The organism is Vibrio qingdaonensis (genome assembly GCF_026191675.1).
GTDB lineage: Bacteria > Pseudomonadota > Gammaproteobacteria > Enterobacterales > Vibrionaceae > Vibrio > Vibrio qingdaonensis.
Genome location: NZ_JAKRRY010000030.1, coordinates 1 through 57,671, shown reverse-complemented (window position 1 = coordinate 57,671; position 57,671 = coordinate 1). Strand labels below are relative to the sequence as shown.

Annotated in this window: 50 protein-coding genes (1 of these 50 running past the window's edge); 30 read left to right on the top strand and 20 right to left on the bottom strand. The window is 45.0% G+C overall.

Translation table 11 applies throughout. The annotated features are described in order from the left end of the window. From MD535_RS18935 to MD535_RS18895, 9 genes are all read left to right on the top strand, one after another. On the top strand, positions 1-36 hold the final stretch of the coding sequence (locus tag MD535_RS18935; RefSeq protein WP_265676635.1) for a glycosyltransferase family 9 protein. The gene continues 1,053 nt to the left of window position 1, outside the view; the window shows 36 of its 1,089 coding nt (coding positions 1,054-1,089); the start codon falls outside the window, past its left edge; it ends in the stop codon at positions 34-36. Positions 37-38: 2 nt separating this feature from the next. Then, a complete protein-coding gene (waaF, locus tag MD535_RS18930) occupies positions 39-1,076 on the top strand; it encodes a lipopolysaccharide heptosyltransferase II (protein ID WP_265676634.1) in 1,038 nt (345 codons plus the stop codon). Then, positions 1,073-2,317: an O-antigen ligase family protein gene (locus tag MD535_RS18925; protein WP_265676633.1), complete on the top strand. Its 1,245-nt coding sequence runs from the start codon at positions 1,073-1,075 to the stop codon at positions 2,315-2,317. The genes waaF and MD535_RS18925 overlap by 4 nt, the downstream gene beginning before the upstream one ends. Beyond that, a complete protein-coding gene (locus MD535_RS18920; protein ID WP_265676632.1) occupies positions 2,314-3,135 on the top strand; it encodes a galactosyltransferase-related protein in 822 nt (273 codons plus the stop codon). The genes MD535_RS18925 and MD535_RS18920 overlap by 4 nt, the downstream gene beginning before the upstream one ends. Before the next feature lie 193 nt (positions 3,136-3,328). Next, entirely contained in the window at positions 3,329-4,072 is a 744-nt protein-coding gene (locus MD535_RS18915) for a glycosyltransferase family 25 protein (protein WP_265676631.1), read from the top strand. Between the two features lie 54 nt (positions 4,073-4,126). Then, a complete protein-coding gene (locus MD535_RS18910) occupies positions 4,127-5,122 on the top strand; it encodes a glycosyltransferase family 2 protein (RefSeq protein WP_265676630.1) in 996 nt (331 codons plus the stop codon). Beyond that, positions 5,119-5,502: a GtrA family protein gene (locus MD535_RS18905; protein WP_265676629.1), complete on the top strand. Its 384-nt coding sequence runs from the start codon at positions 5,119-5,121 to the stop codon at positions 5,500-5,502. The genes MD535_RS18910 and MD535_RS18905 overlap by 4 nt, the downstream gene beginning before the upstream one ends. A gap of 37 nt (positions 5,503-5,539) precedes the next feature. Then, the gene (gene waaA / locus MD535_RS18900; protein WP_265676628.1) at positions 5,540-6,820 is read left to right on the top strand and encodes a lipid IV(A) 3-deoxy-D-manno-octulosonic acid transferase; all 1,281 of its coding nucleotides are present in this window, start codon (positions 5,540-5,542) and stop codon (positions 6,818-6,820) included. Between the two features lie 145 nt (positions 6,821-6,965). Then, entirely contained in the window at positions 6,966-8,615 is a 1,650-nt protein-coding gene (locus MD535_RS18895; RefSeq protein ID WP_265676627.1) for a phosphoethanolamine transferase, read from the top strand. Between the two features lie 21 nt (positions 8,616-8,636). Here MD535_RS18895 and MD535_RS18890 read toward each other — a convergent pair whose 3' ends face one another. After that, entirely contained in the window at positions 8,637-9,341 is a 705-nt protein-coding gene (locus tag MD535_RS18890) for a 3-deoxy-D-manno-octulosonic acid kinase (protein ID WP_265676626.1), read from the bottom strand. Positions 9,342-9,480: 139 nt separating this feature from the next. Here MD535_RS18890 and MD535_RS18885 point away from each other — a divergent pair, with 139 nt between their 5' ends. Genes MD535_RS18885 through MD535_RS18875 form a run of 3 tightly spaced genes read left to right on the top strand, consistent with a single transcriptional unit; the run spans position 9,481 to position 13,439 of the window. Continuing rightward, positions 9,481-10,536: a glycosyltransferase family 9 protein gene (locus MD535_RS18885; protein ID WP_265676625.1), complete on the top strand. Its 1,056-nt coding sequence runs from the start codon at positions 9,481-9,483 to the stop codon at positions 10,534-10,536. Positions 10,537-10,589: 53 nt separating this feature from the next. Further along, entirely contained in the window at positions 10,590-11,393 is an 804-nt protein-coding gene (locus MD535_RS18880) for a glycosyltransferase family 2 protein (protein ID WP_265676624.1), read from the top strand. Positions 11,394-11,441: 48 nt separating this feature from the next. Further along, positions 11,442-13,439, top strand: coding sequence for an LTA synthase family protein (locus MD535_RS18875; RefSeq protein ID WP_265676623.1), 1,998 nt, complete (start codon positions 11,442-11,444; stop codon positions 13,437-13,439). An 81-nt stretch (positions 13,440-13,520) separates the two neighbouring features. Here MD535_RS18875 and MD535_RS18870 read toward each other — a convergent pair whose 3' ends face one another. After that, a complete protein-coding gene (locus MD535_RS18870; protein WP_265676622.1) occupies positions 13,521-14,555 on the bottom strand; it encodes a glycosyltransferase family 9 protein in 1,035 nt (344 codons plus the stop codon). 242 nt (positions 14,556-14,797) lie between these two features. On the opposite strand from MD535_RS18870, the gene coaD reads away from it, so the two are divergent. Then, positions 14,798-15,292, top strand: coding sequence for a pantetheine-phosphate adenylyltransferase (coaD, locus tag MD535_RS18865; RefSeq protein WP_265676621.1), 495 nt, complete (start codon positions 14,798-14,800; stop codon positions 15,290-15,292). Between the two features lie 173 nt (positions 15,293-15,465). Further along, entirely contained in the window at positions 15,466-16,866 is a 1,401-nt protein-coding gene (locus tag MD535_RS18860) for an ArnT family glycosyltransferase (protein ID WP_265676620.1), read from the top strand. 123 nt (positions 16,867-16,989) lie between these two features. On the opposite strand, the gene pyrE is transcribed toward MD535_RS18860, so the two are convergent. Further along, positions 16,990-17,631 (bottom strand): orotate phosphoribosyltransferase, encoded by a 642-nt coding sequence (gene pyrE / locus MD535_RS18855; RefSeq protein WP_265676619.1) that lies wholly within the window; start codon positions 17,629-17,631, stop codon positions 16,990-16,992. 170 nt (positions 17,632-17,801) lie between these two features. Beyond that, entirely contained in the window at positions 17,802-18,518 is a 717-nt protein-coding gene (gene rph, locus MD535_RS18850; protein ID WP_265676618.1) for a ribonuclease PH, read from the bottom strand. Positions 18,519-18,767: 249 nt separating this feature from the next. Between rph and MD535_RS18845 the strand changes: the two genes are divergently transcribed. Together MD535_RS18845 and MD535_RS18840 are read left to right on the top strand one after the other, a co-directional pair. Beyond that, complete coding sequence (locus MD535_RS18845) at positions 18,768-19,634, top strand: YicC/YloC family endoribonuclease (protein ID WP_265676617.1); 867 nt, start codon at positions 18,768-18,770, stop codon at positions 19,632-19,634. Between the two features lie 376 nt (positions 19,635-20,010). Continuing rightward, on the top strand, positions 20,011-21,066 hold the full coding sequence (locus MD535_RS18840; RefSeq protein WP_265676616.1) for a polysaccharide pyruvyl transferase family protein: 1,056 nt from the start codon (positions 20,011-20,013) through the stop codon (positions 21,064-21,066). A 257-nt stretch (positions 21,067-21,323) separates the two neighbouring features. On the opposite strand, the gene MD535_RS18835 is transcribed toward MD535_RS18840, so the two are convergent. Then, positions 21,324-22,694 (bottom strand): NCS2 family permease, encoded by a 1,371-nt coding sequence (locus tag MD535_RS18835; protein ID WP_265676615.1) that lies wholly within the window; start codon positions 22,692-22,694, stop codon positions 21,324-21,326. Positions 22,695-23,100: 406 nt separating this feature from the next. Between MD535_RS18835 and gmk the strand changes: the two genes are divergently transcribed. The 5 genes from gmk to recG all read left to right on the top strand — a co-directional run bounded on the left by gmk (position 23,101) and on the right by recG (position 29,402). After that, the gene (gene gmk, locus MD535_RS18830) at positions 23,101-23,721 is read left to right on the top strand and encodes a guanylate kinase (protein ID WP_265676614.1); all 621 of its coding nucleotides are present in this window, start codon (positions 23,101-23,103) and stop codon (positions 23,719-23,721) included. A gap of 222 nt (positions 23,722-23,943) precedes the next feature. Continuing rightward, a complete protein-coding gene (gene rpoZ / locus MD535_RS18825) occupies positions 23,944-24,216 on the top strand; it encodes a DNA-directed RNA polymerase subunit omega (RefSeq protein ID WP_250619773.1) in 273 nt (90 codons plus the stop codon). A 106-nt stretch (positions 24,217-24,322) separates the two neighbouring features. After that, complete coding sequence (gene spoT, locus MD535_RS18820) at positions 24,323-26,440, top strand: bifunctional GTP diphosphokinase/guanosine-3',5'-bis pyrophosphate 3'-pyrophosphohydrolase (RefSeq protein ID WP_265676610.1); 2,118 nt, start codon at positions 24,323-24,325, stop codon at positions 26,438-26,440. Positions 26,441-26,505: 65 nt separating this feature from the next. Further along, positions 26,506-27,192: a tRNA (guanosine(18)-2'-O)-methyltransferase TrmH gene (gene trmH / locus MD535_RS18815; RefSeq protein WP_265676607.1), complete on the top strand. Its 687-nt coding sequence runs from the start codon at positions 26,506-26,508 to the stop codon at positions 27,190-27,192. 131 nt (positions 27,193-27,323) lie between these two features. Then, a complete protein-coding gene (gene recG, locus MD535_RS18810) occupies positions 27,324-29,402 on the top strand; it encodes an ATP-dependent DNA helicase RecG (protein WP_265676606.1) in 2,079 nt (692 codons plus the stop codon). 191 nt (positions 29,403-29,593) lie between these two features. On the opposite strand, the gene envZ is transcribed toward recG, so the two are convergent. Together envZ and ompR are read right to left on the bottom strand one after the other, a co-directional pair. Next, positions 29,594-30,913, bottom strand: coding sequence for a two-component system sensor histidine kinase EnvZ (gene envZ, locus MD535_RS18805; protein ID WP_265676605.1), 1,320 nt, complete (start codon positions 30,911-30,913; stop codon positions 29,594-29,596). A 92-nt stretch (positions 30,914-31,005) separates the two neighbouring features. Then, positions 31,006-31,725, bottom strand: coding sequence for an osmolarity response regulator transcription factor OmpR (gene ompR, locus MD535_RS18800; RefSeq protein ID WP_265676603.1), 720 nt, complete (start codon positions 31,723-31,725; stop codon positions 31,006-31,008). A gap of 351 nt (positions 31,726-32,076) precedes the next feature. On the opposite strand from ompR, the gene MD535_RS18795 reads away from it, so the two are divergent. After that, complete coding sequence (locus MD535_RS18795; protein WP_265676602.1) at positions 32,077-32,940, top strand: helix-turn-helix domain-containing protein; 864 nt, start codon at positions 32,077-32,079, stop codon at positions 32,938-32,940. Positions 32,941-33,001: 61 nt separating this feature from the next. On the opposite strand, the gene greB is transcribed toward MD535_RS18795, so the two are convergent. Further along, positions 33,002-33,487 (bottom strand): transcription elongation factor GreB, encoded by a 486-nt coding sequence (greB, locus tag MD535_RS18790; protein ID WP_006071280.1) that lies wholly within the window; start codon positions 33,485-33,487, stop codon positions 33,002-33,004. A gap of 281 nt (positions 33,488-33,768) precedes the next feature. On the opposite strand from greB, the gene MD535_RS18785 reads away from it, so the two are divergent. From MD535_RS18785 to MD535_RS18760, 6 genes are all read left to right on the top strand, one after another. Next, positions 33,769-34,317 (top strand): hypothetical protein, encoded by a 549-nt coding sequence (locus tag MD535_RS18785; RefSeq protein WP_265676600.1) that lies wholly within the window; start codon positions 33,769-33,771, stop codon positions 34,315-34,317. Positions 34,318-34,788: 471 nt separating this feature from the next. Next, a complete protein-coding gene (locus MD535_RS18780; RefSeq protein ID WP_265676599.1) occupies positions 34,789-35,523 on the top strand; it encodes a hypothetical protein in 735 nt (244 codons plus the stop codon). 60 nt (positions 35,524-35,583) lie between these two features. Then, complete coding sequence (locus MD535_RS18775) at positions 35,584-36,243, top strand: fimbrial biogenesis chaperone (RefSeq protein WP_265676598.1); 660 nt, start codon at positions 35,584-35,586, stop codon at positions 36,241-36,243. A gap of 11 nt (positions 36,244-36,254) precedes the next feature. Continuing rightward, a complete protein-coding gene (locus MD535_RS18770) occupies positions 36,255-38,585 on the top strand; it encodes a fimbria/pilus outer membrane usher protein (RefSeq protein WP_265676597.1) in 2,331 nt (776 codons plus the stop codon). Between the two features lie 3 nt (positions 38,586-38,588). Then, positions 38,589-39,296, top strand: coding sequence for a winged helix-turn-helix domain-containing protein (locus tag MD535_RS18765; RefSeq protein ID WP_265676595.1), 708 nt, complete (start codon positions 38,589-38,591; stop codon positions 39,294-39,296). Between the two features lie 36 nt (positions 39,297-39,332). Beyond that, positions 39,333-39,812, top strand: a complete 480-nt coding sequence (locus tag MD535_RS18760; protein ID WP_265676594.1) for a hypothetical protein — start codon at positions 39,333-39,335, stop codon at positions 39,810-39,812. 91 nt (positions 39,813-39,903) lie between these two features. Here MD535_RS18760 and MD535_RS18755 read toward each other — a convergent pair whose 3' ends face one another. Continuing rightward, positions 39,904-40,491, bottom strand: coding sequence for a YjaG family protein (locus MD535_RS18755; RefSeq protein ID WP_265676593.1), 588 nt, complete (start codon positions 40,489-40,491; stop codon positions 39,904-39,906). 65 nt (positions 40,492-40,556) lie between these two features. Here MD535_RS18755 and MD535_RS18750 point away from each other — a divergent pair, with 65 nt between their 5' ends. Then, positions 40,557-41,483 (top strand): D-2-hydroxyacid dehydrogenase, encoded by a 927-nt coding sequence (locus MD535_RS18750; protein WP_265676592.1) that lies wholly within the window; start codon positions 40,557-40,559, stop codon positions 41,481-41,483. Positions 41,484-41,717: 234 nt separating this feature from the next. On the opposite strand, the gene MD535_RS18745 is transcribed toward MD535_RS18750, so the two are convergent. The 3 genes from MD535_RS18745 to nudC all read right to left on the bottom strand — a co-directional run bounded on the left by MD535_RS18745 (position 41,718) and on the right by nudC (position 44,597). Beyond that, positions 41,718-42,251, bottom strand: a complete 534-nt coding sequence (locus MD535_RS18745; protein WP_265676591.1) for a DUF4136 domain-containing protein — start codon at positions 42,249-42,251, stop codon at positions 41,718-41,720. A 173-nt stretch (positions 42,252-42,424) separates the two neighbouring features. Continuing rightward, the gene (gene hemE, locus MD535_RS18740; protein ID WP_265676590.1) at positions 42,425-43,492 is read right to left on the bottom strand and encodes a uroporphyrinogen decarboxylase; all 1,068 of its coding nucleotides are present in this window, start codon (positions 43,490-43,492) and stop codon (positions 42,425-42,427) included. 307 nt (positions 43,493-43,799) lie between these two features. After that, on the bottom strand, positions 43,800-44,597 hold the full coding sequence (gene nudC / locus MD535_RS18735; protein WP_265676589.1) for an NAD(+) diphosphatase: 798 nt from the start codon (positions 44,595-44,597) through the stop codon (positions 43,800-43,802). A gap of 183 nt (positions 44,598-44,780) precedes the next feature. Between nudC and rsd the strand changes: the two genes are divergently transcribed. Beyond that, complete coding sequence (gene rsd / locus MD535_RS18730) at positions 44,781-45,275, top strand: sigma D regulator (RefSeq protein ID WP_265676639.1); 495 nt, start codon at positions 44,781-44,783, stop codon at positions 45,273-45,275. A 167-nt stretch (positions 45,276-45,442) separates the two neighbouring features. On the opposite strand, the gene rpoC is transcribed toward rsd, so the two are convergent. From rpoC to secE, 8 genes are all read right to left on the bottom strand, one after another. Next, entirely contained in the window at positions 45,443-49,645 is a 4,203-nt protein-coding gene (gene rpoC, locus MD535_RS18725; protein ID WP_265676588.1) for a DNA-directed RNA polymerase subunit beta', read from the bottom strand. An 84-nt stretch (positions 49,646-49,729) separates the two neighbouring features. Then, positions 49,730-53,755, bottom strand: coding sequence for a DNA-directed RNA polymerase subunit beta (gene rpoB, locus MD535_RS18720; protein WP_265676587.1), 4,026 nt, complete (start codon positions 53,753-53,755; stop codon positions 49,730-49,732). Positions 53,756-54,004: 249 nt separating this feature from the next. Then, a complete protein-coding gene (gene rplL / locus MD535_RS18715; protein ID WP_265676586.1) occupies positions 54,005-54,373 on the bottom strand; it encodes a 50S ribosomal protein L7/L12 in 369 nt (122 codons plus the stop codon). Between the two features lie 57 nt (positions 54,374-54,430). After that, complete coding sequence (gene rplJ / locus MD535_RS18710; protein ID WP_017077558.1) at positions 54,431-54,925, bottom strand: 50S ribosomal protein L10; 495 nt, start codon at positions 54,923-54,925, stop codon at positions 54,431-54,433. Positions 54,926-55,210: 285 nt separating this feature from the next. Further along, positions 55,211-55,912 (bottom strand): 50S ribosomal protein L1, encoded by a 702-nt coding sequence (gene rplA / locus MD535_RS18705; RefSeq protein WP_250619766.1) that lies wholly within the window; start codon positions 55,910-55,912, stop codon positions 55,211-55,213. A 4-nt stretch (positions 55,913-55,916) separates the two neighbouring features. Next, positions 55,917-56,345: a 50S ribosomal protein L11 gene (gene rplK / locus MD535_RS18700; protein ID WP_102471020.1), complete on the bottom strand. Its 429-nt coding sequence runs from the start codon at positions 56,343-56,345 to the stop codon at positions 55,917-55,919. 145 nt (positions 56,346-56,490) lie between these two features. Next, positions 56,491-57,039, bottom strand: coding sequence for a transcription termination/antitermination protein NusG (gene nusG, locus MD535_RS18695; RefSeq protein WP_265676575.1), 549 nt, complete (start codon positions 57,037-57,039; stop codon positions 56,491-56,493). A gap of 13 nt (positions 57,040-57,052) precedes the next feature. Further along, a complete protein-coding gene (gene secE / locus MD535_RS18690; RefSeq protein ID WP_265676573.1) occupies positions 57,053-57,430 on the bottom strand; it encodes a preprotein translocase subunit SecE in 378 nt (125 codons plus the stop codon). Positions 57,431-57,671: the final 241 nt, after the last annotated feature.

The window sequence follows — 57,671 nt, the reverse complement described above, 5'->3', positions numbered from 1 at the left end:
TTGGCCCAGCTCATTCTTAAGAATAAAGATATTTAACTATGAAAATTCTCGTAATAGGCCCCTCTTGGGTCGGTGATATGGTCATGTCACAAAGCCTTTATACCGAGCTAAAGCATCGCAACCCAACCGCGACAATAGACGTGTTAGCTCCGGCATGGTGCAAACCTATTCTACAACGCATGCCGGAAGTAAATAACGCTATTGAAATGCCGATTGGCCACGGGGCTTTTGACTTAAGAGGGCGCTGGAAAATTGGCCGCAGCCTCAAAAAAGAAGGTTATACCCACGCTTACGTGCTGCCAAACTCCGCTAAATCTGCGTTGATCCCTTTGTTTGCGGGTATTCCTAAACGTATCGGTTGGAAAGGTGAGATGCGCTATGGTCTGTTAAATGACTTGCGCCCCAACAAACGTATTTTCCAATATTATGTGGAACGCTTTGTGGCACTTGCATCACAACGCGATAAAATGCTTGATGAAGTATCGCTAGCGACGTGTCCTCGCCCTCAGCTTTCGATTGATCGTAGCATTCAACAACAGGCACTTGATAAGTTTCAGCTGACAACTCAATTTACAACAGGTCGCACAGCAATAGGCATGTGCCCTGGGGCTGAGTTTGGACCAGCAAAACGTTGGCCTGATCAATATTACGCCGAAGTGGCGCAGTACATTATCGATAGTGGCCAACAAGTTTGGCTATTTGGTTCAACCAAAGATAGAGAAGTCACGGAAAAAATAAGAAAGAGTCTAACCGTTGAGGCTCAACAACATTGCTTTAACCTTGCCGGTAATACCTCGCTAACCGAGGCAGTAGACTTACTTGCGGCGTGTGATACCGTGATTAGCAACGATTCTGGTTTAATGCATGTTTCAGCAGCCGTTGACTGTAAAATTATCGCCATTTATGGATCGAGCTCGCCTGACTATACTCCGCCTCTTAGTGACAACGTTCAGATCGTTAACACGGATATTGACTGCCGCCCGTGCTTTAAGCGAGAGTGTCCTTTAGGGCATATGAACTGCTTAAAACAATTATCGCCAAATACAGTTATCTCGATACTAAAGAGTCAATCATGATTACTAACGCCACGTATAACCGAATAACCGCTTTCACAGTGGCCTTTACATTCTTAACGTTATTCGTTTCGAAAGCTGGTATGAATATCGCCTTTGCCTTAATTCTATTAACAGCAATTACAGGTGCTCTAAGCAAGCAACCTTTACTTTCTGACATCAAAAACCTTCGAAGATTATCTTACCTATGCTTTGGTATGTATATACTGGGCATCGTTGTCACAATAGTCTACCCAGTTGGGATGCAAGATCTGGCATGGTTTGCAAGAAAAGGCGCCTTCTTTCTTCTGCTTCCTTTTTTAATCCCGATGGTAGAACGCCACCATAGTAAGGCGTTTAAAGCGTTGCTCATTGGGGCGTTAATTGCTTTCAGTTATAGCGCCTACCTGTACCTCACCGATCAAGCACGTCCCGATGGCCGAGTGCAAAGCTTCTGGGATATTGGTCGCTGGAGTGAGATAATCGCATATCTAATCGCTATATTAATACCATTGGTATACTTCAAAGGAAATATGAACGCTCATCAAAGAGCAGGGGTCACTATGCTTTCTCTTGTGGCATTCGTCGCGTTATTAGCTTCTGGCTCTAGAGGACCATTACTCTTCTTGGTCGTTAGTTTATTGCTCTTTTTAGCATTTCAAAGTCACAGACTATTTATAGGAAGCCTTATTGTCGGGATTGCTGTACTTATCTTAATGAAAGATTCTTCAACATTTGGGGCGTTATACGAGCGTATTACTAGCATTTCCTCAAGCAGTAACCATTCCAATAATGCTCGCCTTCTAATGTGGCATAATGGCATTGAGTTCAGTATATTCAATCTACAAGAACACCTAGGGATTTTTCTATTTGGAACCGGAGACTCTCAGCTTAAGCCCCTCTACACCGAGTACTTAAACTCTGTCGGTTCAATTGAAGAGATGCAAAGAAGTGTTAGTAATCAAATGTCACTAAGTGATTTTCACAATCACTATATCGATAACTTTGTGCGAATGGGGCTAATTTACTCTGTTAGCTACTTAACCATGATTATGTTTATCATTTCCTCTCTTGTCACTGCGATTAAGCACGGCAACAAACGGGCCTGGGCCGGCCTTACCCTCATTAGCACCTATTTAGGTATTGGCTTGGTTTATAGTAATAATTTAGAGTTTCAAACAGCTATCTTTCTGTTTATGCTCACTCTGATTTTGACTTGGCCCAACACCTCAGTAACAAGCCTTGATTTTAAGGAAGAAAAATGACTGAAAAAAGCGTAGAAGTAATCATGGCAGCATATAACAATGTCCGCGACATGCGACTTGTTTTTGATGGCTACCTGCGTCAGAACGATACGGATTTTTCTTTATGCATAACCGATGATGGTTCTGGACCTGAGGTCAAAGCTCTCGTTGGTATCTATAGCTCACTCGGACTCAATATTCGTTATTTATGGCAAGATGATTGTGGATATAGGCGAGCAATGGCATTAAACCACGCTATTGCTTCATCCAAAGCAGACTTTATTATAATGACGGATAATGATTGCATTCCTTCCAGATATTTCATAGCTGACTATCGTGCTCGCCTCAACCCAACAAGCATGCTGTTTGGGCGACGAGTAGACCTCTACGAACGTGCTAGTTTCGGGCTTAGAACCCAATTCACTTCTTTTAGACAATTAGAAAATCCGTTTTGGTTGGCGCTACAATCACTTAAAAAGAATCTAAAACGTCCCGAAATGGGCATCCGATTCCCCAGTTTTATTTGCAGTGTGTGGAACAAAAAAACTCGAGGCGCCATCGGAGCAAACTTGGCGGTCCCAACTCAATCCTTACTTCAGGTAAACGGTTTTGATGAAGACTTTGAAGGCTATGGTATGGAAGAAACCGACTTAGTACGACGCCTAAAGTTAACAGGGCTTAAGACCGAAACAGTTTTAGGTCGCTGTGCGCTTTTCCATCTATACCATAAAGAAAAACAACAAGCTCCAGAAGCTCACGAAATGTATACTAAGAAAAAATCTGAAGGTAAAGTAGTCTGTGCGAATGGTATAAAGAAAATACAAGCTCTCTTGGGTTGAGTTTTACCGAGAGATGTACAGCATTTGCGATACTAAGAAGCGTTAAATACGATGGCAAAAACATCCCGTCATGAACGATTTGCCATCGGTCTTGTCTAAACGGCAAACACTGTTGATTATTTTCCTAGTGCACTTCAACTAAACTCGAAACTAAAATTATCAAGTGCTATTCAATCATGAGTAACAATAAGTAATGAAAATATTTGTAGTAAGCTTGTTACATTCTACGGAACGTCGAGAAAGAGTCAGCCAGATTTTCAAAATGTCCGGCTATCATTTCGAATTTTTTGATGCCGTTAATGGCAAGGATGGATTGCCACCCCGATTAGCTGAAAAAGTAAATGACAAATATAGAACAATCTATCGGAGTCGCCCTCTTTCTGCTGGAGAAAAAGGCTGTTTCGCTAGCCACTACTTACTCTGGGAGAAGTGCTTACAACTCAATGAGTCTATAGTAATATTAGAAGATGACTTTAGTCCTACCGAACACTTTTGTGATGCTATCGACAATATCGATTTGCTCATAGCTGATTTAGACTATTTAAGGCTTGAAAAGCGCAGTTGCAAATGGGTAACTAAAGATGAGGTCGCTGGATTTGAACGTCGCTTTCTTTTTGATAACTCCTGCGGAACCACAGGATATGTACTAACTCCACAAGGAGCAAGTAAGCTGCTATCGAAATCAGACCAATGGCTTTGCGCTGTGGATAATTACATTTCTGAAAACTATATACATAACATGCACTCTTTTAACCTATCCCCGCCAGCTATAACGGCATTGCACGACATGGGAACTTATATTCAACTTGAGCCGAAACAACGTGTTCCTATTTACTTCAAGCTCACAAGAGAGCTCAACCGATTTTATCGTTTTGTGTGCTCGTCGATTAGCAACCAACGGTTTGCCAATCAATTAAAAAAAGATAAACATCTATAAACACTTACTATAAAAATCTGTACAGTTTTAATTTAACCTTGCGAAGGCATGCCCATGTTAGTTGAACAAGTCCATCCAAAACCAACTATTTCTATTGTTTGTCCATGCTACAACGAGCAAGAAGTCCTCTCGGTTTTTATATCAAGAATTACTGATGTTCTTGATAGTACTAAGTATGACTACGAAATATTACTGATCAATGATGGTAGCAGAGATAATACGCTCACCACGATGAAGCAGCTGCAACAAGAATACTCCCCCATACGCACCGTCAATTTATCTCGTAACTTTGGTAAAGAAGCCGCGATGACTGCTGGTTTAGATCTCGCATTAGGGGACGTCATTATTCCTATTGATGCTGATTTGCAAGATCCACCAGAACTTATCCATGACTTTCTAAGAGAATGGGAGAATGGCTATGATGTAGTTGTGGCTAAGCGTACCGACCGTAGTTCAGACTCTTGGGCTAAAAAGCTCACTGCTGAGCTATTCTACAAATTCCACAACGCCGTCGCTCAGGTTGAAATTCCTGAGAATGTTGGCGACTTTAGGTTGATTAATCGCCGCGTTGTAGACGCTATCCAATTACTCCCAGAAAACCAACGATTCATGAAAGGTATTTTCTCATGGGTAGGCTTTAAAACTGCCGTGGTTGAATACAAACGAGAAGCGAGGAAAGCCGGAGAAACCAGCTTTAATGGTTGGAAGCTTTGGAACTTCGCACTCGACGGCATCACTAGCTTTAGTACCGCGCCGCTGCGCATTTGGCTATATGTTGGCGGATTTATCTCCGCGCTGTCTTTTATTTACGGCAGCGCGACCATAATCAAAACTCTGATCTATGGTATTGACTCACCTGGTTACGCATCTTTGATTACCGTCATACTCTTTTTAGGCGGCGTTCAACTGATAGGTATTGGCGTGATGGGCGAATACATTGGCCGTCTTTATATGGAATCAAAACGTCGACCAACGTATATCATTGAAGAAGATAGCTATCGCGTGACACAAACTGATACCTCTTCCAGTGATGAGTCTGCCCATTCATGATGGTTACACTTGAACGACTCTTAGAATATCGTATTGTTCGATTTGCGCTATCTGGAGGCATTGCGACGGCTATTCATATAGTTGTCGCATTCTTGTACTTACACTTTATCCAAGACAGTGTTTTTTTTGCCAATGTGATTGGGTTTTGCTTAGCCTTCATTTTCTCCTATTTATCTCAAACACTTCTCGTGTTTAAGCAAAACGTAAATTGGAGTAATGCTACTCGCTTCTTTGTTGTACAGTTTGGATCATTGATGCTAGCTCAAGGACTCAGCGAGCTCATTTCCGATCTAAATAGTTATATTCGAGTAATCGTAGTTGTGCTTATTCTTCCTGTTATCACCTACATTATTCACAAACTTTGGACCTTTTCAGAGTAGGTCCGTGTACAGGCTCTCTTACTTAAAGATAATAAATATGCTGCGTATAATTTATACACTATTACTTCTGATTGTTGCTCCATTTTTTCTGGTTAATTTATTCAAGAGTAAACCTGGAAAGCCCAACGTGGGTCATCGCTGGAAAGAGCACTTTGGTATCACTCCTCCTCTTAATAACACGTCAAAAGAGGTCGTTTGGTTTCATACTGTTTCTGTTGGTGAGGTCATTGCTGCAACCCCCCTCATTCGACGTTATGCGGCTCAAAACCCTGATAAAGCGATCGTTGTAACCACTACGACACCAACAGGTGCAGAACAAGCCGATAAATTGTCTGATATAGCCACTCACCGCTATATGCCATTAGACTTTGGCTTTGCAGTACATCGCTTTGTCCGCACAATTAAGCCTACGCTACTAGTCATCATGGAAACTGAATTATGGCCGAATACACTTACTACTGTCGCTAAATTTCAAATCCCCATCGTCGTTATTAATGCTCGCTTATCCGAACGCTCATACCTTCGCTACCTTCGTTTCAAACCCATTTTTGAAATGACGACACAGCATTTAACCCACATAGCTTGCCAGTACCAAGAGGATGCGGACCGATTCACCAAGTTGGGTATCAACTCCAATATCATTTCTGTTTCGGGGTCCATTAAGTTCGACATTACAATTAATGACGAAGATAGAAAACTCGGCAATCAACTTAGAAATATTTTGGGACAAAACCGACCCGTTTGGATAGCCGCAAGCACCCATAATGGTGAAGAAGAAATCGCACTAGAAGCACACCAACAACTGATAAAAACGATGCCTAATGCGTTACTCATTATCGTTCCAAGACACCCTGAACGTTTTGAGTCTGTTTTTCAGCTCTGTCAAACAAAAGGACTGACGGTCGAGCAGAAAACCAATATAACCAAAGCGCTGCCTGAACACACTCAAGTGTTCTTAGGCAACACCATGGGAGAAATGATTGCCTACTTAGTTGCTAGTGATATTTGCTTCATGGGAGGAAGCCTTGTAGGCACAAAAGTCGGTGGTCATAACCTACTAGAGCCTGCTGCTGTTGGGATACCAAGTATAACAGGGCCGAGCTATTACAACTTCACTGAAGTCACTCACCTATTACTCAAAAATAACGCCACCATGATTTGTCAAAGCAGCCAGGAGCTTGAACATTGCCTTTCTAGTATCTGGAGTAACAAAGAGGTAATAAAAGAGATGACAGATGGTGCGATTCATACCGTTGCTGTGAATCGCGGAACATTGGAAAATACATTATTAATGTTAAATGCAATTATCATTAAATGAAACTACATACTCTATAGTTTCATTTCTGCTAAACTTACTGGCTAGCAGAATTATAAGCCTTACTTGACATTTTTCACTTAATGACAGCGTCCTAGGCTTATTCATACACCGTAATCCATAGATTTCCCTTAGGAAAAACCACTTAATGCCAACCTCAATTACCAATTACTTATCAAAATCTTACCAATGGATTCTAAAGGGAACGCTTGTAAGTACCAGTGCTCGCTCGCTACTAATAGGGATCGTAATACTTCTAGCAGAGGTAATCGTAAGAGCCCGTTATGACGTTGTTCCCATCGGTGAGCCCTACTGGATTCCTATTTTTTCACTCGTCTTTGGTCTACTCATCTCATATGCACGCTCTTTAGTAGCTGCGCTTATACTCACTATTTTTTTAGTGCTTGGATATGCCATACAATTTTTTAGTATATCGAACTACGGGTACTTCATCACCCCTATCAAACTTTGGCTACTCTTTGAAAAGTTCTTAGAAGTTATAGTTTCCGGACGCGATGCAGTAAAAACTATGGGAGTCACAATTTTCGCTCTTACGTTAGTGTTCATTAGCTTTTTTTCCCTTGTATGGACAAGAAAAAACATCCCTAAAAAGTCTCATTGGGTGAGCATTATAGCAGTAGCCGTTGTTCTATTTTATCCAATAAGACAAACTATTAACTCTACCAACACATTAGGTAGACTTCCTGCTATGTATCACTCAACGATTAAAAACACTTTTTATACATGGGGGTTTTTCACCTCCCGCACAGTACCGGAAGAGCTTTTAGGTCACTCAAAAGTAAAGCCTTTCTCTAGCCCTTCACCAGCCAAGACCTCAAATGGCTTAGCCGATAATATTGTGGTAATCATGGGAGAAAGTTTATCTTCAAAATATATGAGTGCTTTTGATTACCCTGAAACAACAACACCTTGGCTGGACGAGCAGAAGAGTCTATCGAATACCTTTTTTGCGGAAGGATTCTCTGGCGGCCTTTTTACTGATGTTAGCCTCCCTTTTTTCTTTAACTCTGTTGCCAAACCCAATGGGGTCAAACAGATTGGGAGTGGGAATTCTAATTTATTCCGTTTAGCAAAAGAAAATGGATATACCACCCATTTCTATTCTACCCAAGCTAATTACGGCTTAAGCCTAATGTCCCTCGTCGGGTTGCAATGGGTTGACAACTATGATGATTCGTTCAGTCTAACAAACAACAGTTATCAAGGTGTCTTAGACATGGAACTCATGAACTGGTTGAAAAAAGTCGATTTAAATAAAAAAAATCTCATCGTCCTTCATCAAACTGGCTCACACATGCCTTATGCCGATAGAACTCCGGATGATTATAAACCTTTTGGTAGTGAGACAGATTATGCTGAATATATGAATAGTGTGCATTACACTGACGATTTAATAAGACAAATACAGCAATATATCGTCGATCACGACTCTCCAAGCTGGGCATTACTAATGACCTCTGACCACGGTCAATATGTCACTAAAAATACGGCGGGGCATGGTAATTTTCTACAACGTTCTAACTATACCGTGCCGATTTATCTGTCATCTGGCGTACCTGACATCATAAAACTAGCTCAGACTCAGCTCGGTCAATGTAAGTCTGTATTCCAGATTCAACTCTCTCATTACCTTGCTGAGATAATGGGTTTTAGTTACCCCAATAACAATGGTTGTAAGAGCGGTTACATAGCAGGCTCTCGTCTTACTGGTGACAATGGTTTTTTACACATCAAACAAGAGAAAGATAACGAAAGCTCTGAACTAGTCTACGAGTAAACACTTTCAGTATGGCGACACTTAACTCTCGAGTGTCGCCCTTTCCAAAGCTCTAAAGTCAAACTCTGTAAAATGAATATTTCTTCGAACGACCTCCTTTTCAAATGAGCGCTGCAAACGTTCAAGATTGCCTTTTTTCCATTCCTGTCCACGCAGTTTAAAACACTTATCAAAATCAATAATCCAAACTTTATCTTGATCATCAATCAAGATATTGTGAATGTTCAAATCAGTATGGTTCACTTGCGCGTCGTGCATTTTACGAATTTCCGCACCAATTTTTTGGTACATCTCTTTCGGTAACGGTTTGTCTTGTAAGATGGCGACAAGATCGCGGGCATTGGCAATTTTTTCACTCAATAAGTCAGCTCGATAGTAAGGCCCTACCTTGACCGCTCTCGCCGCAATCGGTTTGGGTACATTGACACCCGCTTCTCTTAAGGTATTGAGCAGATGAAACTCTTGGAAACTGCGGGTTTTCTCCCAGCCTGTAAACCAATACTGGTCTTTCACCAGCTTTCCAAACAGTCCACCACGGCGATAGTGTCTAAGCGCCGCTTCACCGGTTTGGGTTTGCACAAACCATGTGGTTCCACGCCCTTGCGCACTGCCGATCACCTTACCTTGTGATTGCCAAAAATCCGCTGCAAACACTTGCTCTATCGGCTCTTGCAATAAAACCTCATCAAACCAATAGGTGGTGTTGTTACTGTTCACTGTTTTCACGCTTAAGTCCTACCCCTAGGAACTAGGACCAAGGACCAAGGACCCAGCACCATCTTTTCTATTTTTCCACTGTTTCTGATTTTACATTCAAACCGCCCCCCTGCATAATCTTTACATCTGTTTCTGGCGTTGTGTATTTATGGCACTTTTCGATTCTGCTCCTCACTCTGTGTGTATTTTAAGGCTTTCTGCTATTGGTGATGTCTGTAACACCATCGCAGCCGTACAGGCAATTCAACACCATTGGCCTGAGACTAAAATCACTTGGGTAACGGGTAAACTTGAAGCGCAATTGCTAAAAAGTATCGAAGGCATCGAGGTCGTGGTTTTCGATAAGAAAGCAGGCTGGCAAGGCTACCGAGCACTTTGGAAGCAACTCAGACACCATCACTTTGACGCACTGTTACACATGCAGTACGCCTTTCGTGCGAGTATTGCCACGCTGGGAATCAACGCGAAGTATAAACTGGGCTTTGATGGCGAGCGTGCGCAAGATTTTCAGGGGCTGTTTACCAATGTTAACGTGCCCTCGCCAGCCAAAATGCATGTCCTTGATGGCTTAATGGCGTTCACTGAAACGTTAGGTATACCAACCACTCAAGCCAAGTGGAGATTGCATTATTCAAGTGACGATCTGACTTGGGCGAAGCAGCAACTTGCCAGCGAGCGAAATTTGCTTATCGTCCCTGCGGCAAGTAAAGGCTATAAGAACTGGACCGCTGAGGGCTATGTGGCGGTGATTGAACACGCGGCCAAACTTGGTTGGAGCGTGACGCTTGCTGGTAGCCCCGCGAGCATCGAGGTAGAACTTGGCAAAGCGATTGAATCTACGTTATCCACACCAGTAAAGAATTTAATTGGTCAAAGCAGCTTAATGCAAATGCTGGCACTCATTGATAATGCCGACTTACTGATAGCCCCGGATACTGGCCCTACCCATATGGCGAATGCCATGGGCACACCGGTGATTGGTCTTTATGCGCACCATAACCCAGCGCGAACGGGGCCTTATAACTATCAAGATTATGTGGTTTCTGCTTATGAAGAAGCGATTCAAGCTGAAACTGGCAAAGCAAGCCACGAACTTAATTGGCGGGCTCGAGTCAAAGACAAGCAAGCTATGCAGCGCATTGACGCCCAAGCGGTGATTGCTATGTTTGATAAGGTCATCAAATTAGAAAATCTCGGCGCATAAAGATACTAGGAGCACTCTCCTAGATCAACGTAGCGCCCAACAAGGTATATATCGTGACAAAACCGACACTGGCTGTTGCCCTTATTGTAAAAAATGAATCCAAGCATTTGCGAGCCTGCCTTGAAACCGTGCAAGGCTGGGTGGATGAAATCGTTATTTTAGACTCAGGCAGCACAGATAATACCGAAGCCATCGCCCATGATTTTGGCGCGAAGTTTCATGTTAATCATGAATGGCCAGGATTTGGTCCGCAAAGACGACTCGCACAAAGCCATGTTGAGTCTGATTTTGTTTTCTGGTTGGATGCGGATGAACGAGTCACACCAGAGCTTAAGCAAAGTATTTTGCAAGCGGTTGAGAAAAATCAGCCCTCGACGATTTATCAGTTTGCTCGCCTAAGCTGGGTATTTGGTCGCTTCATTAAGCATTGTGGTTGGTATCCCGATAAGGTTCTTAGGCTCTATCCTACGAATCTTACCCAATACGATGATTCACTGGTGCATGAAAAAGTGCAAACGAATAAATCGATGAAAGTAGAGACACTAACGGGCGATCTAATTCATTATACCTATGATGATATCCACCATTACTTGGTGAAGTCCGCAGGGTACGCCAAAGCGTGGGCAGAACAACGTGAAAAGCGCGGCAAGCGTTCAAGTCTTTCTCAAGGCATCATTCATGCCATAGCTTGCTTCGTGAAAATGTACATCGTTAAAGCGGGCTTCTTAGATGGCAAGCAAGGTTTTTTGCTGTCGTTGCTGTCGGCTCACTCCACCTTTGTTAAATACGCTGATCTTTGGGTTCGTACCAGTACACAACCCGCACAGGTGGCTCAAAAAGACCATTCGCCTGAATAACGTTCTCTGGAATAAAACTCTCTGAATAAAAAAGTAGTCGTTAATTTTATGATGTATCAAAAACACTTTAGACAACTCACCAAACTGGTTTGGTTTCAGGTGCTGTTTGTCACCCTCATTATGTGTGTGGGTCGAGCGGTGATGTTCGCTTACTTTGTCGACACTAACCAGCTGACTGGCAAGTCGGCTGATATTTGGCGCATGGTGGTGACCGGGCTTCGCTACGATCTTCGCGTCAGCGCAATCGGCTTCGCGCCCTTATATCTGATTGGTTTACTACTAGCAGCCCACAGCACCATTTGGCGTGCGTTCCGACCTATCGCGATAACGTATAGCACGGTTATTGTGTTTATTATCACCGCCATCACTATCGGCAACTATTACTACTACCAAACGTACCATAACCACTACGACTTATTTGCCTTTGGTTTGTTTGAAGATGACACCGAAGCCGTTGTCATGAACATGTGGCAAGACTACCCGATCGTGCAAAGCACCCTACTCACCCTTGCTGTTGCCGTACTTGGTGCTTGGATGAGTCACCGACTCACTGCCACATCAAAACACGTCACGCGCTGGTTTAGCCCTGTTGCGGTTGTTTACGGACTCATTTCAATCACGGTGTTTTTTGTGGCTGCTCGCGGGTCTATCGGCACCTTTCCACTGCGCCAAGCCAATGCACAAGTGTCTGAACTGGTGGTATTGAATAAGCTGACTCCGAATGGCTTTATGGCGATAGATTGGGCGATAAAAGCGCGTAAAGCAGATACCAAATTTGTTGATGTGTCCCTCCAAGACGGGGAAGCATTGCTCTCACAAGTGGTTGGGAGTAATGAACTCTTTACTCACACCGCTGAGAACCCATACCTAGAGAAAAACCAGCCAAATGTGGTTCTGGCGGTGATGGAGAGCCTTGGCTCGAATATGTTGGCCTTTGATGACCCAAAAACCAACGATATGCTGGGCAGCTTGCGTCAACACTTTAACCAAGACTTCTTGTTTACTCGCTTCTTGTCGGCCGATAACGGCACCGCGCCGTCGATGGCGCAAATCATGTTTAGTAGCCCTGTTCAATCTATCAGTCAGTCGTCAGCGCAAAACTTAACATTAGCAGGCAATGCCTTCCAGCCATACAAACAAGCGGGTTACAAGACCATTTTTGTCTCGCCGGGCAATATGGCATGGCGTGATTACATGAGCTATCTGCCCAAACAAGGCGTGGACAGAGTCGTCGATCAAAATACGCTACTGGCGCAATACCCTGAAGCCGAAAAGTACATGACCGATTGGGGGCTACCGGATGACGTGGCCTTTAAGTATGTAGAAAAACTGCTCAGTGAAGAAACACAGCCGTTGTTTATTATCTTGCTGTCGGTAACCAATCACCCTCCGTACGAAACACCTGACTATTACTCGCCTTATCCTACTCACGTGTCGGATGACTATCGCACTCGCGCCGGGCAAGGACAGATTGCGCCAGAAGGTATTCAAACTACTTTCCAATATTCCGCCGATAGCTTGGGTCAGTTCATTAGCCACGTAAAACAGTCTCCGAAAAGACCAACGGTCATCGCTGCGACCGGCGATCACCAGATGCGACGTATTGCTGCGACCATGCCACAGGAAATCTTGCTCGATAAAGGGGTCCCTTTCTATTTGTACATCCCAGAAGCGATACAAGCGCATTTAGACATTACCTTTGATGCAAACCGTATTGGCTCACACAAAGACATCATGCCATCGCTCTATAATGCTAGCTTGTCTAATGCGCGTTATTTGAATGTGGGTGGACGTAATATTGTTGCTAAGCACGATGATCCAACGCTGGCATTTGGTGCCAACACCAAGGTGTGGTTATCAGACAAAGGTGTCGTGTCACTAGAGAAACCGCGCAGTTTTTACCCGTGGCCTGAATCTGGGCTCTACCTCGATCCAAATGCAAAGCAACCTGTGCCGGTGGACATAGATAAAAAGGCGGATGATTACGTGAAGATGCTGCAATGGCAACTTAACTATCGCGTCATGCAAGCAAAGCAAGCGCAATAGCGCACTCGTCATACAAAATCAGCCCTCAATTGAGGGCTGATTTTTTAGTGTGCTTTCATTGAATGCGCTGTACCTTGACCGCTAATTTACGTAGCTGGCAATCCATTGGTTAAGTGTCGGCAGTAGTGATGTCACGTCGATACGAGACATGTCTTCCTGCGAAGACTTGTCCTGTGCCTGAGGTGGGCAAAAGGCGAGATGGCGCCCTTCAGAATTAATCGGTTTCCAACGCAGTGGTGTCGCCGAACGTTTAGAAGGAAAAAAGCCTACCGTTGGGACATCTAGGGCAGCGGCAATGTGTAACGGCCCCGTAGAGCCAGCAATAAAGGCACTCGCGCAGGCAATCGAGCATGAAAAATCAATAAGACCCTCATTTTTATCGTACACCACGCTGGCAATGCTTCGTTGCTCTAACGCAAGTTTAAGCTGCTTGGCTTTTTCTTCTTCGCCAGGTCCCGCAGTAAGTACGACTTCAACGTCCCTCGTCATACCGGCAACAAGATCGGCGTATTGTTCAATAGACAAATTGTTGGCCGAACCTCCGCTCCCTGCATGAACAAATAGCCACGGACGTGCTTTATTCAGTAGATACTGCTCGGATAATTTTTCTTTTTGCTTAGCCAGCGCATCCAATGAGAATGAAAAATACGGGGCTTTAGGCTCAATAATTGGCTGACCAATATCAATAAGGAACGCGCGAACAAGGTCTAGGTTATATTCAAACTCCGGTTTAGCGCTTTGCGAGCGCTTTTGCTTAATCCGTTTGTTATAAAAAACCTGAGCTAGCTTCGTGGCTGGCGCTAAACGGTAAGGGATCTTCGCCTTCCACACCAATAAGGCATTATAGGTGGTGGAGAACAGGTTGATCGAGGCGTCAAACTTGGCGGTTTTTAACGTCGAGACTAACGATTGCTGAGTAAGCTTGTCGGCTTTGGGGCCTGTGTCCACAATCACTTCATCTATCCATGGGCATGCCCTGGCAAGCGCCACGGTATAACTCGGCACGAGAGCGGTAATTCGGCACTCGGGCAACGATGCTTTTAGCATGGCAAAGCTTGGCCATGCCAACATAAAGTCACCAATTTTATCATTTCGAACCACGAGTATATTTTTCATCAAGCATCTCTTTTTATTTTCTAAGCGATATTACACCAAACGGTACTACGCCAACTGACTATCGAATAATAGCAACTCGTGGCGCGCATGATAACTGTTACCCTTACCCTTATCGTATTTATTATGAGTTCAATGCTCAGTAATGAAAAACCTCTTCTCCAATGAAGAAAACCGCGTGCCAATAAAAAGGAATGAGCGATAAAGTGTTACACTAAATAAAACCCTTATACAGAGCTGATATCGTGACACAAAAACGCCTTTCTCGAGTGGTCTACCCTGGTACCTTTGATCCTATTACTAACGGTCACCTTGATCTCATCGAACGTGCCGCGACGATGTTTGATGAAGTGATTATCGCCATCGCCGCCAGCCCAAGCAAAAACACCATGTTTACGTTAGACGAACGCGTACACTTTACGCAAGCTACAACGGCACATCTGGATAACGTGTCTACAAAAGGGTTTTCTGGATTGCTGGTGGATTTTGCTAAAACCGAGCAAGCTAACGTCCTCATTCGTGGTCTGCGAACCACCGTCGATTTTGAGTACGAATTTGGCCTCACCAATATGTACCGCCGCCTCATGCCGGGCCTTGAGAGTGTGTTCTTAACTCCAGCAGAAGAGCATGCTTTTATTTCCTCAACCTTAGTACGAGAAGTCGCGATCCACGGCGGTGACGTCAGTCAATTTGTGCCAAAACTGGTAGAAACCGCACTAAACGCGAAAAAAGTGGTCTGATTAAATTCATGTATATCTATGCTATTTTCCAACTGACACATTTTGAGCCAAACTTAACCTTTGTTTGCCAGACAAGTTGTTGACGATAGCAAACATAGTGTGTGAGACTTCACCACTTTGCGACCGCGGTAATAATTACCGACCGTTTTTTGATGTTGTAGGAGTAGAAAATCATGGCTAAAGGGCGCACCCTTTGGATTTTGCTGATTGGCGCGTTAGTCATTCGCTTGTTGACGCTAGGCCTCTATCCTTTGATGGATACCACCGAGTCTCGATACGGTGAAATGGCTCGTTTAATGGTGGAAACGGGGAATTGGCTCACGCCCCTTTACGACTACGGCGTCCCTTTCTGGGGCAAGCCACCACTCTTTACTTGGATGAGCGCGGTCAGCGTTGAACTGTTTGGTTTATCTGAATTTACCCTACGCTTCCCTCATTGGATTGCTGGTGTCTTAGTGGTGATTGGTACCGCGTGGTTTGCCAAGAAAAATGGCTACAACCCGCTAGTGGCGGCTGTCGTACTCTCGACCACATTGGTGTTCTCTATTTCTGCTGGCGCCGTCATGACCGACATGGCGCTGACCTTAGGCCTTGCAATGGCGATGATTGGTTTTTACCAATGTTGGCGTGGCGAAACCTTCATGGGCTATATCGGGTTCATTGGTCTTGCTGTCGGTCTACTCGCGAAAGGGCCGGTTGCCATTGTGCTCTTTGGTCTGGCCGTCTTCCCTTGGATGGTGATTCAACACGGCATCATTGGCGCATTTGTTGAACTATGGCGTCGCTTCCCGCTGATCAAAGGTACGTTGTTGATGCTAGTGATTGCTTTGCCTTGGTACTTAATGGCAGAACAAGCAACGCCGGGCTTTATTGATTACTTTATTGTTGGTGAGCATTTTAAGCGCTTTGTTGAACCGGGTTGGACAGGCGATCTCTATGGCTCAGGCCACCAAGAGCCTAAAGGCAAAATCTGGTTCTTTTGGGTGTTAGCCGTTTTGCCGTGGTCACTTATTTTACCAGTATTAATGCTGGTTAGAGCCAAGTTTGGTCTTGAACAAGCTAAGCAAAACCATGGTTTTAGTAGTTTTGCCCTTTGGTGGGCACTGTCGCCATTAGTTTTGTTTACGGTTTCTAGTAATATTCTACCGACCTATGTACTACCGGGTACCTCTGGTGTGGCACTGCTTATTGCTATTTTCTGGAAAAAGAAAGATATGCTTTGGCTGTCTATCGCCGCTCTCATTGTGCCTGTTGCTCTGATTGCCGCCACCTACCTTCTTGCGACAGGAAAGGTTGCCGACAACAGTGACAAAAGGCTGATTGCTGAGCTCGACCCAGAAGTAAAAACCTTCTACTTCCGACCTCGTTCGTACTCTGGTCAGTTTTATAGCTTTGGGCAAGCCAAGCAATTGAAATCAGATGACCAACTTGTTGGGCACAACGAGTTCTACTTAATCACTTATAAAGAACGCGCCGAGCGTGATTTTGCACCTTACCAAGAGCGCTATCAATGTAGTGATACGGTAGCAGAAAACTTTGACCGTGTGGCTATTCTCTGTAAAACACCAGAGTAACGCACGACGTTAATAAACCGCGCACATGAAAAAGGTCTGAGTATTCAGACCTTTTTTTGTTTCGTTCATTTAAACTGTAGTTATGGGTTAAACCATAACAGCGAGTTCAACCGTAGCGCCAGATTAGATACCGTACTCAGCACGATACGCTTTCACCGCTTCAAGGTGCTCAGTATTGTCGCCTTTGTCTTCTAGGTAAGTGATTAAGTCCGTTAAGCTCACGATAGAAATGACGGCACAACCAAAGTCACGCTCCACTTCTTGAATCGCAGACAACTCGCCTTTACCTTTTTCTTGGCGATCAATGGCAACCAATACACCCGCAAGATCGGCGCCGTTCGCTTTGATGATTTCCATCGACTCACGAATTGCCGTACCGGCGGTGATTACGTCATCCACCAGCATAATACGGCCTTCGAGTGGGCTACCTACTAGACTGCCGCCTTCACCGTGCGTTTTCGCTTCTTTACGGTTAAAACAGTAAGGCGTGTCAACATCATAGTGATCGGCAAGTGCTACGGCTGTTGTTGTCGCGATAGGGATACCTTTGTATGCTGGGCCAAATAGCACATCATATTGAATGGCAGAGTCCGCAAGTGCCGCTGCGTAGAAGCGACCTAAACGCGCAAGATCACGGCCTGTATTGAAAAGACCAGCGTTAAAGAAATAAGGACTTTTACGACCTGACTTAAGGGTAAACTCACCAAACTTTAGCACTTCTTTTTCTAAGGCAAATTCAATAAAATCACGCTGGTATGCTTTCATGTTTTCTCTCTTTTGTTGTGTTCGTCATCCCCTTAAAAATGGGATCGTCCAAAGCGAGTCATGCGCTTTGTGAGATCCCATTTTTAAGGGGATGACGGTTATCTTTTTAACAGTTATTCAGTGTGCGTTATGCACAAAAAAATAGCCCCCTTATGGGAGCCATTTAAATACTAATCTTCTAACGCCGCCTTCTGAGCGGTGACGATCTCGGCAATGCCGTTTTTCGCCGACTCCAGCAACGCCATTAACTCTTCATGACAGAATGGTTCGCCTTCTGCGGTACCTTGAATTTCAATCATGCGACCATCTTCAGTCATCACCACGTTCATATCGGTATCAGCGGCTGAATCTTCTACGTACTCTAGGTCGCAAAAGATGTTTTCACCAAGAATGCCTACCGACACTGCCGCTACGTGGCTCTTCATTGGGTTCGCTTTCAAGGAGCCTTTCTTCACTAAGTGAGCAAACGCATCCGCCATTGCCACACTTGCGCCAGAAATAGCAGCAGTACGAGTGCCACCGTCCGCTTGAATAACATCACAGTCAACGGTGACCATGATTTCGCCCATTGACTCTAGGTCTACAACGGCACGTAAGCTACGAGCAATCAGGCGTTGAATTTCCATGGTACGGCCACCCTGCTTACCGCTTGCGGCTTCACGGCGCATTCTTGAATGCGTTGAACGTGGCAACATACCGTATTCAGCGGTTACCCAGCCCTTACCTTTGCCTTTTAACCAACGCGGGACATTTTCTTCCACGGTGGCATTACACAACACTTTGGTATTGCCAAACTCGACAAGAACAGAGCCTTCAGCATAAGCAGTATAGTTGCGAGTAATTGTAATTGGGCGCACTTGCTCTGCTGCGCGGTCATTTGGACGCATGGACATTACCTTCAGTAAGGGAGGGGTTTGGTTGGGCGAAGATTATAGCGGAGAAGGGAGTATGGGTCTAGGTGCTTGGTCCTTGGTGCTTGGTCCTTGGTCCTTGGTCCTTGGTCCTTGGTCCTTGGTAGAAGATAGTTCGCTTGACCCCAAGGGCCTAGGACCGTCTTTTACCTAGAGCCATCTTTTTAAACTGTGCTACCATGAGTGCAGTTTGAACACATTTATTGAATCCAAGGGAATCATTTCATGATCTACAGCATGACCGCTTACGCTCGTAAAGAAGTTAAAGGTGACTGGGGCAGCGCCGTTTGGGAAATCCGCTCAGTAAACCAACGTTACCTGGAAACCTACTTCCGCCTTCCAGAGCAGTTTAGAGGCCTTGAACCTGTACTTCGTGAGCGCTTCCGTAAACGCCTAGCGCGCGGAAAAGTTGAATGTAACCTACGTTTTGAAGCCAACCCTGCCGCAAAGACAGAGCTTAATATTAACGAAGCGCTTGCTACTCAGGTTATCAACGCTGCGAAACAAGTCATGAGCCTAACCGGTGAAGAAAGCCGCCTTAACCCATTCCAAGTGATGAATTGGCCTGGTGTGATGGAAACTCCTGAGCAAGACATGGATACCATCAACAAAGAGTTGCTCACAGGCTTTGAAGCCGCATTAAGCGACTTTATTGATGCGCGTGCAAGCGAAGGCAGCAATATGAAGGCCCTCATTGACCAACGCCTAGAAGCCATCACAAGCGAAGTTGTCAAAGTGCGCGCTCGTATGCCTGAAATCATTGAATGGCAACGTGAGCGTTTACTGGGTAAGTTTGAAGATGCAAAAGTAGATTTAGACGCGAGTCGCGTAGAGCAAGAATTAATTTTACTGGCACAAAAGTCAGATGTTGCTGAAGAGCTCGACCGTTTGGATTCTCACGTAAAAGAAACCACCGCTATCATGAAAAAAGGTGGCGCATGTGGCCGTCGTTTAGACTTCATGATGCAAGAGTTCAACCGTGAGTCTAATACGCTAGCATCAAAATCCATCAGCACAGACATCACCGCATCAGGTGTTGAGCTTAAGGTATTGATTGAGCAAATGCGTGAGCAAATTCAGAATATTGAATAATATAGGTTTTATTCACCGTCATATCAACACTTACAAACCGCCCAGCTTGATTGACATAATTTAGCTTCAATGTAACAACCCTGTAGTTTAGAAGGTTGTTACATTGAAACGGTGATTTGCCAATATGAATACTACCTGCTAGCTATAAGTTATGTACCGAATGAATTAAGACTCAAGCTATAATAGGCTCTCCGCGAAAATCATCCATTCTAAACCTCTTGACGAAAGTTAATGGAATTAGCTATCCTAAACTATGTGCCTCTGACTGATTTGTACGCTAACAACTAGACTTCCTCTTACACTGGTAGTTTTGGCATCACAGTCTAGTAATCCTTTCACATCGCAAAACTCAATCCCAATAAAACAGGTTACATAAATGAAAAATGTCGTTTACTGCACTACTCGTCAATGGAATCCAGGTGATGAATTTATCTTGATGGGAACTCAATACCTACTAGAGAAGGTTATTGGAAAACACAACCCCATAATTTTCAACAGAAACCCGCAGATTAGACGTGCACGCAAGTATGACTTCATCAAGAGAATCGACAACACGCTTGGGAAAGATTTTGTGGAGAAATTCCTCGATAACTCTGTGAAAGAACGAACTCCGATGGACTACGCTGATATTGCAGTATTTGCAGGGTCTCCTGAGTGGCGGGGCTTAAGAACTAGAAAGCTCTACAGTTCGATACTTGAATATAAGCTACCTACCTTATTCATGGGGCTAGGAACCAGCAGTCCAGTTATTTTTGGGGATGAAAGTTTTTCTGAAGATGAAGAGGATGTATTCAAACAAGCCAAGCTCATTACGTGTCGAGACAACGACAGCTATCAGGGGCTTAAAGAATTAGGAGCACACCAGCTGCCCTGCCCTGCCTTATTTTCAAGTCCGGAATATAGAAAAGTCAATAAAGTAAAAAAAATAGGGATCTTGTATGGAACAGCGAGTGCTGTTGCTTGCAATAATATATCTCAAGATACTTACAGTTTTATGATGAAGAACTACCGAGCTATCTTAGAGAAATACAGTAAAGACTACGAGATAGAATTTGTAGCACACTATATTGATGAGCTTTCAGAGTTCCAAAAAGACTTCCCAAATGAAACACTTCGCTACTCTTTTGATGCCAAAGACTATCGCGATATCTTCTCTGAATACGATTTGATAATCGGTTATCGAGTTCATGGGATTGGTATGTGTGCCTCACAAGGCACTCCAGGTATTATGATAGCGCACGACCCTCGCGCAAGTACAGTCAAAGGCTTTCTAGCTGAAATGGTTACCCTTGACACTAGTACTGAAGACTTTATCGCCTTGATCGATAGCACCATTAACGATATTTCAGACAAGAGTGAAGCGTTACTAAAGCACAGACATGCTGTCGAAGCATTATACTTACCACTTATAACAAAGGCACTTAGTCAATAACGACTACCAGTCCCAAGAATAAACTGACCTCCCCAGACAATTTAGGGAAGGTCAGTCAATCATATATCGCGACGTATAACGTAGGTAAGGTAGTTTAAGGAACTTACTTCGTTAGAATAAGGGCTAGTCCCGATAAGGTTAGACAAAAGAAGAACTCAATAACTCTCGTTCCTCGCTGCAATCACGTATGAAAAAACTATAGCGAATTCATCCTAGAATCTCTTTTATCCGTTTTTAAATAGCCTTCGGACTTAATGCTACAGCAACAACAAATACGTCATAAACAACGCACATAGAACAAAAATAACTGGATGTACTTCTTTGCGCTTGCCGGCGACAACCATGGTAAAGGCGTAGCTAATAAAGCCCATTGCCATGCCGTTGGCTGGTGAGAAGCTCAGCACGGTGAACATGATGGTAAAGAAGGCCGCGATACGGGATTCTTTCTTTTCCCAATCAATCTGCCCTAGGCGGCCAATCATATAAATACCCACAACCACCATGGCAGGGGCAACCATCGCTGCCGAGAATACCGAGAACAGTGGGTATAAGAACAAGGATAGGAAGAAAAGTCCTGCTACAACCACTGCTGCTAAACCGGTTCTTGCGCCTTGGGAGGAAGCGATACCCGATTCAGAAAATGCGGTAATAGACGTGGTGCCCAAAATAGAACCAATCACCGTACCACCAGCATCAGCCACGAGTGCAGAGCGTGCATTCGGCACTTTGCCGTCTTTATCGATAATGCCCGCGTCTTTACCGACACCAACAATGGTGCTCAAGCCATCAAAGAAATCAACAATTAGGAAGATAATCACAATAAACAGCAGATCGAACATCTTTTCTGCCGTTAAACCAGAGATATCAAAAATGGCGCCAAAACTGCCAGCCATACTCGGCGGCATCGACACCAATTGATCCGGCAATGGGGCGTTTGATGTGCCCATGAAGGTATCGGCTAACACCGTTAGAACAATCGCAGAGATAAACGAAATGAACGTTGCTAATTTAATATCACGCACCATGCAGCCAAGCGCCACAAAAATACTGATGTAAGCGATGATCACTTTCGGGTCTGAAATATCGCCCATACTGACCAAAATAAATGGGTTTGAAACAATAATTCCCGCATTCTTTAGGCCAAGGAAAGCAATAAACAAACCAAGAGAAACGGTAATGGCGAGTTTTAAATCTTCTGGGATAGACTCAATCATCGCTTTGCGTATTTTTGTCATCGATAGAATGAGATAAATCACGCCGGAAAAGAAAATCCCCAATAACGCTTCATGCCAGACCAATGCAACAGAGCCACTTAATAGCATGCCTTTAAAGAAGCCGTTCATGCTCATGCCCGGTGCTAGCATCACTGGATAGTTACCAAACACGCCCATAATTAGAGTCGCAATACCTGCCGCCAATGCTGTCGCGGTAAAGACAGAGCCTCTGTCCATACCTGGTATGTCGCCTAAAATCGCCGGGTTAACGGCGAGGATGTAGCTCATCGCGAGAAAGGTAATAAATCCGGCATACACTTCGGTACCAATAGTGGATTTACGCTCAGAAATTTTAAACGTTGTTTCAATTAACGAAGTTTTCGCTGGGCTTTTGCCTGCTACATCAACACTCACGATAAAACCTGCTTACTTTGATTGAGAAAAGTCGTTCAGTTCATCAACTAAACTTGAAAAGTTGGCGCGGATTTTAATCAGCTGCGTGAATAATTCAATCAATTTCGCTCTTTTTTGTAATCTTTTTTATCTCTTAAAAAACAACATCTTGATAAATAAGCAATCGTTTGCCGCAAACCTTACCCTTTTTTTACCTTTCGTCTTTATCCTCTCTTTTGTTTTTCCATGTAGCCGCTCGTTGAGCAGTCAAGCTCTGTCACTTGTCGAAAACCCCCAACTTATGCTACTCTTCGCCTCCATTTTTCTGACTGATTTTTCAACAACTTCAGTCGGTACTATATTTATATTGTGAAGCGTGGCTAACGGTACGCTTCTATTATTAATCCTGAACTATGGACTCACACCTATGGGCAAAGGCACTTTATATATCGTTTCCGCACCGAGCGGAGCAGGTAAATCAAGCTTGATTTCAGCGATGCTGGAGACGAATCCGACGTATGCTATGAAGGTATCGGTCTCGCACACGACTCGCGACATGCGCCCAGGTGAAGAGCACGGCATTCACTATCATTTTGTTGAAAAATGCGATTTTGAATCTCTGATTGAGCAAGGAGCCTTTCTCGAACACGCTGAGGTGTTTGGTAACTACTACGGCACCTCGCGAATTTGGATTGAAGAAACCTTAAATAAAGGGATTGATGTTTTCTTAGATATTGATTGGCAAGGCGCACGTCAAATTCGTGAGCAAATGCCAGCAGCGAAGAGTGTCTTTATTCTGCCACCATCAAACGGTGAGCTAGAGCGTCGTCTAAACGTTCGTGGTCAAGACAGTGATGAAGTCATTGCCAAACGCATGAGTGAAGCTAAGTCAGAAATATCACACTACGCTGAGTACGATTATGTCATTATCAATGACGACTTTGATGTCGCACTTATCGACTTCAAAGCCATTTTACGTGCGGAACGTTTGAAGCAAGATAAACAGACCATTAAATACAAAGGTATGCTCGACGCGCTGCTGTCTTAATAGCAAGTTTAGCTTACCTTGATCATTCATAACGCAATGATCAGGTTATAAAATCCTCATTTACCTATATACTTGTCAGCGACGTACTCGATACTCGTCAACAAAATACGGGTAAATGAACAGTCATCGGGCTATTTTGGGATCATTTGTGATCTAGTATCCACACCCATTAGCCTGTATACTTTCTCGTCATCTAAAATTTAGTTAATTATTGGAGTTCTTATGGCACGCGTAACTGTTCAAGACGCTGTTGAAAAAGTTGGTAACCGCTTCGACCTAGTTCTTATTTCGTCTCGCCGCGCACGTCAAATGCAAATCGGTGGTAAAGACGCATTAGTGCCAGAAGAAAATGATAAGCCTACGGTTATCGCACTGCGCGAAATCGAAGAAGGTTTGATCACTAAAGAAGTCCTTGATGCTCGTGAGCGTCAAGAACAGCAAGAGCAAGAAGCAGCTGAGCTAGCCGCTGTTAGCAGCATCGCTCACAACCGTTAATTCGAACCGAATGGTTTAAAGCGTAAAGGGTTAGATCGTCACTCGTTGTTATCTGCCCTTTAAGCCATGACACTGTTCGAGTTCCATCGACTTTCGGGCCTACAATTTGTACCTATTCGATAGCCTTAAAGACGTTGCCCAAGAATACCTAACAGAGCCTCACCTTGAGGCTCTGCGTCAATCTTATGTGGTAGCAAGAGATGCCCATGAAGGGCAGACCCGCTCAAGCGGAGAACCATACATCATTCACCCCGTCGCGGTTGCTCGTATTCTCGCAGAAATGCGCTTGGATATTGAAACACTGCAAGCGGCGCTGCTGCATGATGTTATTGAAGACACTGAAGTCACCAAAGAAGAGCTAGAAGAACAATTCGGTACGACCGTTGCCGAGCTCGTCGATGGCGTTTCCAAACTCGACAAGCTTAAATTCCGAGATCGCAAAGAAGCCCAAGCCGAGAACTTTCGTAAGATGGTCCTTGCTATGGTGCAAGACATTCGCGTGATCTTGATAAAGCTTAGCGACCGCACGCATAACATGCGCACGCTTGGTGCCCTACGCCCAGATAAAAAGCGTCGTATTGCCCGCGAAACTCTCGAAATTTATGCCCCACTCGCCCACCGTCTTGGCATCCATAACATTAAAACTGAGCTAGAAGAGCTCGGCTTTGAAGCCTTGTATCCCAACCGATACCGCGTTCTTAAAGAAGTGGTTAAGTCGGCGCGTGGTAACCGTAAAGAAATGATCCAGCGCATTCACAGCGAAATTGAAGGTCGCCTTGAAGAAGTCGGCTTGACGGTTCGCGTACTGGGTCGTGAAAAGAATCTGTTCTCCATCTACAACAAGATGAAAACCAAAGAACAGCGCTTTCACACTATTATGGACATCTATGCCTTCCGCGTAATTGTCGATACCGCCGATACTTGTTATCGCGTTCTCGGTCAGGTACACAGCTTGTATAAGCCGCGTCCAGCCCGCATGAAAGATTACATTGCGGTACCGAAAGCCAATGGCTATCAATCCCTGCATACCTCTATGGTTGGCCCTCACGGTGTTCCGGTTGAAGTACAAATTCGTACTGAAGACATGAACCAGATGGCAGACAAAGGTGTCGCGGCGCATTGGGCTTACAAAGGCAATGGGGATCGCTCAGGCACGACAGCGCAAGTGAAAGCACAGCGCTGGATGCAAAGCCTACTTGAGCTGCAACAAAGTGCGGGTAACTCCTTTGAATTTATTGAAAACGTAAAATCCGATCTGTTCCCAGATGAGATTTACGTCTTCACACCAAAAGGTCGCATTGTTGAGCTTCCGCTTGGGGCCACTGCGGTTGATTTTGCTTACGCGGTACATACTGATGTGGGTAACACCTGTGTTGGTGCTCGTGTTGATCGTCAGCCTTATCCATTGAGTAAAGCGCTGAAAAATGGCCAAACGGTGGAAATCATCAGTGCGCCGGGCGCGCGTCCAAATGCCGCTTGGTTGAACTATGTGGTGACGTCCCGAGCTCGTACTAAGATCCGTCAGGTTCTTAAGACCATGCGTCGCGAAGAATCCGTCGTTCTCGGTCGCCGTTTGCTCAATCATGCGTTAGGTCGCCACTCTGTCGATACCATCTATCCAGAGAATATCGACGAAGTGCTGAAAGATCTGCGCCTTGATAATATTGATGACTTACTCGCGGCCATTGGCTTGGGTGAACTCATGAGTATCGTCATTGCACGACGCCTATTAGGTGATACCGATGAATTAACACAGACCAGTTCTGTTCCGTCATCAGGTAAGCGACTGCCAATCCGTGGCGCCGAAGGCATTTTGCTGACGTTTGCAAACTGCTGCCACCCGATTCCAGACGACAGCATTATTGCCCATGTCTCTCCGGGTCGTGGGTTAGTGGTGCACCGTGAAACCTGTCCTAACGTAAGGGGTCATCAAAAAGAGCCCGATAAGTATATGGCGGTTGAATGGAGTGACAGCTACGAGCAAGAATTTACTGCTGAGCTCAAAGTGGATTTGCATAACCACCAAGGCGCACTGGCTGATTTGACTAACGTCATTGCAAAAACAGGTTCCAACATTCACGGCATCTCTACTGAGGAGCGTGATGGTCGCCTGTATACCGTCACAGTACTGCTCACGACGAAAGATCGTGTGCACTTGGCTGGTATCATGAAGCGTATTCGTGTCATGCCGCATGCGTTGCGAGTCAGACGACGTAAAAACTAGTTGTTAATGAGTAAACTTCAACGGGTTCGATAGTCATATCGAACCCGTTTTATTTGGACAGAATCATGAACCTTGAACGATACAACCGAATTCAAGACGTACTTCGCGCGCGCCAAACCGACCTAACCCTGTTACTTGAAGAAGTGCACAAGCCTAATAATGTCTCCGCCGTCATTCGTACCGCAGATGCGGCAGGTGTTCACAAAGTGCATGCCGTTTGGCCTAACAAACAAATGCGCACGCTGAGCCACACTTCTGCAGGGGCTCGTAACTGGGTTGAAGTCGACACCCATCACTCAGTCTCAGACGCGATTGGTGAACTGAAGCAGCAAGGCATGCAGATTTTAGCAACGAACCTTTCTGAAAATGCCATAGATTTTCGCGATATCGACTACACCAAACCGACGGCGATTATTTTAGGCGGTGAGAAAGAAGGCATATCCGGTCACGCGCTTAATGGCGCCGATCAAGACATCATCATCCCGATGGTCGGCATGGTGCAATCGCTCAATGTCTCGGTCGCCAGTGCTCTCATTTTATTTGAAGCGCAACGACAACGTCAGCTTGCAGGCATGTACCACCGAGACACCAGTGCACTGCCCCCGGAAACGATCCACCGTATTTTATTTGAGCGTGGTCATCCCGTTCTGGCGAAAGTCGCTAAGAAAAAACGCCTCCCTTATCCTCCACTGGATGACCAAGGGCAGATTATCGCCGATGAAGATTGGTGGAAGGAAATGCAACAGAAATAGGCATGGTTCTATGGTTCAAGCCAACACTATCCACAGAACCATAGAACCATAGAACCGCTCTTATTCCCTCCTGTACAAAAAGACAGTAAAATGCTTGAATATCGGTATCTCATTTAGTAATGGTTTGTCATATGGCTCAGCTGTTGTCCGCAATTTCTCTCACGTCCCTCAACGGTGTTGGCGCAAAGGTCGCTGAAAAACTGGCGAAGGTCGGTCTGCATAATGTTCAGGACTTACTGTTCCATCTACCCCATCGCTATGAAGACCGTACGCGCATTTACCCCATTGTAAAACTGCACGCGGGATTATGGGGGTCGGTTCAAGGTAAAATCATGAGCAGCGATGTCAGCTTTGGACGCAAAAAAATGCTGACGGTCAAAGTGAGTGATGGCAATGGCACCATTACGTTACGTTTCTTTAATTTTACCGCTGCCATGAAGAACAACTTTGCGGATGGCAAAGTGATCGTTGCCTATGGTGAAGTCAAACGAGGGCATTTGGGGCTGGAAATCATCCACCCTGACTACAAATTTCAAACTTCAGATCGAAGTCCTGCTCTTGAGCAAACGCTAACACCGGTCTACCCAACAACGGATGGATTGCGCCAACTGACACTGCGCAGTCTCACCGACCAAGCACTTGAGCTCATGGATAAAAGTGCCGTAGACGAACTGCTGCCCAGCGGATTGTACAACCAGCAAATCACCCTAACGCAAGCCCTGCACACCATCCATCGACCACCACCGTCGATCAATATCGACGATTTTGACGAAGGTAAGCACCCCGCTCAGCAGCGACTGATCATTGAAGAGCTCATGGCGCAAAATCTGTCTATGCTTGCGGTGCGCAGTCAAGGTCAACAAGACAAAGCCGTTGCCCTGCCAGAAATGGGGCGCTTTAAACAGCAACTTCTCGAGCAGTTGCCGTTTTCGCCAACCAATGCTCAACATCGTGTGGTTAATGAAATCGAGCAGGATCTACTCAAAACCGCGCCAATGATGCGCTTAGTGCAAGGTGATGTTGGCTCAGGAAAAACCCTCGTTGCGGCGCTTGCGGCGTTACGTGCTATTGAGCATGGCTACCAGGTGGCGATGATGGCCCCTACTGAACTGCTCGCTGAGCAGCATGCTATTAACTTTGCTAACTGGTTTGAGTCGATGGGAATTGCCGTTGGCTGGCTCTCTGGCAAGCAAAAAGGCAAAGCAAAAGAGGCCGAATTAGCACGCATTGCCAGTGGTGAGGCGCAAATGGTGGTGGGGACTCACGCGCTATTTCAAGAATCGGTCACGTTTAATAATCTCGCGTTGGTCATTATTGATGAGCAGCATCGTTTTGGGGTTCATCAGCGTTTGGAGCTACGAGAGAAAGGCGCGAAGCAAGGCTATTACCCTCATCAACTTATTATGACCGCGACCCCGATACCGCGAACGCTGGCGATGACGGCCTACGCTGACTTAGAAACCTCGGTCATTGATGAACTGCCGCCCGGACGTACACCAATACAAACCGTGGCGCTGCCGGACACCAAACGAGACGCGATTATCGAACGTGTGAAACACGCCTGCCTAACGGAAGGCAAGCAAGCCTATTGGGTCTGTACGCTTATTGACGAATCGGAAGTGCTGGAAGCACAAGCGGCCGCCGATACCGCTGAAGACCTGCAACGTCAATTGCCCGATGTTAAAGTCGGCTTGGTGCATGGCCGAATGAAGCCAGCAGAAAAACAGGCGGTCATGCAGCAGTTTAAAGCCAATGAGCTCCATCTTCTCGTCGCCACGACAGTGATTGAAGTTGGCGTTGATGTACCCAACTCCAGTTTAATGATCATTGAAAACCCAGAACGCCTAGGCTTAGCTCAGCTTCACCAGCTAAGAGGCCGTGTCGGGCGTGGAACGGTTGCGAGTCACTGTGTCCTGCTCTATCACTCGCCGTTGTCTAAAACGGCTCAGAAACGCTTAGGCGTGCTACGAGAAAGTAATGATGGGTTTGTGATTGCACAGCGCGATTTAGAGATCCGTGGCCCAGGAGAACTACTTGGCACCAAACAAACCGGGCTGGCAGATTTTAAGATAGCCGATTTAGTCCGAGATCAACGCTTGGTGCCTGAAGTGCAACGACTCGCACGGCATGTGCATGAGCAATACCCAGAACATGCGAAGAAGATTATTGACCGCTGGCTGGGCGATAAAGAGTTTTACGCTAAAGCGTAGGGTGACCATACTACGTAACCGATCATCATTGATAAGCCATACGCGTTGGGAGATCCTCACTTTCGTGAGGATGACACCTACTTTTTCTAAATACCATTCCGTGAGAGAAAATCGTCATCCCCTTGAATAAGGGGATCTTCTTCAGCCCTTCACGTACTTAAAGGGCGCACTCCAAACAACCGCAAGACACTCTACCTCAACCCATTCTTAGCGACAGGGAAACTGACTTGAGCCATGAGGCCACCCTGACTGCGGTTTGAAATACTCACCGTGCCGTAATGCTGACCGATAATACGCTTAACAATCGCTAAACCAAGTCCAGTTCCTTCACTTCCTCTTGCCGTATCACCACGAGTAAACGGTTCAAAAAGGCGACCAATTTGGTCAGGTTCAATACCAGGACCATTATCTTCAATGCACACCCACGCCAATTTTTTATCCGCCGTCATGCCAGTACTCACCTTAACCCAACCATTCCCATAACGAATTGAGTTCACCACTAAATTGGTGATGGCGCGCTTAATGGCTATCGGGCTGCCACTAATGTCTTTAATCGCTTCCATTGGTTCAAAGTCGATCTGAATTTCGTAGCCGCCTTCTGAAGAGACAATATCCGATGAAATGTCATTTAAACTCAGCGCTTCAAAGCTCTGCGTGTTCACCGGTTTGAGGTAATCCATAAACTGACCAATGATTTCATTACACTCTTCGGTATCGCTAATAATGCCTTCGGCTAAATAACTGTCTTCAGGCGACATCATTTCTGTGGCAAGACGAATACGCGTCAGTGGGGTGCGGATGTCATGGCTAATACCCGCCATCAATAAGGTTCGATCTTCTTCCAGCTCCTGAATGCCTTTAGCCATTTGGTTAAAGGCTCTGGTCACCGAGCGAATTTCAGAGGCACCTTTTTCTGGCAGTGGTGGCGGGATCTCGCCTTTACCCACTAACTTTGCCGCATGTTCTAACGCCATTAATGGTCGATTTTGCAAACGAATAAATAACCAGCCTCCCATCACCACTAAGATAGCCATGATCAGACTATTTCTAAACAACGGTGCAAAGTCTTCTTCTTGTAATTCAGACAAGGGAATACGAATCAGGGAATTGGGCAGTGCATCGATTTGCATCCAAAGAATATAACTCTCAGACCCTAGGATAAGCCGCACTTCCGTTGGTGAATTTAATTCGTCGCTCATTTCCTCACTCATCAAGTCGATAGACATCGCATGATGAAACTCGTTTGCCATCGCGCTATCTTTCGCGTGAATGGTCACGCCCAGTTGCTCCAATACGCGACGCCTTAATGGCGCGTCCATTTCTAGTTTTTCATCCACCGCCTCTTGGTCTTCCAAAATGAAATTCAATTCATGGGCGAGGATTTTATTAAACTGCTGCAAACTTGGCACCAAGGCATAGTTGTATACGGCGTAATAGGAAAAAACTTGGCTCGCCACCAGCAGAGTAAAAAACAATAGAATGGATTGCGTAAATGAGCTGCGAAATCGCATAGAACTTCCTTTGGGGAGATGAAAGTGAAAGGTTGAGGCGTATCATAAACAAAAGGCTCTGAATTCATCCAGAGCCTTCGCGTTATTTCTCGTTATGCTTCTTTACCATCGGGTACGAAAACATAACCCAATCCCCATACGGTTTGGATATAACGAGGTTTGCTTGGATCCACTTCTAACATGCGACGCAAGCGGGAAATCTGTACATCAATGGAGCGTTCCATCGCCGAGTATTCACGACCACGAGCCATGTTCATCAGTTTGTCACGTGACATTGGCTCACGAGCGTTGGTCACCAGCGCTTTAAGTACGGCGAACTCACCGGAAGTCAAAGGCATAGCCTCTTCACCACGGAACATTTCTCGCGTGCCTAAATTCAGACGGAATTCACCAAATTCCACCTGAGACTCTTCTTGGCTTGGTGCGCCGGGGGCTTCGATGGTTTGACGACGCAATACCGCCTTGATTCGCGCTAACAATTCACGCGGATTAAACGGTTTTGGTAGATAGTCATCGGCTCCAACTTCTAGCCCAACGATACGATCAACTTCATCGCCTTTTGCTGTCAGCATCAAAATAGGCAACATATTGTTGGCGTTACGTAAACGACGACAAATCGACAAGCCATCTTCACCTGGTAGCATTAAATCCAATACCATTAGATGAAAGTTTTCACGGGTTAACAGGCGGTCCATCTGCTCACTGTTAGCAACACTGCGTACTTGGAATCCTTGCTCTGATAAGTAACGCTCTAACAACGCACGCAAACGCGCATCGTCATCAACAACTAAAATCTTGTGATTTTCTTGCATATTTGATTCCACCACTAAATAAAGCTATCACCATATCCATGCCTGCGAAATGCGGCATCAATATCAAAGGTAAATGTAACATTTCGTGGGCAAAAATTGCGCACAGAATTGTTAACGTTTATTAATTATGGCTCATATCAGACACATCCGTCACTGCTCTAAGTGATATAAGTGATGTATATCTAATGTTGCCTAATTTTACTTGCTGCAACTTTGTTAACCTGCACGCTAACTATTCAACGTCTACTAACCCTTTGTAACGTTTTAAAATATGCTTTTGTGCGCCCCACCAAGCCCATGTCATATAACCTAAGTACACTATCACTAGTTTATCGAACTCAAGGAGAGATTATGACATTTGAAGCACAATCGGAGAGTCCGTTTTCACGCGATAACTTCGCACAAGCACTGAAGTATTGGCGCAATTTTAATGGCATGTCTCAATTGGAACTGGTTGAAGCGCTGAGCTTATCCCATCGTGCATTTCAAGGGATAAACCAGCCAATGCTCAGTAAGTGGGAACATGGCAACGGACAGCCTTCATTAATGCGCCGAATCGGGGTCGCTACGTTTTTCCAGCAAAGTTACCATTATTCAGAAGATGAACGTCGCATCATTCAAGGGGTCGAAAAATATGACGACTTCTTTAGAGGATTTGACACGCTCTACCCTTATACGATTGATACTTATGAAAACTATCGTTGGGATAATCTGCCAGAGATCTATCGAGAGCAAATCGTCTACGCGCAAGAGCACTATCGCTTTATCACGTTTCAAGAGCTGATAGACGTCATGTCCATTCAAGAGATCAACGTGGTTCTTGCTAAGCACCGGAACGCGGTGGTTGGTCATATTGTGCATGGTAAGGATATTAACGGGCAGAACTGCCTACTTAGCTATGTCGCGCTTAATAAAGATCTGCATCGATTAGTGCATAACTACGCGTGTGAGTTGTTTGAAGGTAAAACGTTACTGATCACCGCGATCAAGCCTTACGCTAAAACTCTGATCTCGGATATCTATATTCCTGAAAAGTACCAAAGCGGTCATATTACTGTGTATGAATGCCAAGTCGACACGCTAGCCGCCAATCCGTTTTTCGACCAAATTCACGATGAAGGGCGAATCCTAACGTTACTGAGCCATCATCAGAAGATTCAACGTAACCGCCGCTCAGCTCCCACACACAAAACGGACGAGTTAGCTCTGTCATAAATCACAGCACGCAATTTGAGCTCTCAAGGACATACCACTTTAGGAGCTCAAATCGCTCTATTTATTCAGAGTGCTGTTGGTAAGTGATGGAGTTAATAAACCACTCCTTATCTCCTTGAGGGGTCTTCACCACTACCTCATCATCCACTTGTTTTTTTAGCAGCGCCCTCGCCATAGGAGAATCAATCGATATATAACCTTTTGCATCACCGTAAATCTCTTCGGGACCAACAATCCGGAAATGCATGGTTTCACCTTCTTCATTCTCAATCTCCACCCAGGCACCGAAAAAGACCTTCCCTTCTTGTTGAGGTGAATAATCAACGATGGTGACCTCAGGTAAGAACTTGCGCAGAAAGCGAACACGGCGATCGATTTGGCGAAGCAAACGCTTATTGAAGGTATAGTCTGCGTTTTCAGAGCGATCACCTAGACTCGCCGCCCACGTCACTATCTTAGTGACTTCAGGGCGTCGCTCGTTCCAGAGGTAATCATGTTCTTGTTTCAGTTTGTTGTAGCCTTCACGCGTGATCAATTTGGTCTTCATTTTGCTCTCTATTAATAGCAACTGCTGCTGAGAGATTATAACGAACTATTTGACTTTGTATGAACCCAAAATCCTCCCACCTTGTACACCAACGAATTGCTGAAATGATAGTAAACCGTCAAAACACCGCTTTAAACAACCTAATCATCAACATGGTTAACCAATTATTTATATCGTTTTTATTTTTTATTAGGACTTATTCTTTTACTTACCCCTTAACTAATACCAATAATTAATTCTCAACGCATCACTTTCGAACATTCACTGTTAAGGAAAACATCATGTTTAGAAATAAAGCCTCTTTTCTACCTCCACTTAAACTTACCAAACTTAAACTTACCAAAAGAGATCTTCAATTAGAGGATATGGAGCAATTAGGCGTACATTTTGTTCATGGCACCAATTCAAGCGCTTTAGAAGGGTTGGTAAAATTCCGAGCGTTATTATCGGCTGAAGAAATAGACTGCACTCCTTGGTTCCATCGGGCTGAGGGACTAAAATCTGGAGAAAGGTTGAATACATTTGACAACTTGTATCGCAATCAACCCATAAGCCAAGGTGTTAGCCTAAATTATACTCGCAGGTACCACGAAAGCCTTAATCATTATGCCAAACTCGGTTTACTCGATGAGGACAACTATGAAGTGCTAATCGGTTTAGACTCATTTGTCCCGCTGCGTGCTAAGTTTACCTCACATCCCGTTAGTATCGGTGGTATTAGCATAATGCGAATCTGCGCAATTTATGTTCCTGCACAATATGTTTCAGACGTAAGAGCGATGTTCCAAACCATTCCCTCTTTAGTCACCAAAGTACGAAGTTTTAGATAGTTGACCAATCCTTTCGTGAAGATAAACCCCATAGAGTGCTGAAAATCTTACTTCGCTTAGCACTCTTTTTTCGAAAGTCGTTGACCTCTTTTTATTTATCAACTTTAGAAGCATATTTCAAATAACTCCACCAACCAACAACTTATCCAATTGTTGCCCCCCCCCATATCAAACTGCAAACTAATACCAGATTCTAATATTTAACTTTCAGTAGTTTCTCTCTCAAGTTTGTTTATTTTAGTGCTATAGGCTCTACAGCTGGCGAAAAGCTCAACATCAACAAGAATTAGTGTTGTATAAAAACACAATAGAAAATATAAGTGGCTGATATAGCTGACTTTTATTTTTTATAATCATTTATTAGTTAACTGAGTTCCAAAAAAACAATAAATTTCGTCTCGAATCAGAACACACTGACATTCATATTTAACTCATCTCAATTAACAAACTATTTAATTTGGAAAATAACTCATGACTTTTAACCTAACAAAACAAACTCTAGCTAGCAGCGTTGGCCTTGTATTAGCGCTAAGCACATCATCAGCAATGGCTGTAGACCAATATGCGTTCAAAGAAAGCTTATATGGTTCTCACGACCAAATAAATACTCGAAACGTGGAAAGTAAAGACATTGAATTAAACATCACAGCAAATGTTGAGTATGAAGGAGCCATTTGTTCATTTGCTTTTGAGAGTGGCACCGGATTTGATGTTAATTTTGGCGATGTGAAACTCAATAACGGAGCAAACAATACTATTGATACTAAAGAAACAGACTTACACTTAAAGGGTAATGGCTGTGAAATGGCGTTTTTTAATATTGAAAATACATCAATGAAAGGAAAAAGTGCAGAAGAAGGGAAATTCGCCTGGCCCGTTGAAGATGCCTATTGGAACGAAAATGGTCAGACTTGGTATGCACTAGGGGACGATATTGGCGTATGGTTTACAACGGTTATCAAGAAACAAGACATCGGTGTTAAAGCATCTATTGATGGCAATCAAAAAGTCCAGATCGAGAATGGCTATAAGATTGTAAAAGCAGGAGATACATCAGAATGGCACCGACTGAAAGACTTTGCTAAAGATAATATGCTTACATTAACAACGATTATGAATATTGACCATAGGAAGTATGCCATTTGGAATAACACGGCAGATAAAACAGTCGATAAAGTGATGTCTTTTACTGCCAAGATTCAATAAAATTTATTTAAGACCTATATTTGGAGTATTTATATACTCCAAATATATAGAGATGTAAAAATGAAAAAATATATATTACTAATGCTAATATTACCAAGCATTTGCTATGCCATTGCTATCCCCGGAGCTAGGGTTGTTTATATTGAAGGGAATAGATACTTTCAAGGAGAAATCGTTAATAACTCAGATTCTGCTACGTTGGTACAGCTTTCCATATTAAATGACAGCTTTGATGAAGAGAGGCTACCAATAATAACACCGAATATCATTCTATCTAAAGCGGATAGTCGCTCAGGATTCAGAATCTATAATTTAGAATCAGTAATGGACTCTAATGAGGTAGAAACATATCGGACTCTTAGTGCTGTCTCTATAAAAGAGCAGTCAGATACTCCATCAGATGTCGTGGCTGGCATGGATATGCATTACAAGTTATTTATTAGGCCGAGTTCTATTGCAACATTGACTATGGAAGAAGCAGTAAAAAAACTCGTCGTTAACAAGCAAGGGGATGATTTTACTGTGAAAAATGAGTCTCCATTGCATATCACTCTCACCTCAGTTGAACAAAGAAAAGAAGAGGTAATGGTAGTACAAATGATTGCCCCTTATCAGGAGATCACATTTACTAAAAGTAGTAATTTTAACCCACAACGTTCTTTTGAATTGAATTACATCAACGACCTTGGGTTCCTTGCTAAAGATAAACGCTCACTATAGAAATATTACCTATGTTACGCTCCTTAATTCTGTTCATTCTGACTACTCCTTTACTATCTTTTGCGGGCGGTTTTGATCTTTCTCTCCTTAATGGCATCTCTAAAGATGCCTCCTTCGGCAGCTTGGTTAATCACATCCCTGATGGTAACTATGACTTTAAAATTACCGTTAATAAAAGGCGAACGTATTTTGAATCCATTCTCTTCTACAGCAATGAGCAAGGAGAAAGCACACCATGCTTCTCAGAGCAACAATTAAGTGAGTTCGGCATTAAACCGGATATCAACTTAAAACAGAGCTCGTGTGTGCTAAGCAGCGAAATTGGCTTGGATATTGATTTTGGCAGTTTCGAAATAACCATGAACATTCCTTCCAGATTTTTGCTGTCAGAAAAGCAGTATGCTCTGGCTCATTATGATGATGGTGTCACAGCATTAATGTTACCGTATTCGGCTGGAATGACGACTAGGTTTGACGATAACTACCAAGCTTACGGTTCAGCAAGCCCACAATTCAATGTGGGACGGTTTCGCTTCAAGAGTAGCCTCTCAGCCTCTATGGTGAATCAAGAGACGACAATGTCCAATGGATATCTCTATGGATATACCAACATTCCTTCACTGCGCAGCAAATTTATGTTTGGTGAGCTAAGTCAAAGCACAGCAGTCATGGGGTCGGTCGATATGCAAGGCGTCAGCTTGAGCAGTAATAGCCGTTTGTATCAATCAGGGCAAATGACGGACACCACGACCATTCGTGCCAATGCGGAAACGAATGCCGAAGTGCGTGTTTATCAAGACAACGAACTGATTCACACTGAATACGTGGCGGCCGGCGAATTTACTATTAACGATATGAACATTCGCTCCAATAGTGATTTCGTGGTCAGCATTAAAGAAGAAGATGGACGTGAAGCGGTTTTTTCAGTTCCTAGTCAATTGGTACTCAGTGTCCTAAAGCAAGGCACTAGCGAACATAGCTTATTTACAGGGCTGCAACGAACCAACTCACACGCCTTTTTAGGAGGAGAATTGATCTATGGCCTAACGGACACTCAATCTTTAACTACTGGGCTTTTTGTCGAGCGCGACTATAGTAACCTATCTGTAGCTAGTACGATGAATTTCGACCTATTGGGTGGTGTTCGCTTTTCGGCTGCACATTCTACTTACCTACCAACGGGTCAGTCAGGGACTAAAATCAATTCAAGCTTAACCAAAAGCTTGCCATTCTGGTCGCTGAATTTTCAGACCTCTCTGAGTCATTTTTTGGGAAATGGGTACCGAGATATCAATAGTAGCCATATTGCCGATATGGTTAGAAAAGGCTATCAGCTCTCTACGTCAGCGAGTAGCGGCCTGCCCTTTCAACTTGGAAGCGTCAGCCTGTTTCAGTCTCTGGGAGGATCAGACAAAGCACAATTCCAAAGCTTTGGCTTAGGGTACTCATTTGGTAATGAATACTATCGATACTCCGTTAGCGCGCTAAAGGCCTATTCTAAAGAGAGTAACCAGAATGACTTTGCCGTCGACAATCGACTCTCAATGAATTTTTCGATGCCGCTCAACTGGGGAAAATCGCGCGTAAGCCTATCTCGCTCACACAGCAGTGGTCGCCCTGCGAGTACCTCGTTGTCTAGTGGTATGCGGTTCGGCGACAGTAGCTCCGTATCAGGCTCTCTGCGTTTCGATGATAAGAAGGGCATTGTTGGGCATGGGTTGTCTTTATCAAGCAATAGTGAATATAACGATTATTCTCTGCAATACTCCAACTCTCAATCGGGCTCACAGGTTAGAGGCACCGTAAAAGGTGGCTTGGTCGTTGCGGAAAATACCGCGCTTCCCACTCGGCGTCTATCTGACACCAATATATTAGTCAGAGTTGACGATGTGGAAGGGTTAAAAATAACAAATGCCGGTAAAACAAACGCGGATGGCTTTGCGCTCATCCCTTCAGCCTCTGCGTACAGTCAAAATCGAGTTTTAGTGGAGACTAAGTCCGTACCTGATGGAGTCTACCTTGACAATACCGTCGCAAATACGATTCCAAGTGAAGGTGCTCTCACCTTAGTCACTTATCACGTTAAAAAAGGGCGCGACACCATGCTTAAGCTGAGGCAAGAGGTTTCATTAGGAACTAAGCTTTATAGTAATGATGCCCCGATTAGTAGCTACTTTGACAGTGATGGCCGTGTATTTATTGCGGCATTTGACAAAAATGAGGAACACCTAAGTGTTCCTATGCTCAGCTGTGACGTAAGCATTATTGAAGACAGCTATATCGATATGTCTGGCTTAGATTATTATGAAGCCGAGTGTCTGTCCCCAAGTAAAAGAAGCTAAATCATGACACCAACCACAAATATAACCTTGAACCCGAATAATGGTCACCTGGCGGAAGACGGGCTTACTTTCGCCAAATTAAACAGCAGTGAGCGACTTATCCTAGAGGCTCTGTGCAATGCCCAAGGTCACCCATTAACCAAGCAACAGTTATTGGACGTTGGCTGGCCTGGCAAGATTGTTGTGGCTAACTCGCTCAATGTCGCCATCCGAAACATTCGGACAGCGTTAGATAAAGTTGGTTTAGTCATGTGCTTAGAAACCGTTCCAACCATTGGTTTTCGGTTAGACCTTAATGTCATTTTGATCACCAATGACGTCCCTTTTGTCAGCGTGAACGTAAGTTCAGCCAGCGCAAATGCTAATGACAATGACGCCAGCTCTTCTGAACGAGCCGCTCAGCCAGTCGAAGAATGCCCCTCACCCAACGACGCAGTTGTGACACCAACTCGGTTTGAGTTAGTCAAAAAGGTGCCTTTAATGGCACTTTATACCGCCTTGTTGTTTTGTGCTTTAGTGATTTTTTACGTGTCATCGATAAAGCCAAGTATGCACACCTATAAGCGTGGCAACACCACTTTAGTCGGCTCATTCTCTCTGCCAGATAACACGGTACACGCCCTGTCTCAAGAGACGGAGGGTCATGCGGTGTATTTTCGAGATACTTCTGATGAAGATGGCATTATTCGCTTGGTCCCAATAGAACACTGAACCGAGATTTTAGCTTCGAATAGTAAGGAATACGGAATGCGCTCTACCAATGCTCTGGCCAACCTGCAAACAATAGCGACATCAAAACGCTTCGTTGCTTTACTGCTAATGGTTTCTGTTGTTTGGCTATTGTACCCCTTCGCTAATGGCTTGGGATGTAGCTATAGGTTTACTCATGATGGTGAGCTCAATTTGCAAAAGGGCAAATGCCGCTCGGGCGTGTTGTCTGTGTATATTGAAAACAAAGCCAGCGGGAGGGTCATTAATAAGACCATGCTTTGGGGTAAACGAGGGTCGGAGATTTACACGTTGTTTATCAGCCAGAGAGAGGTAAAACCTGCAATGGTCACAAAGAACCAAGCACTGTATGCCGATACGTTTTATGATAATCAGCTGTTGATTGTTGGGCTGCTGCTCGAGACAAAACAGCCTAATCAGTACGTCTCTGTGTTTGATTACCCATTTGATATCGGCTACGACATCACGTTGTTTGGCAAGACGAGTTTTTTTGATTAATACGAGAAGGTATTAAGTTTAGGTAGGTCGTTCTCAGGCTGGTCGTTGATAACTTTCCTGAGAACGCACTTTTCTAACCTGAAGGCGTACGCTAGATACTTACACCAATGTTACTGACTCCCTCTTCCTTGAGCTCAAGGCGAAGATCTTTAATCAGCGCTATATCACGCTCAGTGCAATCACGTAGTGGGCGGAAAATCGCCCACTGAACATCCCACTCTTCACAGACCACTTCGTTGTCTTTTTGGTTGTCGTTGGTGATCTCAATACCGGTTTGCGCTTCTTCTAATTGCGCAACGGTAGCCACGGACTGCTGACTGATTTTCAGCGTCGACTCTAGTAGGTAATCTCTATCCAACAAACCATGTAGCAATGTCGATAGGGCAACACACGCGTCGATCGCAGGGTACACGCCGTAAAAATCAAAATCCTCAGAGCTCGGGATAATTTCTTCTAGTTTTTCGAGTTGTTTCTCAAAATTGATTTTTGCCGTTTTCACGGTCAGCAATTCCCAGACGCTATCCAAAATATCTCGGTATATTCGCGCTTCGGCAAACTGTGTGCTTTCGCAAAACATCGCAAAGTTTGGATACATGCGCTCGCACAAGCTAGTCATAAAAGTGATATGCTGCCAAGGCTCAAATTTTTCGATACGTACCTGAATAGGGTTCTGTAACATGGTCGCTCTGCTATGGTAGATAAAGACCGCGAAAGTGTAACCCCAAGGATGAGGAATAGCCAGTAATGACGATGCAAAAGCACACCTTAGCGCTTGTTACCGAAGACAATGACAAATACTTGTCGTTGCTTAAACAGCGACAGTTACCCGATTTGGAGATTTGCAGCAAAGGTCACGCGGCTTCCATTGTACTGGCTGCGCCACCAAAATTAGCAGACAGCTTAGATTGCTATCCAAAAGTGCAGTGGATTCAATCCACTTACGCAGGCGTTGATGCAATACTGGAGAAAGCGAGCGCGCCGCGTTTTCAGCTCACCAATGTTAAAGGCATATTTGGCCAGCAAATCAGTGAATACGTGCTCGGTCATACCATTAATCACTATCGTCACTTTGCTTTATATAAGCAGCAACAAACCAACAGAGACTGGCAACAGCATCACTATCAATCGTTAAATGGTAAGCGTATGGCGATTTTCGGCACCGGGGCGATTGGCAGTCATCTTGCCAATGTTGTCAAAGCGCTGGGCATGATCCCAATTGGCATCAATCGTACGGGCATTCCACCGAGACAGTCAGCATTTGCAGAAACGTACCACATCAATGAGGTTAACACTCTGCTCGCCTCTGTTGACATTATCGTATCCACCCTGCCCAACACCAGAGCAACACACGGCATATTCAATCGTGAGCTCTTTGCTCATTGCCGGGGAGTTTTGTTCTTTAATGTTGGTCGTGGCGCCACGGTAGACACCCCATCGCTGCTCACTGCACTTGAAGCAGGCCAAATTGACCATGCTTTTCTCGATGTCTTCATCAACGAACCGATCTCGCAGGAATGCCCTTACTGGCACCACAGCCAAGTGACGGTCACGCCACACATTGCCGCCCTGAGCTTTCCCGAACAAGTCGTCGATATCTTTGCAGAAAATTATTTACGCTGGCGAGATGGCTTTCAGCTGCAGAATTTAGTGGATTTTAATAAAGGGTATTAGTGGTTCTATGGTTCTATGGTTCTATGGTTCTATGGTTCTATGGTTCTATGGTTCTATGGTTCTATGGTTCTATGGTTCTATGGTTCTATGGTTCTATGGTTCTATGGTTCTATGGTTCTATGGTTCTATGGTTCACAAAAACCCATAAGGCACACAGAATCAACTAATTAATAAAACTATAATTAGTCACACCCCACAGGGCCACAGGGCCACAGCTCCGCTCTTAATCCGCTCTTACCTCGGATACTCTTCAAACATCTTATGCACTTGCTCTTGCACAAACACATCCCTATCCGCAGGTTCCATGGTTTCCGTGAGCTGCCTTTGCGACACCGAACTCCATACCACCTCATTATTTTTGGCGTCAATCAACTCGACGTTCAATTTGCCAAATTTCTTCTCTTTAATTCGTTCTGGCGTTCGTACTCCTACCCCATAACCACCGCCCCCATAGCTTCCTCCACCCACACCAAACCCGAAGGTGGGGCCGCTACTTTGTAACTCTGTCCCTTCTAAAATACGGTAGCGCACTAGCACGTCGCTATCACGTTCCACTTGTTGAAAGCCTTTGTTTGCCAGTTCCCTATCCACCGCTTTTTTGATACGCGCCGCGTCAAGCCCCACGGCAACATCGGGATTTTCTTGATATTGATAGGTCTTGAATAAAGAAAAGTTGGCGTTAGCATCATAGTCGGTCGCCACGTCAGCCGCGCACCCTGATACGACCAATAGGACAATCGATAAAAAGAGGGGGAGTTGTAGAGTCATACTGTCACCATAATTCGTACTCGCTGAAATAAGCTTAGCTAAGTTCGCTTAAGGTTCCTGCCCTTTAGCAACATTTCTCACTAATAAGATCCTTCACCCATAAAAAAACGCTCAGGGAAACCCTGAGCGTTTATCATTACTTCGCCAGCAAGCGCGCTGGAGCTAACCAGCAATTACTTATGGTAAGGCTTTGATAGTTCATGAACGGCGTCCACAAAAACACCGGCGTTTTCTGGCGGTACATCTAGATGAATACCGTGACCGAGGTTGAAGACATGCCCGGTTCCATCGTCGCCAAACCCTTCAAGGATGGTTGCGACTTCTTCACGAATGCGCTCTGGTTGCGCGTAAAGAATCGAAGGATCCATATTACCTTGCAGGGCGACTTTATCGCCCACTCGTTTCTTAGCATCGGCGATATTGATCGTCCAGTCTAAGCCAAGAGCATCACACCCTGTTGCGGCGATTTGCTCTAACCACATGCCGCCATTTTTAGTGAACAGTGTCACGGGTACGCGACGACCTTCGTTTTCACGAATTAGACCATCAACAATCTTGTGCATGTACTGCAGTGAGAACAGGTTGTAATCTCGCGGTGTCAACACGCCACCCCAAGTATCAAATACCATGACGGATTGTGCGCCAGCTTTAATTTGTGCGTTCAAGTACTCAATCACGCTGTCCGCCAGTTTATCGAGCAACAAGTGCAAGGTTTGCGGTTCCGCGTACATCATTTTTTTGATTTTAGTGAAGGCTTTTGAGCTGCCACCTTCTACCATGTAAGTTGCCAGCGTCCAAGGGCTACCAGAGAAGCCTATGAGAGGTACTTCGCCTTTTAAATCCTTACGGATCTGACGAACCGCATTCATGACGTATTGCAGTTCACCTTCAGGATCAGGTAGGCCGATTTTTTCAACATCAGCCTTACACGTAATTGGGCGTTCAAATTTAGGACCTTCACCGGTTTCGAAGTAAAGACCCAGTCCCATCGCATCTGGAATCGTCAGAATGTCGGAAAATAGAATCGCCGCATCAAGAGGAAAACGACGAAGCGGTTGAAGAGTCACCTCAGAAGCCAACTCGGCATTTTTACACAGCGACATAAAATCACCCGCCACACCACGTGTTGCGCGATACTCTGGGAGATAACGACCAGCTTGACGCATCATCCATACAGGGGTGTGGTCTACTGGCTCTTTTAATAGCGCTCTAAGGTAGCGATCGTTCTTCAGTTCCGTCATTCATTTTTCTCCAATTCGAAAGGCCATAGTTTACCGCTAATCATTGACGGTTTGCAGTCATAGATAACATTTCTTTTACCAAAATTTGAGTGTCGTCCGCTTGCGTGCGCTATCGCTCAAAAAGACAACACTTTGCAGGCGAGATCATATTATTAACAACTAAACGTTGAGTGTGTTTGCAACCGCTAATCGGGGGTGTTAAAAATCAATCTGCTAGCGAAAATTACAATAATATACTGAGTGTTACACTCAGCATCTCATAACGACATCTTACTTACCCCCTCCGCTTGCGGAGGGTTTTTTTTATCTATTTTCTCGCTGCATTTTTCTCAATACTCACTTGAGTCACTGTTTCTTCAATGAGTGCCCGAGCGATGGTGCCTTTTGGAGCAACCAATGGCAACTTGCTGGTATCAAACCACTGCGCATCTTTGAGTTCGTGATAATCCGGTTTCACGTCGCCACTTTCGTAGTCGGCTAAAAATGCCATCATCATGCTGCTCGGAAACGCCCAAGGTTGGCTCCCGACATAGCGTATGTTGTTCACTTTTATACCTGTTTCTTCATAAACTTCACGAGCGACACAGGTTTCCAACGTTTCCCCGACTTCGAGAAACCCAGCGATAACCGTATACATCCCTCCCGCATGCCGCTGATGCTGCGCAAGTAAGATTTCGTTGCCTTTACGCACGGCAACGATGATACAAGGAAAAATGCGTGGGTAATGCAGTGTACGGCAATCTTGGCACTGCATTGCCAACTGATTATGATTTAAGTGCGCCCGCCCGCCACACTGCGGGCAAAAACGCATTGTCTGAGTCATATGCCCATACTGTACTGCCTTCGACACCAGACAAAATAGAGCTTCTGGTAAAGACAACAGCTCTCGCAAGGAGGTCATGGTTCGCTGGTCATCCAGGTTGGCATCGTTAATCCACATCACGGGCGTGCCTTCAAACTCACCAATCTTGACCGCTTCTGATGCAGGAAGAGAAAATGCTTCCGCTGGACCATAAGGAAGCACACCATCATGAAGCCAGAGCTCACTTCCGGATACAATACACCAATAGGCAGGATGAATAGCATCTTCACTTTTTTTTAACATCTTGAATCCTCAGCGCTTGCAGTTCATCCATTTTACTGGCAATCTAATTTCATACCAGCTGGAAAATTAGAAATTCTAAATCTGGTACCAAGGGAATCAATTTCTCACTAACCATGTGTTATTTCAACACTTAAGGTTATTGCAAAACGTGTGGCTGCAGATCGTAGCCCCGATCATGAGGACATGGTCATGCTGAATAAATTTAAAAATGCACAAGAACAATGGGGTGGCTCTAGTGAAGTCATCGATCATTGGTTAGAAACAAGACAAGCGCTTATTGTTGAATATTGTAAGCTTGCCGCGCTGCAACCCGCCTCTTCTCAATCGAATGTCATTGAGCTTCCTGCTCCATCAGATATTGGCTCATTTTGTAATCACTTAGTTGACTATATCTCTGAAGGTCATTTCAAGATCTACGATATGGTGATGGACAAGTGGAAAGCAACGGGCTTTAAGACCAATGAAGAAATTGATGGGACGTACGCTAAAATCGTTCTAACCACTGAGCCGTTACTTGAATTCAACGATAAGTATGTCGGGCTTTCACAAGACAATGATTTGCCAAGTTTTGAACCGGACATGTCGAAAGTGGGCGAGATTTTAGAACTGCGCTTTGAAGTTGAAGACCTACTGATACAGCTAATTGCCGACAGTTTAGCGATACCGCCTGGGGCATAGAGTTAAGCAAACGACATTAGAATGCCATCGCCTCTTTCCTAGGAAAGGGGTGAAACGCGTCCCTAGGAACCAGGAACCAGGAACCAGGAACCATTATCCTTTATTCCCTACCAGACAGATACAAAAAAGGCGCCTTTCGGCGCCTTTTTTCATGTCTCTAACAACGATTACTCGTCAGAAGAGAAGCCTGCATTTAGAAGTGCTGCTAGGTTATCCGTTGCTTGTTCAGCTGACGGGCCTTCTTGTACTTCGTTACGCTTAGCTTGACGGTCTTGGTGATACGCAAAACCTGTACCTGCTGGAATCAAACGACCAACAATTACGTTCTCTTTCAGACCACGAAGATCATCACGCTTACCAGAAACTGCCGCTTCTGTTAGTACACGTGTTGTCTCTTGGAACGATGCCGCTGAGATAAATGACTCAGTTGCAAGAGAGGCTTTCGTAATACCTAGTAGGTCACGTTCGAAACGTACTAGTTCTTTACCTTCCGCTTCTAGAGCGCGGTTAGCGATCTTAACGTTGTGGTATTCAACTTGCTCACCAGGTAAGAACTCAGAGTCACCAGCATGTGTAATTGTACACTTACGTAGCATTTGACGAACGATAGTCTCGATGTGCTTATCGTTAATCTTAACGCCTTGTAGACGGTATACTTCTTGAACTTCGTTCGCGATGTATTGTGTCACAGCGTGAATGCCACGTAGACGTAGAATGTCATGTGGAGTTTCTGGACCATCAGCAATTACGTCACCACGTTCAACACGTTCGCCTTCGAACACGTTCAACTGACGATGCTTAGGAATCATCTCTTCGTAATTATCACCGCCATCGCGAGTGATAATTAGACGACGTTTACCCTTGGTCTCTTTACCAAATGAAACCATACCTGAGTGCTCAGCAAGAATTGCTGGCTCTTTAGGCTTACGAGCTTCAAATAGATCCGCTACGCGAGGTAGACCACCGGTGATGTCTCGGTTTCCGCCAGATTTCTGAGGAATACGAGATAACGTGTCACCAACGCCAACTTCTGCGCCATCTTCAATGTTAACGATCGCTTTACCAGGTAGGAAGTAAAGTGCTGGCATATCTGTGCCGGCGATCATTACGTCTTTACCTTGCTCATCTACAAGTTTGATAGCTGGACGCATATCTTTACCTGCAGCTGGACGAGCAGCTGGTTCAGTTACTTCACTTGAAGATAGACCAGTTAGGTCATCTGTTTGACGAGAAACAGTTACGCCATCGATCATGTCAACAAACTGGATGCGACCTGCCACTTCAGTGATGATTGGCAGTGTGTGCGCTTCCCAGTTAGCCACAACGTCACCAGCTTGTACTGCGTCGTTGTCTGCTTTGCTTAGGATCGAACCGTAAGGAAGTTTGTGCTTCTCTTTAGTACGGCCAAACTCATCAATAATCGTCATCTCAGATGCACGAGAAGTGATAACCAGTTTCTTATCTTTGTTGATAACAAACTTAGCGTTATGAAGTTTAACGGTACCCGTTGTCTTCGCTTGGATGCTGTTTTCTGCTGCCGCTGTCGATGCTGCACCACCGATGTGGAACGTACGCATCGTTAGCTGTGTACCCGGTTCACCGATAGACTGAGCAGCAATAACGCCAACTGCTTCACCTTGGTTCACTAGGTGACCACGTGCTAGGTCACGACCGTAACACTGTGCACAACAACCGAAGTCCGCATCACAGGTAACTACTGAGCGCACTTTCATGCTATCTACAGAGTTATCTTCCATGATTTGACACCACTTCTCATCAATCAGAGTATTACGTGGAATCAGAACATCTTCAGTACCCGGCTTAAGAACGTCTTCAGCCACTACACGACCAAGAGCCAACTCAGAAAGTGCAACTTTAACGTCACCACCTTCGATGTGAGGCATCATGTCAACACCTTCATGGGTGCCACAGTCATGTTCGTGAACTACAACGTCTTGAGCAACGTCTACTAGACGACGAGTTAGGTAACCCGAGTTTGCTGTTTTCAGTGCTGTATCCGCAAGACCCTTACGAGCACCGTGCGTTGAGATAAAGTACTGAAGGACGTTTAGACCTTCTTTAAAGTTCGCGGTGATTGGTGTCTCGATGATTGAACCATCTGGACGTGCCATCAGACCACGCATACCAGCAAGCTGACGAATCTGAGCGGCAGAACCACGAGCGCCCGAGTCAGCCATCATGTAGATGCTGTTAAACGACTCTTGTTGCTCTTCTTCACCGTCACGGTTAATAACCGTTTCAGATGAAAGGTTGTCCATCATCGCTTTCGCTACGCGATCATTGGTCGAAGCCCAAATATCGATCACTTTGTTGTAGCGCTCACCCGCGGTTACTAGACCAGATTGGAACTGATCTTGAATTTCGCGAACTTCTTCTTCTGCTGATTCGATTTCGTCGTACTTCGCTTGAGGTACAACCATGTCATCGATACCAACTGAAACGCCTGATAGTGCCGCGTAAGCGAAACCAGCGTACATGATTTGGTCAGCAAAAATTACTGTGTCTTTCAGACCCAGCTTACGGTAACACTCGTTCAGTAGGTTAGAGATTTGCTTCTTACCTAGCTTTTGGTTTACCAAGCTGTATGGAAGACCCGTTGGTACGATTTGCCACAACATTGCACGACCAACAGTAGTATCTACCATGCCTGTGCTTGTTGTGCTGTTACCATCTTCGTCAACCACTGTCTCAGTGATACGTACTTTTACGCGAGCGTGAAGCTCTGCGCTCTTAGTACGGTATGCCTTCTCAGCCTCTTCAGGGCCAGCAAGGTACATACCTTCACCTTTAACGTTGATCTTGTCACGCGTCATGTAGTAAAGACCCAATACAACGTCCTGAGAAGGTACGATGATCGGATCACCTGATGCTGGAGACAGAATGTTATTCGTCGACATCATCAGTGTACGTGCTTCAAGCTGTGCTTCTAAAGTTAGAGGCACGTGAACCGCCATTTGGTCACCATCGAAGTCGGCGTTATAAGCCGCACACACTAGTGGGTGAAGCTGAATCGCTTTACCTTCGATTAGTACTGGTTCAAACGCTTGGATACCTAGACGGTGAAGTGTAGGTGCACGGTTAAGCAGTACTGGGTGTTCGCGGATAACTTCGTCTAGGATATCCCAAACGATCGCTTCTTCGCGCTCTACCATTTTCTTAGCTGCTTTGATTGTCGTCGCCATGCCACGAGTTTCTAGCTTGCTATAGATGAATGGTTTAAATAGCTCTAGTGCCATCTTCTTAGGAAGACCACACTGGTGTAGACGAAGGTATGGACCTACTGTGATTACAGAACGGCCAGAGTAGTCTACACGTTTACCTAGAAGGTTCTGACGGAAACGACCTTGTTTACCCTTGATCATATCAGCAAGAGATTTCAGAGGACGCTTGTTCGAACCTGTGATCGCACGACCGCGACGACCGTTATCTAGAAGGGCATCAACAGACTCTTGCAGCATACGCTTTTCGTTACGTACGATGATGTCTGGAGCCGCTAGCTCTAGAAGACGCTTCAAACGGTTGTTACGGTTAATCACACGACGGTAAAGGTCGTTCAGATCAGATGTCGCAAAACGACCGCCATCTAGTGGAACTAGAGGACGTAGATCTGGCGGTAGAACCGGAAGAACAGTCAAGATCATCCATTCTGGGTTGTTACCCGATTGAATGAAGGCTTCAACTAGCTTCAGGCGCTTAGTGATTTTTTTACGCTTAGTTTCAGAGTTAGTGGTTTCTAACTCTTCGCGCATTTGTTCCGCTTCTGCGTGCATGTCCATAGTAGACAGCAGATCTTTGATCGCTTCTGCACCCATCTTAGCTGTGAACTCATCACCCCACTCTTCTAGGCGATCAAGATACTCATCTTCAGTAAGCATCTGTGATTTTTCTAGATCAGTCATGCCTGGTTCTGTCACGACGTACATTTCAAAGTACAGTACGCGTTCGATATCACGTAGAGGGATATCCATCAACAAACCGATACGAGACGGCAGTGATTTTAGGAACCAGATGTGAGCAACAGGTGAAGCAAGCTCGATGTGGCCCATACGGTCACGACGAACTTTAGTTTGCGTTACTTCAACGCCACACTTTTCACAGATAACACCGCGGTGTTTCAAACGCTTGTATTTGCCACAAAGACATTCGTAGTCTTTAACTGGACCAAAAATACGCGCACAGAATAGACCATCACGCTCAGGCTTGAACGTACGATAGTTGATCGTTTCTGGTTTCTTAACTTCACCAAAAGACCATGAACGAATCATGTCAGGTGAAGATAGACCGATTTTGATTGCATCAAATTCTTCGGTCTTATGCTGTGCTTTTAGAAAGTTTAATAAGTCTTTCACAATCAGCTCCTGTGAGGAGTTAAAAGGGGCCCGCTCTTAAACTATAGAGCGAGCGCCTTCCTACCAGATAACCCTAATAAAGGATTATTCGTCTTCTAGCTCGATGTTGATACCTAGCGAGCGGATCTCTTTCAACAGTACGTTGAACGATTCTGGCATGCCAGGTTCCATGCTGTGGTTGCCGTCGACGATGTTCTTATACATCTTCGTACGACCGTTAACGTCATCAGACTTAACCGTTAGCATTTCTTGTAGAGTGTAAGCCGCACCGTATGCTTCTAGTGCCCATACTTCCATCTCACCGAAACGCTGACCACCGAACTGAGCTTTACCACCAAGTGGTTGCTGAGTTACTAGGCTGTACGAACCAGTAGAACGAGCGTGCATCTTATCGTCAACCAAGTGGTTCAGTTTCAGCATGTACATGTAACCAACAGTTACAGGACGCTCAAACTGGTCACCAGTACGACCATCAAACAAGGTTAACTGACCAGATTCAGGTAGGTCGCCAAGTTTCAATAGTTCTTTAATAGAGCCTTCAGTAGCACCATCAAATACTGGTGTCGCAATTGGTAGACCACCACGTAGGTTTTTCACCAATGTACGAACTTCGTCGTCGGACAATTCAGCAATGTCAACGTTCTGGCGAGTACCGCCTAGGTCGTAGACTTTTTGCAAGAATTCACGGAATTTCGCGAGTTCTTGTTGCTCTTTAACCATTTGGTTAATCTTGTCACCGATACCTTTCGCCGCCAGACCTAAGTGAACTTCTAGGATCTGACCGATGTTCATACGCGAAGGTACACCCAGTGGGTTAAGCACGATGTCAACAGGCTGACCTTTGCCATCATATGGCATGTCTTCAACAGGGTTGATCTTAGAGATTACACCCTTGTTACCGTGACGACCGGCCATCTTATCACCAGGCTGGATACGACGTTTAACCGCTAGGTAAACTTTAACAATCTTAAGAACGCCAGGCGCTAGATCATCACCTTGAGTGATCTTACGACGCTTAGTTTCAAACTTCTTATCGAAGTCTGCTTTTAGCTCGTCGTTTTGCTCTGCAAGTTGCTCAAGTTGAGTTTGCAGTGCGTCATCTTCTAGCGTTAGCTCTAGCCATCTCTTACGACCGATAGTATCAAGCTTCTCTTCAGAGTAACCACCTTGAAGAAGTACAGCTCTTACACGCGCTAGTAGACCACCTTCAAGAATTTGGAACTCTTCAGTCAGGTCTTTCTTCGCTTCTTTAAGCTGCATCTGCTCTATTTCTAGAGCACGTTTGTCTTTTTCTACGCCATCGCGAGTAAAGACTTGAACGTCGATGATGGTACCAGAAACAGAGTTTGGTACACGTAGTGATGTATCTTTAACATCTGATGCTTTTTCACCGAAGATCGCACGTAGTAGCTTCTCTTCAGGCGTTAGTTGCGTTTCACCTTTAGGGGTTACTTTACCAACTAGGATGTCGCCACCCTTAACTTCAGCACCAATGTAAACGATACCTGACTCGTCTAGTTTAGACAGAGCAGATTCACCTACGTTTGGAATATCCGCTGTGATCTCTTCAGAACCCAGCTTAGTATCACGTGCCACACAAGAAAGCTCTTGGATGTGGATAGTCGTGAAGCGGTCTTCTTGAACTACGCGCTCAGATACTAAGATCGAGTCTTCGAAGTTGTAACCGTTCCAAGGCATGAACGCGATACGCATGTTTTGACCAAGTGCCAATTCACCGAGATCCGTTGAAGGACCATCAGCCAATACATCACCGCGAGCAACAGGCTCACCAGGAAGTACCGTTGGACGTTGGTTAATACAAGTGTTCTGGTTCGAACGCGTGTACTTAGTCAGGTTGTAAATGTCGATGCCTGCTTCACCAGGAATCAGCTCATCTTCATTAACCTTAACTACGATACGAGATGCGTCAACAGACTGCACCATACCGCCACGTTTCGCTACCGCGGTAACGCCCGAGTCAACGGCTACGTTACGCTCAATACCAGTACCAACAAGTGGCTTATCAGCCTTCAGTGTTGGAACGGCTTGACGTTGCATGTTCGCACCCATCAATGCACGGTTCGCATCATCGTGTTCTAGGAACGGGATAAGCGAGGCAGCGATAGATACTACTTGGTTGGTTGCAACGTCCATGTAGTTAACATGGTCGCGTGGGTGAAGACCAGATTCACCTTTTTGACGAGCTGTGATCAGTTCATCGTCGAATGTCCCTTCCGCTGTTAACGCAGCATTTGCCTGTGCGATAACGAATTGACCTTCTTCGATAGCTGATAAGTAATCAACTTCGTCAGTAACTACACCATCAACAACACGACGGTACGGTGTTTCTAGGAAACCGTACTCGTTACAACGTGCAAACGCTGACAATGAGTTAATCAAACCGATGTTTGGACCTTCTGGCGTTTCGATCGGACATAGACGACCGTAGTGCGTAACGTGTACGTCACGTACTTCAAAGCCAGCACGCTCACGAGTTAGACCGCCAGGACCCAATGCAGAAATACGACGTTTGTGCGTCACTTCTGATAACGGGTTGTTTTGGTCCATAAACTGAGACAGCTGTGAAGAGCCAAAGAATTCTTTAACGGCTGCAGAAATTGGCTTAGCATTGATAAGATCTTGAGGCATGATAGCGTCAAGGTCACCAAGGCTTAGGCGTTCTTTCACTGCGCGTTCTACACGAACTAGACCAACACGGAATTGGTTTTCAGCCATTTCACCAACGCTACGGATACGACGGTTGCCAAGGTGGTCGATATCGTCCACTTCGCCAATGCCGTTACGGATAGCAATCAGTTTCTTCATCACTTCAACGATATCTGTTTCGTCAAGTGTGCCTTGCTCTAGTGCGTCTTCACGACCGATAGAGCTGTTAAACTTCATACGACCAACAGTCGATAGGTCATAACGCTCTTCAGCGAAGAATAGGCTTTCGAATAGCGATTCTGCCGCTTCTTTTGTTGGTGGCTCACCCGGGCGCATCATGCGGTAGATTTCTACCAATGCAGAGATGCGGTCTACCGTGCTGTCGACACGTAGTGTGTCTGACATGAACGGACCGTGGTCTAGATCGTTCGTAAATAGAACTTCTAGTTGCTTGTGGCCAGCCTGCGAAAGGTTCGCAAGTGCTTCTAGGCTGATCTCGTGGTTTGCACCAACAATGATCTCGCCAGTCGCTTCATTGATGTAGTCTTTAGACGCTACTTTCCCTACGATGTACTCGACAGGTACTTCAATGAAATCAACGCCATCTTTCTCAAGTTGACGGATATGACGCGCAGTTACGCGACGGCCAGTCTCAACATAAGTCTTGCCGTTTGCTTCGATATCAAAAGAAGCGGTCTCGCCACGTAGGCGTTCCGGTACCAACTCCATTAATAGAGTTTGGTCTTTTACTTCGAAGTTAATCTTATCGAAGAAGATATCGAGGATCTCTTCCGACGTTTTACCTAGTGCACGAAGAATGATCGATGCTGGTAGTTTACGACGGCGGTCGATTCGAACGTACAAGTTATCCTTAGGATCAAACTCGAAGTCGAGCCATGAACCACGGTAAGGAATAACACGTGCGTTATAAAGAACTTTACCTGAAGAGTGGGTCTTACCCTTATCGCTGTCGAAGAACACGCCTGGGCTTCGGTGCAGCTGGGATACGATAACCCTCTCGGTACCATTGATTACGAAGGTACCATTGTCTGTCATAAGCGGAATTTCGCCCATGTAGACTTCTTGTTCTTTAATATCTTTTACAGTACCCGCTGGTGCGTCTTTATCAAAAACAACCAGGCGCAATTTTACGCGAAGTGGTTTTGAATAAGTTACGCCACGAATTTGACATTCTTTAACATCAAATACTGGCTCGCCAAGACGGTAGCTAACGTATTGCAGCTCAGAATTGCCGTTATAGCTCTGAATTGGAAACACAGAACGAAAAGCAGCTTCAAGTCCATATTGTCCTTCAGGATCCTGTTCGATAAACTTGTCGAAAGAATCAAGCTGGATCGATAGCAGGTATGGAATGTCCAAAACTTGTGGACGAGTACCAAAGTCCTTACGGATGCGCTTTTTCTCGGTATAAGAGTAAACCATGGGGTTCCTCAGCTCGCTGATAAGTGACCCAAACTGTCCGCCCAAGCCTAGTTACTTAAGGTGGGTAATGGGACAGTGACTAACAACTGTTTACTGTAGTGACGTTGACTCAAGCGTCGAGCAACGTTTTTTGCATGGTACATAGGTGCTTAAACAGCGGGAAAATTCACCTATGCCCTACAGCGCAAAAAGGCCGGTGGTTAATAAACCACCAGCCATTAGCCTGTCGGCTATGAAACTAAGTAATAATTACTTAATTTCAACAGTAGCACCAGCTTCTTCTAGCTGAGCTTTAAGAGCTTCAGCTTCAGCTTTCTCTACGCCTTCTTTAAGAGGTGCAGGAGCGCCGTCTACAAGAGCTTTAGCTTCTTTAAGACCTAGGCCAGTTGCGCCACGTACTGCTTTGATAACAGATACTTTGTTACCGCCAACAGCAGTAAGAACTACGTCGAATTCAGTTTGCTCAGCAGCAGCGTCGCCGCCAGCTGCGCCACCAGCTACAACTGCAGCAGCAGCAGTAACACCGAATTTCTCTTCCATAGCTTCGATAAGCTCAACAACTTGCATTACAGACATTTCTGCAACTGCGTCTAGGATTTGCTCGTTAGTAATAGACATAACAATTCTCTTTTAAGTCAACAATAAGTTTATTTAGCAACCAGTAAAAAGCAAGGCTTAAGCCGCAGCTTCTTCTTTTTGGTCGCGAACAGCAGCGATAGTACGAACCAGCTTGCCAGCAGAAGCTTCTTTCATGCACATCATTAGGCGTGCAATTGCTTCGTCGTAAGTTGGTAGTGTCGCTAGTACATCAGCATCAGTAACTGCGCCTTCAAATGCAGCAGCTTTGATCTCGAATGTTTTGTTCTCTTTAGCGAAGTCTTTGAAAAGACGCGCTGCAGCACCAGGGTGCTCATTAGAGAACGCAAGTAGGCTAGGACCAGTAAATGTGTCTTGTAGACACTCATACTCAGTACCTTCTACTGCACGGCGTGCTAGTGTGTTACGAACAACTCTCATGTAAACACCCGCTTCACGCGCTTGTTTACGTAGAGAAGTCATCGCGCCAACAGTAACGCCACGAGAGTCAGCTACAACTGCAGAAAGTGCACCACTGGCTGCTTCGTTGACTTCAGCAACAATTGCTTTTTTGTCTTGAAGGTTTAAAGCCATTTGGGATTTACTCCTGGTTGTTATTACACCACCCAGCATCATAATGATGCCGAGAGCTAATACGGTGCATTCCCATAAGCCAATTGATTTCGAAAAATCAACCCGCTTTAAGTCGGGCACCGTCTACGTAGGTTTAATTAAGTTCAAATCGAAAAATGAACGCCTACGGTCTTGGACGGAGACTGACATTCCACAAGTGGATTATCAGCCTCAACCACAAATTTTGATAGGCGCAAAATTATACATAATTTTTACGCCTATGCAAGCTTTTAAGCGATTAGGCTATTAAGCTTGAGTGTTCAGGGTACCCTGATCCACAGTAACGCCAGCACCCATAGTAGTAGAGATGCTCACTTTCTTCAGGAAAACACCTTTCGCTGAAGACGGCTTAGCTTTCTTAAGAGCAACTAGAAGAGTCTCTAGGTTCTCTTGAAGCTGGTTAGCTTCGAAAGATACTTTACCGATTGTAGTGTGGATGATGCCGTTTTTGTCGTTACGGTAACGAACCTGACCAGCTTTAGCGTTCTTAACCGCTTCAGCAACGTTAGGAGTTACAGTACCAACTTTAGGGTTTGGCATAAGGCCGCGTGGACCTAGGATAGTACCTAGTTGACCAACAACGCGCATTGCATCTGGAGAAGCAACAACTACGTCGAAGTTCATTTCGCCCTTCTTCACTTGCTCAGCAAGATCTTCCATACCAACGATGTCTGCGCCAGCTGCTTTAGCTGCTTCAGCGTTTGCACCTTGAGTGAACACTGCTACGCGGATTTCGCGGCCAGTACCGTGAGGTAGTACAGTTGCACCACGTACGTTCTGGTCAGATTTACGAGCATCGATGCCTAGGTTAACAGCAACGTCTACAGACTCTACGAATTTAGCTGTTGCTAGTTCTTTAAGAAGAGCTACAGCTTCGTTGATGTCGTATTCTTTAGTTACTTCAACTTTGTCGCGGATTACGCGCATACGCTTAGTAAGTTTTGCCATGATCTTAACCCTCTACCACTAGGCCCATTGAACGAGCAGTACCCGCAATAGAACGCTTCATCGCTTCAATATCAGCACCAGTCATATCAGCAGCTTTAGTTTCTGCGATTTCTTGGATTTGAGCATCTGTAACTGTACCCACTTTTTCAGTGTTAGGACGGCCAGAGCCAGACTTAACGCCAGCAGCTTTCTTAAGAAGAACAGCAGCAGGTGGAGTTTTAGTTACGAATGTGAAAGAGCGGTCACTGTAAACAGTGATTACTACTGGAGTCGGTAGACCTTTCTCAACAGATTCTGTTTTTGCGTTAAACGCTTTACAGAATTCCATGATGTTCACACCGTGTTGACCTAGAGCAGGACCAACCGGTGGACTAGGGTTCGCCATACCTGCTGCAACTTGCAACTTGATATAAGCTTCAACTTTCTTAGCCATGATATTTCCTAATTTTTGGGTTCAGACGCTAACCATTCGATCAGCTCCCCAGTTTTCAATAAATACTTTTTGCAGCAAGACCTGCAAAAAGGCGCGAAATTATAATCATAATTCGCGCCTTAAACAACCCTATAAAGGTGTTTTTTTAATCAAGTTTTTCAACTTGACCAAACTCAAGCTCAACTGGTGTTGCACGACCAAAGATCGATACAGACACTTTAATGCGGCTCTTGTCGTAATCCACTTCTTCAACGGTACCGTTGAAGTCTGCGAATGGACCATCGTTCACACGTACCACTTCACCCGCTTCGAACATTGTTCTTGGACGAGGTGCTTCACTTGCTTTCTCTAAACGGTTAAGAATAGCATCCGCTTCTTTATCTGTGATAGGTGCAGGACGGTCAGAGGTTCCACCAATGAAGCCCATGACAAGTGGCACACTGCGCACTAAGTGCCAAGATTCATCGTTCATCAACATCTGAACAAGAACATAGCCTGGGAAGAACTTACGCTCACTTTTACGACGTTGACCAGCGCGGATTTCCACAACTTCTTCAGTTGGTACTAGCACTTCGCCAAAGTAGTCTTCCATCGCGTGCATTTTAATATGTTCGCGAAGAGACTGAGCCACACGTCCTTCAAAACCTGAGAAGGCTTGAACAACGTACCAGCGTTTTTTCGGAGCTTCACTCATGAATTAAGACCCTCTATATCCCGGTTACTAAAGCCACTAGGCGAACCATAATGCCGTCAATACCCCATAGCGCTAGTGCCATCACAACACTTACAGCTAGGACGATTAACGTAGTTTGCGTCGTTTCTTGGCGCGTTGGCCATACCACTTTGCGCACTTCTACTCGCGCTTCACGAGCAAACAAAATCGCAGCTTTACCTTTTGTTGTTGTAGCGGCAACACCTAGTGCTACTGCAATCAATACAACGACACCTGCAGCACGGAGTACTACTGAAAGCTCTCCATACAGGTAATTACCCACAACAGCGGCGGCCAACAGAGCAAAAGCGACAATCCACTTCATTACATCTGCTGCATTTGAGCTTTCAGGAGCTTCAGCGTTTGCTTTCATAAAACCAACCTGTGACAAGTCTTTATTAGACGACAACAACCCCGCTGCTGCAGGGCTTATTCCTTTGTGCTGGTGAAATATGAGTCAAACCAACACCCTACAAAAAGCTCAGCAAGTGTTTAAACACTTCCTCAGCCTTCAAAATCCTTTAATTATTCACCAAATTGGCGAATATTGCGCCTCTATAAATAGTAGCGCATAAAAAGGGCATCAAATGATGCCCTTTTTACTAGTGCTTCGT

Bases quoted from the DNA above. Each gene is read 5' to 3' on its own strand.
- MD535_RS18755 (WP_265676593.1), bottom strand. From the start codon at position 40,491: ATGTTACAGAACCCTATTCAGGTACGTATCGAAAAATTTGAGCCTTGG.
- MD535_RS18770 (WP_265676597.1), top strand. From the start codon at position 36,255: ATGTTACGCTCCTTAATTCTGTTCATTCTGACTACTCCTTTACTATCT.
- greB (WP_006071280.1), bottom strand. From the start codon at position 33,487: ATGAAGACCAAATTGATCACGCGTGAAGGCTACAACAAACTGAAACAA.
- MD535_RS18795 (WP_265676602.1), top strand. From the start codon at position 32,077: ATGACATTTGAAGCACAATCGGAGAGTCCGTTTTCACGCGATAACTTC.
- MD535_RS18745 (WP_265676591.1), bottom strand. From the start codon at position 42,251: ATGACTCTACAACTCCCCCTCTTTTTATCGATTGTCCTATTGGTCGTA.
- nudC (WP_265676589.1), bottom strand. From the start codon at position 44,597: ATGTTAAAAAAAAGTGAAGATGCTATTCATCCTGCCTATTGGTGTATT.
- rsd (WP_265676639.1), top strand. From the start codon at position 44,781: ATGGTCATGCTGAATAAATTTAAAAATGCACAAGAACAATGGGGTGGC.
- MD535_RS18785 (WP_265676600.1), top strand. From the start codon at position 33,769: ATGTTTAGAAATAAAGCCTCTTTTCTACCTCCACTTAAACTTACCAAA.
- waaA (WP_265676628.1), top strand. From the start codon at position 5,540: ATGCTGCGTATAATTTATACACTATTACTTCTGATTGTTGCTCCATTT.
- ompR (WP_265676603.1), bottom strand. From the start codon at position 31,725: ATGCAAGAAAATCACAAGATTTTAGTTGTTGATGACGATGCGCGTTTG.
- MD535_RS18760 (WP_265676594.1), top strand. From the start codon at position 39,333: ATGCGCTCTACCAATGCTCTGGCCAACCTGCAAACAATAGCGACATCA.
- rph (WP_265676618.1), bottom strand. From the start codon at position 18,518: ATGCGTCCAAATGACCGCGCAGCAGAGCAAGTGCGCCCAATTACAATT.
- recG (WP_265676606.1), top strand. From the start codon at position 27,324: ATGGCTCAGCTGTTGTCCGCAATTTCTCTCACGTCCCTCAACGGTGTT.
- MD535_RS18775 (WP_265676598.1), top strand. From the start codon at position 35,584: ATGAAAAAATATATATTACTAATGCTAATATTACCAAGCATTTGCTAT.
- MD535_RS18915 (WP_265676631.1), top strand. From the start codon at position 3,329: ATGAAAATATTTGTAGTAAGCTTGTTACATTCTACGGAACGTCGAGAA.
- MD535_RS18840 (WP_265676616.1), top strand. From the start codon at position 20,011: ATGAAAAATGTCGTTTACTGCACTACTCGTCAATGGAATCCAGGTGAT.
- MD535_RS18885 (WP_265676625.1), top strand. From the start codon at position 9,481: ATGGCACTTTTCGATTCTGCTCCTCACTCTGTGTGTATTTTAAGGCTT.
- MD535_RS18925 (WP_265676633.1), top strand. From the start codon at position 1,073: ATGATTACTAACGCCACGTATAACCGAATAACCGCTTTCACAGTGGCC.
- MD535_RS18870 (WP_265676622.1), bottom strand. From the start codon at position 14,555: ATGAAAAATATACTCGTGGTTCGAAATGATAAAATTGGTGACTTTATG.
- gmk (WP_265676614.1), top strand. From the start codon at position 23,101: ATGGGCAAAGGCACTTTATATATCGTTTCCGCACCGAGCGGAGCAGGT.
- MD535_RS18780 (WP_265676599.1), top strand. From the start codon at position 34,789: ATGACTTTTAACCTAACAAAACAAACTCTAGCTAGCAGCGTTGGCCTT.
- MD535_RS18920 (WP_265676632.1), top strand. From the start codon at position 2,314: ATGACTGAAAAAAGCGTAGAAGTAATCATGGCAGCATATAACAATGTC.
- MD535_RS18875 (WP_265676623.1), top strand. From the start codon at position 11,442: ATGATGTATCAAAAACACTTTAGACAACTCACCAAACTGGTTTGGTTT.
- MD535_RS18860 (WP_265676620.1), top strand. From the start codon at position 15,466: ATGGCTAAAGGGCGCACCCTTTGGATTTTGCTGATTGGCGCGTTAGTC.
- rplL (WP_265676586.1), bottom strand. From the start codon at position 54,373: ATGTCTATTACTAACGAGCAAATCCTAGACGCAGTTGCAGAAATGTCT.
- rpoZ (WP_250619773.1), top strand. From the start codon at position 23,944: ATGGCACGCGTAACTGTTCAAGACGCTGTTGAAAAAGTTGGTAACCGC.
- rplK (WP_102471020.1), bottom strand. From the start codon at position 56,345: ATGGCTAAGAAAGTTGAAGCTTATATCAAGTTGCAAGTTGCAGCAGGT.
- MD535_RS18910 (WP_265676630.1), top strand. From the start codon at position 4,127: ATGTTAGTTGAACAAGTCCATCCAAAACCAACTATTTCTATTGTTTGT.
- MD535_RS18905 (WP_265676629.1), top strand. From the start codon at position 5,119: ATGATGGTTACACTTGAACGACTCTTAGAATATCGTATTGTTCGATTT.
- rpoB (WP_265676587.1), bottom strand. From the start codon at position 53,755: ATGGTTTACTCTTATACCGAGAAAAAGCGCATCCGTAAGGACTTTGGT.
- waaF (WP_265676634.1), top strand. From the start codon at position 39: ATGAAAATTCTCGTAATAGGCCCCTCTTGGGTCGGTGATATGGTCATG.
- envZ (WP_265676605.1), bottom strand. From the start codon at position 30,913: ATGCGATTTCGCAGCTCATTTACGCAATCCATTCTATTGTTTTTTACT.
- hemE (WP_265676590.1), bottom strand. From the start codon at position 43,492: ATGACGGAACTGAAGAACGATCGCTACCTTAGAGCGCTATTAAAAGAG.
- MD535_RS18765 (WP_265676595.1), top strand. From the start codon at position 38,589: ATGACACCAACCACAAATATAACCTTGAACCCGAATAATGGTCACCTG.
- MD535_RS18750 (WP_265676592.1), top strand. From the start codon at position 40,557: ATGACGATGCAAAAGCACACCTTAGCGCTTGTTACCGAAGACAATGAC.
- MD535_RS18845 (WP_265676617.1), top strand. From the start codon at position 18,768: ATGATCTACAGCATGACCGCTTACGCTCGTAAAGAAGTTAAAGGTGAC.
- pyrE (WP_265676619.1), bottom strand. From the start codon at position 17,631: ATGAAAGCATACCAGCGTGATTTTATTGAATTTGCCTTAGAAAAAGAA.
- nusG (WP_265676575.1), bottom strand. From the start codon at position 57,039: ATGAGTGAAGCTCCGAAAAAACGCTGGTACGTTGTTCAAGCCTTCTCA.
- secE (WP_265676573.1), bottom strand. From the start codon at position 57,430: ATGAAAGCAAACGCTGAAGCTCCTGAAAGCTCAAATGCAGCAGATGTA.
- MD535_RS18895 (WP_265676627.1), top strand. From the start codon at position 6,966: ATGCCAACCTCAATTACCAATTACTTATCAAAATCTTACCAATGGATT.
- rplA (WP_250619766.1), bottom strand. From the start codon at position 55,912: ATGGCAAAACTTACTAAGCGTATGCGCGTAATCCGCGACAAAGTTGAA.
- trmH (WP_265676607.1), top strand. From the start codon at position 26,506: ATGAACCTTGAACGATACAACCGAATTCAAGACGTACTTCGCGCGCGC.
- rplJ (WP_017077558.1), bottom strand. From the start codon at position 54,925: ATGGCTTTAAACCTTCAAGACAAAAAAGCAATTGTTGCTGAAGTCAAC.